Below are 56,546 nucleotides of genomic sequence, written 5' to 3'. Positions count from 1 at the left end.
TCAATCCAGCGCGGCCAGCAGCGCCTGCGAGGTGGCGTGCGCGCCGAACACGCCGCCCTGCATCGTGATCATCTTCAGTGCCGCCAGATGGTTGCCATGGTCGGTGGCGGCGGTGCAGTCGGACAGCAGCAGGCATTCGAAGCCGCGGTCGTTGGCGTCGCGCATCGTGGTGTGCACGCACACGTCGGTGGTGATGCCCGCGAGGATGAGGTTCTCGATGCCGCGCGTGCGCAGGATCAATTCCAGGTCGGTGGCATAGAACGAGCCCTTGCCGGGCTTGTCGATCACCACCTCGCCGGGCAGCGGCGCGAGTTCGGGAATGATCTCCCAGCCCGGCTCGCCGCGTACCAGGATGCGCCCACACGGCCCGTCGTCGCCGATGCCCACGCCGTTGGCGCCGATCTGGCGCGAGCGCCAGCGCTTGTTGGCGGGCAGGTCGGCCAGGTCGGGCCGGTGGCCTTCGCGCGTGTGGATGATGTGGAAGCCCAGCGGCCGCAGCGCCGCGAGCGTGCGCGCGATCGGCCGGATCGGCGCCTGCACCAGCGAGAGGTCGTAGCCCATCACGTCGACGTAGCCGCCCTTGCCGCAGAAGTCGGTCTGCATGTCGATCACGATGAGCGCGGTGTTGCCGGGCCGCAGGTCGCCGTTGTAGGGCCAGCCATAGGGCTCGGCGGCCACGTGGCGGGGAGATGGGGTGTTCGCCATGGGATTCAGCTCCTTGTCGATGAAAGTTCACCCGGCGCACCGGCGGCGGCCGCGCCGGGCCTGCAGGTGAACACCAGGATCACCAGCGTGAGCACGTAAGGCACCGTGTTGAACAGGTGGTAGCCCCAGCCGATGCCGATGGATTGCAGCGCCGGTCCGATGGCGCCGGCCCCGCCGAAGAGCAGTGCCGCGCCCACGCAGCGCAGCGGGCTCCAGCGCGCAAAGATCACCAGTGCCACCGCGATCAGGCCCTGGCCGCTGGAGATGCCCTCGTTCCAGCTGCCCGGATAGAACAGCGTGAGCGACGCGCCGCCGAGCCCGGCGATGAAGCCGCCGGCCGTGGTCGCCGCGATGCGCAGGCCCGAGACCGAATAGCCGAGCGCGCGCGTCGCCTGCGCCGAGTCGCCGGCCATGCGCACCAGCAGGCCGGCGCGCGTGTGCGCAAAGCCCCACCACAGCAGCACCGCCAGTGCCACGCCGATCGGCACCAGCGCATTGAGCTGCAGCGCCGAACGCACCACCGTGTTGTCGCTCCAGAAGCCCAGCGGTATCGCCGGAATCTGCGGCGCCTGCGGCTGGATCAGCGGCTTGCCCAGGTAGAACGCGAGCCCCGTGCCGAGCAGCATCAATGCAATGCCGGTCGCCACGTCGTTCACGCGGTCGAGCGAGCACAAAAGGCCATGCAGCAGCGCGAGCGCCGCCCCCGCCACCGCGCCGATCAGCACGCCCAGCCAGGCGGAATCGGTGAGGTACGCGCCGCCGAAGGCCGCCATCGCCGAAAGCACCAGCACGCCTTCGAGCCCGAGATTGATGCGGCCCGACTTCTCGGTGAGGCATTCACCGAGGCTCACGAACAGGAAGGGGGCGCCCACGCGCAACGCGCCGCCGACGATGCCGGCCACGAGCGCGATCCACTGGTCCGCGGTCATCGCACCGCCCCCGCGCGGCGCGGAACACGTGCGCGCAGGGCATTCCAGTCGACCATGCGCACCCCCTCGCTCGCAAGGATCAGGACAAAGGCAATGCCCTGCAGCACCAGCACCGAGGCATCGGGCAGCCCGAGCCGCCGCTGCAGCAGGCTGCCGGCCGCGCCGAAGCCGCCGAACAGGATCGCCACCGGCACGATGGCCACCGGGTTGTGCCGCGCGATGAACGACACCAGGATGCCCGCATAGCCGTAGCCTGCGATCAGCGAGGCATTGGCATTGGTATGCACCGCCGCCACCTCGACCGCGCCCGCCAGCCCCGCGCAGGCGCCGCCGAGCGCGCAGGCCCCGAGGATGAGCCGCGTGGCCGGCAGTCCCACGAGTTGCGCGGTGCGCGGATTGCCGCCCACCACACGCACCGAAAAGCCCGAGGCGGTGGCGCGCAGCCACCACCCGAGCGCCAGGCAGGCGACGACGCCGATCACGAAGCCCCAGTGCACGTCCGAACCGCCGATGCCGCCGATCAGCAGCCCGTCGGCCAGCGCATGGGTCGATGGCTTGTTGAGGCTCGCCGGATCGCGCAGCGGCCCTTCGACCAGGTGCTTGAAGATGCCGATGGCGATGTAGGCCAGCAGCAGGCTGCTGATGGTTTCATTGATGCCGCGGTACTGGCGCAGCCAGCCCGCAAGGGTGATCCACAGCGCGCCGGCCAATGCGCCCGCGAGGCAGACCGCCACCGTGCCCGCGGCATTGCCCGGCAGCGACACCGCATGCGCGAGCGCGGCCGAGGCCAGGCCGCCCAGCACGAGCGCGCCTTCGCCGCCGATGACGATGAGACCCGCGCGCGCCGGCAGCGCCACGCACAGCGCGGTGAGCATCAGCGGCGCGGCGCGCTGCAGGGTGTTCTGCCAGGAGAACCAGTCGCCGAACGCGCCCTTGAACAGCGTCGCCCAGACCTCCAACGGATCGACGCCGGCAAAGGCCGCGAGCACGCCGAACAGCAGCAGCGCCGCCGCAATGGCGAACACCGGCAGGGCGAATTCCTTGAGCGCTTGACGCATGGCGTGCGGGCCTGTGCTGCCGCGATCAGGCCTGGCCGATCACGCCTTCGACCAGGTAGTTCATCTTCTCGAGCTCCAGGTCGGTCTGCTTGAGCACCTTGCCGGCGGGCACGACGACCGCGCCCTTGTTGTCCTTGATGCCGTCCTTGAAGATGTCGAAGGTGCCCGCGACCATCTTCGCCTTGATCTCGTCCGCCTGCTTCTTCGCGGCGTCCGGCACCATCGGGCCGTAGGCCGACATCTTCACGTAGCCTTCCTTCAACCCGCCGCGCAAGAAGTTGGGATGCGGCTTGCCGGCCTGCGCGGCCTCGATGGTGGCCTTGTAGGCCGTGAGCCAGTTCCATTCGGCCCCGGTGAGGTACGCATTGGGCGCGAGCTTGGCCTGGCTCGCGTGGTAGCCGCAGACCATCTTGCCGCGCTTGGCCGCCGTCTCCACCACCACCTTGGGGCCGTCCACGTGCATGGTGAAGACATCGCAGCCCTGGTCGGCCAGGCTGTTGGTGGCTTCGGCCTCCTTCACGGCCATCGACCAGTCGCCGGTGAAGATCACGCTGCACGTGATGTTCGGCTTGACCGAGCGCGCACCCAGCGTGAAGGCGTTGATGTTGCGCAGCACCTGCGGAATCGGCTTGGCGGCGACGAAGGCGATCTTGTTGCTCTTGGTCATGTGCGCAGCGATCACGCCGTTCAGAAACTGGCACTCGTCGATGTAGCCGAAGAAGCTGCCCGCGTTCTTCGGGTGCTTGCCTTCGGTCCAGAGGCCGCCGCAGTGCGAGAAGCGCACGTCGGGATTCTTGGGCGCCACGGCCAGGATGTGCGGATCGAAGTAGCCGAACGAGGTGGGGAACAGGAGCTTTGCGCCGTCCTGCGAGATCATGCCGGCCATGGTCTTCTGCACGGCGGCGGTCTCGGGCACGTTCTCTTCCTCGACCACCTTGATGCCGGGCAGCTTCTTGATTTCGGCGGCCGCCATGGCGTGCGCCTGGTTGTAGCCGTAGTCGTCGCGCGCGCCGACGTAGATCACGCCGACGGTCAGCGGCCTGGCCTGTGCGCCGGCGAGCGCGCTCCAGCCTCCGAGGGTGCCGGCGGCGCCCAGCGCGGCCAGGGACTTGAGGGAATCGCGGCGATTGATTGGGCTTGTCATGGCGTTCTTTCCAGAGGTTGAAGGGAGTGCAAAAAATGTGCCCCGCGCTCAGCCCGGCAGGCTCACGTGGGCGGCGACCACGCGCCAGCCGTCGGCCGTGCGCAGCCAGGTCTGGCTCTGCCGGCCGACAGCGGTGGCGCCTTCGCGCCGGAACTCGCAGTTGGCCGTGGCAAAGTCGCGGCCGTAGGTGGTGATGACGGTGCGCAGCAGCTCGCGCGGCGGGCTCTGCACCGGCAGCGATGCGCGAAAGGCGCTGATGCCGGCATGTCCGTAGTGGCTCTCCGAGAAGCCGTAGCGCAGCGTGTGCGGGCTGTTCCAGAACAGTTCGTCGAGCACTGCGGGCTGGTTGGCCATGAGCGCTTGCTCGTAGCGCGCGAACACGGCCGTCACTTCGGCGAGCACCTCGGGGAGGTTGATCTCGGGCGTCATCGGCGCACCTCGCGCTGGAAGATGTCGAGGCTGAGCTTCTTGGTTGCGACGAAGCTCTCGGTGCTCAGGGTCTCGACCGTGCGCGGCCGCGCATCGCCATAGCGCAGGATCTCGGCCACCCTGGTGGGCCGCTTGGTCAGCAGCAGCACCTCGTCGGCAAGGTACACGGCCTCTTCGAGGTCGTGCGACACCAAGAGCATCGTGGTGCCGGTCTGCATGAACACCTCCTGCAGCTTCTCGCGGATGAACAGCGTCATCTCGAAGTCGAGCGCCGAAAAAGGCTCGTCGAGAAACAGCACCTCGGGCTTGGGCGCGAGCGCGCGCATGATCGATGCGGTCTGCTGCTGCCCGCCCGAGAGCTCGTACGGAAAGCGCTTGAGGTCGAACTTCACGTCGAACGACGCCACCAGCTCTTCCATGCGGCGGTCGACCTCGGCCTTGCTGCGGCCTTCGAGCTTCAGCGGGTAGGCGATGTTGTCGATGGTGCGCATCCACGGGAACATCGCCTCGCGGTAATTCTGGAACACGTAGCCGATCTTGGTGTCCTTGCGCTCCTTGCCGTCGAACAGGATCTCGCCCGCATCGATGGGAACGAGCCCCGCGATCATGTTGATGAGCGTGGACTTGCCGCAGCCGTTGGGCCCGAACACCGAGACGATCCGGTGCTTGGGAATGTCGAGGTCGAAGTTCTCGTACAGCGGCCAGCCCGCGAAGTACTTGGCGAGCCCGCGGATGGTGATGTGCGTGCCGGCCGGGCCGGGCTTGAAGACGGGCTTGGGCACGTCGGCATACACCGGGCCGTTGATGACGATGTCGGGCGTGGCTTTCATCTTCCGCTCCAGTGCACGATGCGGCGCTCGGCGACAAGAAAGAGGATGTTGAGGGCGTAGCCCAGTGCACCGGCCGCAAGGATGGCCGCATACATGCTCTTCACGTTGAGCACCTGCTGCGCGTCGATGATCCGGTGGCCGAGGCCCGTGTCGGAGCCGATGAACATCTCGGCCACGATGACGATCACCAGCGCCATCGACACCGCCGAGCGCAGGCCCACGAAGCTGGGCTGCAGGCTTTCCCACACCAGCACGTCCTTGAAGATCTGCCAGCGCGAGGCGCCCATGACGCGCGCCGCCATCACGCGCTGCTTGCGCGCATTGATCACGCCGTAGGCGCTGTTGAACACCACGATCAGCAGCGCGCCGAAAGCCGCGATGGCCACCTTGTTGACATCCGACACGCCGAAGATCAGGAGGAACAGCGGGATCAGCGCGGACGACGGCGTGGAGCGGAAGAAGTCGATCAGGAACTCGACGCTGCGGTAGGCGCGCTCGTTGCTGCCGAGCAGCACGCCCAGCGGCACGCCGACCACCGCCGCAATCGCGAAGGCCTGCAGCGTGCGCCACACGGTCATCGCGAAGTCGGTGAGCAGCGGCCCGCCCGCCAGCCCCGTGATGAGCGCGGCAACGGTGTCGGCGGGCGTGGGCAAAAGGATCGGCTTGATGAAGCCCAGGCGCACCGCCAGGTCCCACACGATGAACAGCACCACGGGGCCGATGAAGGGCAGCAGCCGGTCGCGCAGCGGCGTCTTCGGTGCCGAGGTGGCGCTGCCATCGGCCGGCGGTGTCCACGGCGCGGCCGTGGTCGTGCTTGCGTCGGCCATGGTCAGGCCTTGTAGAGCAGGCCGTCCACCAGCACCTTCTTCTCGAAGATGCCTTTCTCGGTGAACAGGTCGTAGAACTTCTGGAAGTACGCGACGTCGCTCGGCTTGAACTCGTTGTAGAGCATGTACGAGGCGAGCGGCACTTCGGCCGTGAGGCTGCCTTCGATGGCGGTGTAGCCCTTCATGTGCTGGCGCGCGTCGTCGGGCTTGCTGCGCACCAGCTCCACGCCGCGCGCATAGGCGGCGATGTACTTCTTCGCCACTTCAGGGTTCTTCTTGATGAACTCGCTGGTGAGGCTGGCCGCGCCGCCGTGCCAGGGCGCCATCGGGTCGCCGAGGATGTATTTGGCGACCACGCCAGCCTCGATGACACGCGTGGTGCCGTTCATGCGGCCCACGGTGCCGGTGGGCTCGAGCGTGTAGCAGGCGTCGACCTGCCCCGCCACGAGCGCGGCCACATGCTGGCCGATGGGAAGCTCGCTCACGGTGGCGCCCTTGGCGCCCGCGCGCTCCAGCATGGTCTTGCACAGCGTCACGTTCTGGATGCCGGGGCCGGACGCGATCTTCCTTCCAGCCAACTCGGCCATGGTCTTGATCGGGCTGTCCTTGGCGACGATGAATTCGTCGAGCACGAACTTGGCGTTGCTCGGGTTGGTGCAGAAGATCTTGAAGAGCCCCGGCTGCGCGATCTCGCCGATGGCGAGGTTGGCCGAGCCCGTGCCGTTGGAGCTGCCGTCGCAGCGGCCCGCGAGCATGCCTTCCATGACCTGCTGCGCGCCCGCGAACTTGAGCGGCTCCACGTCGAGGCCGGCTTCCTTGAAGTAGCCGCGGTCGACGGCGGCAAAGAAAGGCAGGCCCGCGGCCACGGGCCAGAAGCCGATGCGGATCTTCGGCGCGGCTTGCGCGCGCACGATGGCGGGCGCGGCCAGCACGGCCAGCCCCGCGGCGCCGGCCTGCAGCAACTGGCGGCGCGACGCGGCGGCGGGAGATTTCTCAGGGATGCTCATGAAGACTCCTCGATCGGTCAGGTTGGAATGGCTTGGGAAGAGCCGGCAGCGGCGGCGCGGCTCGCGATGTAGGCACGCCAGCCGCCGTGGTGGCTGACGTCTTCGGCGCCTGCGAGCGCATGGCCCTCGCAGATGAAGCCGTGCACCCAGCCGCCGTCGGCGAGTTCGACGCTGCCCAGGCCCAGCGGGGGCGGGATCAGGGCCAGGAAGCTGCCGACCTGGGCCACGGGAACGGACCACACTTCGAGCGCGATGGCTGCTCCGCCGGCCGTGCTGCGCTGCAGCCCCGGCTTGGGCGGCACGGTGCCCGGCAAGGCGTGCAGTCGGTAGCGCGGCGAGGTGGTGGTGGCACGCAGCAGCGTGGCGCCGCGTTCGGTGAGCTGGCCGTTGAGCGGCATGCCCGAGAGATGCGCGCCGACGACGGCGATGGGCATGGTCTGCACCGTCGAAGCGCCCAGGCCCGGAAGGAGGCGCGGCTCGGGCAGCGGCAAGCCTGTGGCGCCCTGCGGCAGGCCGGTGGCGTGGTGATAGCGCTGGCCCAGTTCGGCCAGCGCAAGATCGCTGCCGCACGGGCCGATCAGCGTGATGCCGAAGGGCAGACCGTCGGCGCCCAGCGCGCTCGGCACCGAGATGGCGGCGTAGTCCAGCAGGTTGACAAAGTTGGTGTACGCGCCGAGGTTGCGGTTGAGCACCACGGGGTCGGCACGCATCTGTTCGCGCGTGTAGTGCGTGGGCGCGGTCGGCACCAGCAGCACGTCGATGCCGCGCCACATCGGTTCGACCTGTTGTGCGATGGCGCGAAGCCTTGTCTGCGCCTCGAACACGTCGGCGGCGTTGTAGCCGCGGCCGCTTTCGAGAATGCCGCGCACCGGCTCGATCACTTCGGCACTGTGCGCATCGAAGAACCCGCGCACCGCCGCATAGCGCTCGGCCACGAGCGCGCTTTCGTAGAGCAGCCCGGCGGCCTCGGCCAACGGCGCATAGGGAATTTCCACGGCCGTGCCGCCGAGGGCGGCGAGCCGCAACTGCGCATCGCGGAAGGCTTGCTCGGCCGCGGCATCGCCGAAGAAGCTCAGCGTGTCGGGCACGCCGAAACGGAAAGCCGGCGCAAACGGTTCGCTGCGCAATGCAAGTTCCCGCGAATAGGGGTCGCGTGCGTCGGGCCCGGCGGCCGCAAGAAGCACGTCGACGGCCAGGGCGACGGTGCGCGCAAAGATCGACACGCAGTCCGCGCTCTGGGCGGCCGGCACCACGCCGAAGGCGCTCAGCAGGCCGCGCGAGGGCTTGAGCCCGACGATGTTGTTGAGCCCGGCGGGCACGCGGCCCGAGCCCGCGGTGTCGGTGCCGAGCGCGAAATCGACCTCGCCGGCGGCCACCACGTAGGCCGACCCGGAGCTGGAGCCGCCCGAGATGTAGCGCGCGTCGAAGGCATTGGGCACTTCGCCGTACGGAGAGCGCGTGCCGTTCAGGCCGCAGGCGAACTGGTCGAGGTTGGTCTTCCCGAGCAGCGATGCACCGGCATCGAGCAGCTTCTGCACCACGGCCGAGTGCTGCGCCGGCCGGCGCTCGAAGGCCGGGCAGGCAGCCGTGGTGGGCACGCCGGCCACGTCGATGTTGTCCTTGACCGCGAAGCGCAGGCCGGCGAGGCGGCCCGTGTCCGCGCCGGGCACGGGCCGTGGGAAGCGGGCAATCCACGCTGCGGCAGCCGATCCGTTTTCTTCATGCACCATCATCAGGCATCCAAACTTGTGTACAAGTTGAGATGCAAGCAATGTGCCAGGCGACCGAAGGCGGTCCTTCAAGAGATCCTGTTCAGCGTTTTGCTCCCTCTCCCTCCGGGGGAGGAAGTAAGACACCAGCCCCGCCCTCTTTCAGAGGAAGAGGTGGCTCACGCCTCAGCTGCGCTTGGCTTCCTTGTAAAGCCCCTCGACCTTCGGCAAGTTGGCCTCAAGCTTCTGGATCCGGTCCGGCCCGCTCGGGTGGGTCGACAGAAAGCTCAGCCCGCCCTGGTTCTTCGACGCCACGGCCATCTTCTTCCAGAGCGACACCGAGGCCTGCGGGTCGTAGCCCGCGCGCGCCGCGAGTTCGAGCCCGACGAGATCGGCCTCGGTCTCGTCGCTGCGGCTGAACTTGAGGGTCAGCAGCTGCGTGCCGGCGCGCGCCGCCAGGTCGCCCATCTGGCCCAGGCCCAGCAGCTGCGCGCCGATGGAAAGCGCCGCGCCGGTGCCCGCGCTCTTGGCCATGCGGGCACGCGCATGCTCGCGCAGCGCATGGGCCATCTCGTGCCCCATCACCATGGCGACCTCGTCGTCGCTGAGCTTGAGCTGCTCGAGGATGCCGGTGAAGAAGGCGATCTTGCCGCCCGGCATGCAGAAGGCGTTGATCTGCTTGCTGCCGATCAGGTTGACCTCCCACTTCCATTCACGCGCGCGCGAGTTCCACGGCGTGGCAAAGGGAATCAGCCGGTTCGCGATGGTGCGAAGCCGCTGCAGCTGCGCGTTGCCGTCGCCCGCGAGCGCACGCTTGGCGCGCGCCTGTTCGAGCAGCTGGCCGTACTGCTGCACGCCCGCGGCCTCGATCCGGTCGGCCGGCACCAGGTTGCGCGCCACCGAGGCATTGCCCACGTTCACCTGCGCCAGGGCCGGCCCGGCCAGCGCGGCGCCGGCCGCCGCGAGCAGGAAGGCCCGCCGCGGCTGCCAGGCCGAGGCGCGCGGCGCCGAGGAAGCCGCGGAAGAAACAACGAGAAGCTCGCATCGTGTGCACATGCGCGGATCATAGGAACAATTGCCGACAAAAAGACGGCTCGGCAGGCGGCGCGCGCTCATGGACAATCCGAAGTTCATGTCTGCCCAGCCCGCCGAAACCTCCACCGCCCCCTCCCTGCCCTGGCGCGATGCGCTGAAGGTCTACCTCGAGCCCGCCACGCTGCGCATGCTGGCGCTGGGCTTTTCCGCCGGCCTGCCGCTGCTGCTGGTGCTGGGCACGCTGAGCTTTCGCCTGCGCGAGGCGGGCATCGACCGCACCACCATCGGCTACCTGAGCTGGGTGGGCTTGGCCTACGGCTTCAAGTGGGTCTGGGCGCCGCTGGTCGACCGGCTGCCGCTGCCGCCGCTGACCACGCTGCTCGGGCGCCGGCGCGGCTGGCTGCTGCTGGCGCAGGGGGTGGTGATCGCGGGGCTGGTCGGCATGGCGCTCAACGATCCGCGCCAAGGCCTCGCACCGCTGATCTGGTGCGCGCTGCTGGTGGCCTTCGGCTCGGCCACGCAGGACATCGCGCTGGACGCCTTCCGCATCGAGTCGGCCGAAACGCGCAAGCAGGCCGCGCTCGCCGCCGCCTACCAGACCGGCTACCGCCTCGCGATGATCTGGGCCGGTGCCGGCGTGCTGTGGGTGGCGGCCTGGGCCGAGGTGGCGCCGGCGGCCGGCGCCACGGGCGCGGCGGCCTACCAGAACGGCGCCTGGAAGACGGCCTACCTGGTGATGGCGGCCTCGATGGCGGTGGGCGTGCTCACCGTGCTGCTCTCGCCCGAGCCGGTGCGCCGCGTGCTGCCCAAGGCAAGGAACGCGGCCGAATGGCTGCAAAGCGTGCTGATCGAGCCCTTTGCCGACTTCATCCGCCGCTACAAGTGGCAGGCCGCGCTGATCCTCTCGCTGATTGCCATCTACCGCATCAGCGACGTGGTGATGGGCATCATGGCCAACCCCTTCTACGTGGACATGGGCTTCACCAAGGACGAGGTGGCCACCGTCAGCAAGATCTACGGCGTGGTCATGACGCTGGCCGGCGCCTTCGTGGGCGGCGTGCTGTCGATGCGCCTGGGCGTGATGCGCGTGCTGATGCTGGGCGCGGTGCTCAGCGCCGCGAGCAACCTGCTCTTTGCCTGGCTGGCCTCGCGCGGGCACGACCTGACGGCGCTGATCGCGGTGGTGTCGGCCGACAACCTGGCCGGCGGCATTGCCTCGGCGGCCTTCATTGCCTACCTGTCGAGCCTCACGAACATCAGCTATTCGGCCACGCAGTACGCCCTGTTCAGCTCGCTGATGCTGCTGCTGCCGAAGTTCATTGCCGGCTATTCGGGCGCTTTTGTCGACGCGCACGGCTACGCCCAGTTCTTCACCGCCACCGCCTTTCTGGGCGTGCCGGTGCTGCTGCTGGTGGCGCTGGCCGCCCGCATCACCACCACCAAGGCGCCGGCCGGGCGTCAATAGGGCGCGGTCCGCATGGGAAAACAGCTGACGCTGCGGTGCCCGCGCAACTGGTAGGCTGTCACTTTCCGGTTACCTTCGCTTCGCTCCCAGAGCGATCATTCACCTTCCGTCCGCCAACCCACAAGCAACGTGCCGCCCCGCATTTCTCCCCTTCAGATCAGCGCCTTCACGGCCACTTCGGCCGTCGGCGTCGGCAAGGAGCCGCTCGCCGAGGCGCTCGAGCATTCGCGCAGCGGCCTGCGCGCCAACGATTTCGGCGATGCGCCGCTGCCCACCTGGATCGGCCGGGTCGACGGGCTCGAGGACATCCGCCTGCCCGAGGCGCTGGCCCCGTGGGACTGCCGCAACAACCGGCTGGCCTGGCTGGGCCTGCATGCGGACGGCTTTCCCGAGGCCGTGGCGGCCGCGCGGGCCAGGTACGGCCCTTCGCGCATCGCGCTGATCCTCGGCACCTCGACCTCCAGCATCGGCGAGACCGAGCTGGCCTACACCCGGCTCGACGCCGACGGCCTCTTTCCCATGGACCAGCGGCGCCCGGCCGTGCACACGCCGCACTCGCTGGCCATGTTCGTGCAGCAGGTGCTCGGGCTCACCGGGCCGAGCGAGACGGTTTCCACCGCCTGCTCGTCGAGCGCCAAGGTGTTTGCCTCGGCCGAGCGGCTGATCCGCCTGGGCCTGGCCGACGCCGCCGTGGTGGGCGGGGTCGACACGCTGTGCGGCAGCGTGCTGTTCGGCTTCAACTCGCTCGAACTGGTGTCGAGCGAGCCGTGCCGGCCGTTCGATGCGAGCCGCAAGGGCATCAGCCTCGGCGAGGCGGCCGGCTTCGCGCTGGTGGAGCGCGTGCAGGACGACGCAGCCGCGCCGCTGCGGCTCCTGGGCTACGGCGAAGCCAGCGATGCGCACCACATGTCGACGCCGCACCCCGAGGGCCTGGGCGCCGAGCGCGCGCTCGACGAGGCGCTGGCGCGCGCGGGCCTGGCGCCCGAGGCCATCGACTACATCAACATGCACGGCACCGCGAGCCAGAAGAACGACGAGGTCGAAGGCGCACTGGTGGCGCGGCGCTTTCCGGCGCGCACCCACGCCAGCTCGACCAAGGGCTTCATGGGCCACACGCTGGGCGCGGCGGGTATCGTCGAATCGGTGATCAGCCTGCTCGCGATCGAACGCGGCCTGATGCCGGGCACGGTGAACACGAACCAGCTCGACGCGGGATTCGGCCCGCAGATCCGGCTCGAGCCCGCGCATGGCGAGGTGCGCTACGCGCTGACCAATTCCTTCGGCTTCGGCGGCAACAACTGCTCCCTGGTCTTCGGCAAGGCAACCGCATGAAGCCCACGCCCGTGCCACCCACGCTCTACATCGAAGGCCCGGCCTTCTGGACGCCCACCCTGCCCGGCTGGGACGCCGCGCGCGCTGCCTTCCGCGGCGAAGGCGGGCTGGCCGACCCGCCCGCCAAGCGGCCGTCGCCGCAGGTGCTGGCGCCGGCCGAGCGCCGCCGCGCACCCGACACCGTGGCCCTGGCGCTCGAAGTGGCCGCTGCGTCGATGGCGGGCTCGGGCCGCAACGCGGCCGACGTGCCCTGCGTGTTCGTCTCGGCGCATGGCGATCTCTCGATCAACGACTACATGTGCAGCACGCTGGCCACCGACCCCACGGTGCTGTCGCCCACGCGCTTCCACAACTCGGTGCACAACGCGGCCGTGGGCTACTGGACCATCGGCACCGGCTGCATGGCGGCCAGCAACTCGGTCTCGGCCTACGAGAACAGCTTTGCCGCCGGCCTGCTCGAAGCGGCCGTGCAATGCGCGGCCGACCAGTCGCCCGTGCTGCTGGTGGGCTACGACACGCCCACGGTGGGCCCGCTCACGTCGGTGACCGACAGCCAGGGCCTGCTGGCCGTGGCGCTGGTGATCGCGCCCGGGCGCACGGCGCGCAGCGTGGCCGCGCTCGACTGGTCGGTGCAGGAATACGGGGCCGATGGCACCGCGCCCGCGCCGCTTTCCGACGCCGCGAAAACACTGGCGCACATCAACCCGATGGCCCATGCGCTCGGCCTCTTCGAAGCGCTGGCGCGCCTGGAAGACGATTCGCCACCGCCCATCGGCCTGCCGCTTTCCTCCACCCTGTCGCTGCAGCTGCAACTGCGGCCGATCCGGGACTGAGACTCCATGACCGGCACTGCGCAACGATGTGACGCAGTGATCATGGGCGGCGGGCTCGCGGGCCTCACCCTGGCGCTGCAGCTGAAGCAGCGCTTCGAGGACATCGACGTGCTGGTGCTGGAGCGCCGCACGCACCCGGTGCCGCACGCGGCGCACAAGGTGGGCGAGTCGTCGGTCGAGATCGGCGCGCACTACTTCGACACGGTGCTCGGCCTCAAGCCCCACATGGACGGCGCGCAGCTGCGCAAGTTCGGTTTCCGCTTCTTCTTCAGCGAGGGCCGGCGCGACATCGACCAGGTCACCGAGATCGGCGCCAGCCGCTACCTGGCGGTGCCCAGCTACCAGATCGACCGCGGCATCTTCGAGAACTACCTGGCCGAGGAGGCCGTGCGGCGCGGCGTGCGCTTCGACGATGCCGCGCTGGTGCGCCGCGTCGATCTGGCCGAGGGCGCCGAGGCACCGCACCGCCTCGAATGGACGCGCGGCAGCGAAACCCACAGCGCCGAGGCGCGCTGGCTGGTCGATGCCTGCGGCCGCGCCGGCCTGCTCAAGCGCAAGCTCGGGCTCGCCGAGGCCAACGCGCACGACGTCAACGCCGTGTGGTTCCGCATCGGCGAGCGCATTGCCATCGACGACTGGAGCGACAACGCCACCTGGCGCGGGCGCTGCGATCCGCAGGCGCGCTGGCTCTCGACCAACCACCTGGTGGGCGCGGGCTACTGGGCCTGGCTGATTCCGCTGGCCTCGGGCTCGCATTCGGTGGGCATCGTGGCCGACCCGAAGCTGCATCCGCTGGACACCATCGACACCTTCGACAAGGCCATGCAGTGGTTCGCCACCTACCAGCCGCGGCTGTACGACGCGCTCGACGGCAAGCGGCACCTGCTGCAGGACTTCGCGTTCCTCAAGCACTTCTCGCACGGCTGCAGGCAGGTGTTCTCGGGCCAGAGGTGGGCCCTGACGGGCGAGGCCGGCCTGTTCCTCGACCCCTTCTATTCGCCGGGCAGCGACTTCATCGCGATCAGCAACACCTACATCGCCGACCTGGTGGCGCACGACCGCGCGGGCCGCTCGGTGGAAGCCCGCGCGCAGCTCTACGACCAGATCTACCACTCGTTCTACGAAAGCACGCTGGCGCTCTACCAGGACCAGTACCCGCTGTTCGGCGACCCCGAGGTGCTGCCGGTGAAGGTGATCTGGGACTACGCCTACTACTGGGGCGTGCTGTCGCAGATCTTCTTCCAGCAGCGGCTCACCGACCTGATGCTGCTGGGCAGCCTGAAGGAGGAGCTGCAGCATTGCCAGCGCCTGAACCTCGCGGTGCAGCAACTGCTGCGCAGCTGGTCCGCGGCCAGCGCCAGGCGCAACGCCCCGGTGATGCTCGACCAGGCCGCCATGCCCTGGTTCGCCGAGCTCAACCGCAGCCTGAAGGACCCGCGGCTGGGCGATGCCGAGTTCCGGGCGCGCATCCGGGCCTCGGCCGCGCAGCTGCGCCAGCTGGCCGGCGAGATCCTCGCGCGCGCACGGGCGGACAATGCGGACCTGCGCGGCTGCGCCCTGCCCGCGCTGCTCGAGGAAGACATCGCCGGCCTGCCCGCCGATGCGCAAGCCGGCGCTATGCTTTTCGCAGCAGTTCCGGATGACAGCCGGAAGCCGCGTTTACCCAACTTTACGGAGCGTTCAAGCCCCGTTGCCCCACGTGCATGACCATGAAGCGCATGAGTACCCCCCAGCTCCTGATGATCGAAGACGACGCCCGCCTGGCGCAGATGGTGGGCGAATACCTGACGCAGTCGGGTTTTCTCTTCACGCATGCCGGCGACGGCGCCAGCGGCCTCGAGCAGCTGCAGCAGCACGCGCCCGACCTGGTGATCCTGGACCTGATGCTGCCCGACACCGACGGCCTGGAGATCTGCCGCCGCATCCGCTCGCTGCCGCCTCCGGCTTCCAAGGTGTCGGTGCTGATGCTCACCGCCAAGGGCGATCCGATGGACCGCATCATCGGCCTGGAGATCGGCGCCGACGACTACCTGCCCAAGCCCTTCGAGCCGCGCGAGCTGCTCGCGCGCATCCGCGCGGTGCTGCGCCGCCGCAGCGAGAACAGCGCCGACACCGAAGCCAGCACCGTGATGCGCTTCGGCACGCTCGAGATCGACCGCAACGCGCGCACCGTGTCGGTGGGCGGCGCGCTGGCCGACCTCACCTCCTACCAGTTCGACCTCTTGGTGGCCATGGCCGAGCGCGCCGGGCGCGTGCTCACGCGCGACCAGATCATGGAGGCCGTGCGCGGCCGCGAGCTCGAGGCCTTCGACCGCTCGATCGACGTGCACATGGGACGCATCCGCGCCGCCATCGAGGTCGATGCCAAGAACCCCAAGCGCATCCTCACCGTGCGCGGCGTGGGCTACGTGTTCGCCAAGCAGCAGGATTGACGGGCCGATGCTGCGGAGCCTCTACTCCCGCCACCTCTACGTGCGCATCTGGCTCGCGGTGGTGGGCGGCGTCGTCATCCTCACGCTGATGGCCAACTGGATCGTGCGCGAGGCGGCCCAGGCCGAGCGCGAGCGCCTGGCACCGGTGCCGCGCAACGTGGTGGTACTCGATGCGCAGGACAAGCCCATCGGCACCGGCAAGGCGCTGCGCGTGCCGGGCCAGGGGCTGGAGTTCGACGTGACGCTCGGCGACGGCAGGGCCATCACGCTGCGCGTGGCGCCGCGCGACCGGCCCTCGGGCACCGGCGGATTCGCGCCCTGGCGCACGCCGTTCGGCCTGGGCTGGATGATCGCGCTCGTGGGCATTGCGGTGGCGCTGGGCGTGTACCCGATCGTGCGGCGGCTGACCCAGCGGCTGGAGACACTGCAGCGCGGCGTGCAGCGCTGGGGCGAAGGCGATCTCTCGGTGCGCGTGACCGAAGAAGGGCAGGACGAAGTGGCTGATCTCTCCAAACGTTTCAACGCGTCGGCCGAACGCATCGAACAGCTGGTGCGTTCGCACAAGTCGCTGCTGGCCAATGCATCGCACGAGCTGCGCTCGCCGCTCACCCGCATCCGCATGGGCCTGGAGCTGATGGGCGAACGCCCGAGCCCCAAGGCGCGGGAAGAAATCTCGCGCAACATCGGCGAGCTCGACCAGCTCATCGACGAGATCCTGCTGGCCAGCCGGCTCGACGCGAGCGAGGCCGACCTGGGCACCATCGAGGCCGTCGACCTCACGGGGCTCGCGGCCGAGGAGTGCTCGCAGGTGAATGCCGAGCTCGACCTGGTCGAAGGCACCGACAACGCCAGGCTCACCGTGCCCGGCGTCTCGCGCCTGTTGCGCCGCGCGATCCGCAACCTGCTCGAGAACGCGCGCCGCTACGGCGCCGGCGAAATCAGGGTGGAGCTCGGCAGCGCCAACGGCTTTGCCACGGTGCGCGTCACCGACCGCGGCCCGGGCGTGCCGCCGGCCCTGCGCGAACGCATCTTCGAGCCGTTCTACCGGCTGCCCGGCGCCAGCGAGCGCAACGGCGGCGTGGGCCTCGGGCTCGCGCTGGTGAAGTCGATCGCCGAGCGGCATGGCGGCAGCGTGCGCTGCGAAGACGGCCCGGAGGGCGGCGCGAGCTTCGTGATCCGCCTGCCGGCGAGCGCGCCCGCGCACTGAGCCCACGCCCCGGCGGTGCGCCGGGGCAAGTCAGGTTGGGCTCGCCGGCCCCACCTAAAATCCCGCCCCTATGCAGAGATCGCACATCGTCAGGCCCGCGGCCATGTTCTGGGGGCTGGTGGTGTTCATGCCCGTCGGCGTCACCTACCTTTCGGCCCTGCTGCTGCTCGCCACCATGCTGCTGGCCGGCGGATTGCGCGACCGCTTCGCGCGGCTGCGCGCCAACCCGCTGTGGTGGCCGCTGGTGGCGTACCTGGCCTGGACCTTCATCGTGCTGGCCATCGGGCCGCACTACCCCGAGACCGGCTCGAACCTGTTCCACGGCCTGCGCATCGGCCTCACCATCCTGATGGCGATGGCGCTCACGCGCGAGGAAGCGGTCTGGGCGCTGCGCGGCTTCCTGCTGGTCGCGGCGCTGAACATCCTGCTGATCGTGGCCTATTACGCCATCGGCTTTCCGATCTGGTCGCCGCTGCGCGCGGTGGTCATGGAAGTGGGCAACAAGTCGATCAGCAATGCGCTGCTGTTCAGCGTGGTGGCCTCCACGGCCGCCGTGTGGGGCATTGCGCAGATCGCCGCGCACCGGCCGCTGCGCGCCGTTCCCGCCTTTGCGCTGGTGCTGGGCCTGGGGCTGGTGGTGGCGCTGCCGCTGACCTCGCGCACCTCGGTGCTCGCGCTCCTGCTGGTGATCCCGGTGGTCTGCATCCACCAATGGCGCAGCCACCTGAAGATGCTGGTGGGCGCGCTGGTGCTGGGGGCCGTGGTGCTGGGTGCCGGGCTCTACCAGCTGCCGCAGCTGCAGCGCAAGGTCGAGACCGGCGTGGAGGAAATCGAGAAGGCGCAGGCCGGCGAAATCTTCAAGGGCAGCTGGGTCATCCGCTACTACATGTACCGCGACACCGGCCTCATGATCGCCGACCGGCCGCTCGCCGGCTGGGGCATCGGCGGCTGGACCGACCAGTGGCACAAGCGCGGACCGGCCCTCTTCGCCGACTCGAACATGCCGCACAACGACTTCCTGTGGGTCGGCGCGCAGGGGGGGCTGCCGGCCTTGCTGAGCCTGCTGGTCATCATGGCGGGCGCCGTCTGGCAGGCGTGGAAGCGGCCCGACATCGCGGGACGCTACGCGCTGGCGGCCACGCTGATCGCGCTGATCGCATCGAGCGTGAACTCGGCCGTGCGCGACGCGCAGATCGGACTGGCGCTGCTGTGGATCGCGATGGTCTACCTGCGGCTCGCGCAGGAACCGCGCGACACGCAGCCCTGGCACGACCTGTGGCCGACGCGCCGCATCGCGGCGGCGCTCGAGGTCCCGCCGCAATCCCGGTAGCTATCTGCTGCTGCTGCGCCTGGCTTCCGCGGCTGCGAACTGCCGGCCCGCCATGCCGACGAAAAAGTAGATCACCGCGGCGTGCAGCACGCCCACGAAAAGCAGCACCAGCAGCATCGGCCCCAGCTGCAGCACCGAGGCGCCGGCAGCCAGCGCCGCCGCCACCGAGACCGCGGCCTGGATCGCCAGGTCGATCGCGATCATGCCGAGCACGGCGCGGGTCTTTTCATCGCGCGCCAGGTACCGGCCGTTCTTCTTGCCGAAGGCCAGGCACACCCACATCACGGCGCCCAGCAGCGCAGCCGTATTGACACCCGCGTTGGCCTTGACGCCGAGCAGGTTCAGCGCCAGGCCCAGGATGAGCAGCAGGAGCAGGTAGGCGGCGCCGAAGCGCCCGAGCAGGCCGCGAACGGTCAATGGCGGGACGACACCGTCTCGCCCGCCTTCAGGCGGTAGACGGTCCCGCAGTACGGGCACTTGGCTTCACCGGTGCGCGCCACGTCCAGGTACACCTTGGGATGGGTGTCCCAGAGCTTCATGTCGGCCTTGGGGCTGGGGCAGAACACGCCGCCCTGATGGTTGAGTTCCCTGGCCAGGAGTTCGACGACTGCGTTGGTAGGCATGGGTTTTCTCAGACTTTCGTGAGCCAGTGGGCGTATTTGGGGTTCTTGCCGTTCACGATGTCGAAGAAGGCAGCCTGGATCTTTTCGGTGACGGGGCCGCGCGAGCCGCCGTCGCCGCGGTTGCCGATCTCGATGCGGTCGAGCTCGCGAATGGGCGTGACTTCAGCGGCCGTGCCGGTGAAGAAAGCCTCGTCGGCAATGTAGACCTCGTCGCGCGTGATGCGCTTCTGCACCAGTTCCAGCCCCAGGTCCTTGCACACGTGCAGGATGGTGTTGCGCGTGATGCCGTTGAGCGCGCCGGCCGAGAGGTCGGGCGTGTAGACCACGCCGCCCTTGACCACGAAGATGTTCTCGCCCGCGCCTTCGGAGACGAAGCCGCTCGCGTCGAGCAGCAGCGCCTCGTCGTAGCCGTCGTCCAGCGCCTCCATGTTGGCGAGGATCGAGTTGGTGTAGTTGCTCACCGTCTTGGCCTGCGTCATCGTGATGTTGACGTGGTGGCGGGTGAAGCTGGAGGTCTTCACGCGGATGCCGCGCTTCATGCCCTCTTCGCCCAGGTAGGCGCCCCAGGACCAGGCCGCGACCATGGCATGGATCCGGTTGCCCTTGGGGCTCACGCCGAGCTTTTCGGAGCCGATCCAGATCAGCGGGCGCAGGTAGCAGCTTTCGAGCTTGTTCTCGCGCACGACCTGCTTCTGGGCTTCGTTGAGCTGTTCCTGCGTGAACGGGATCTTCATGCGCAGGATCTTGGCGCTGTTGAACAGGCGCTCGGTGTGCTCGGCCAGGCGGAAGATGGCGGTGCTGCCGTCGGCCGTCTTGTAGGCGCGCACGCCCTCGAAGGCGCCGCAGCCGTAGTGCAGCGTGTGGCTCAGCACGTGGATCTTGGCGTCGCGCCAGTCCACGAGTTCGCCGTCCATCCAGATCTTGCCGTCACGGTCGTCCAGCGAGGGGGGGATCGAGCTCATTTCCTGATTCCTTTGGGAGCTGTGTGGGGAGCGACCGGGGGGAAGTCGCAAAAGCTTTCGATTTTACGGTGGCCGCCGGAACGCCGTGCCCGACAATGGCCGGTTGTCCAAACCAGTGGAAAAAAGGGTTTCCGTGTCCGTATTCAAGAACGTCATCGTCTATCGCATCGAACCTGCCTGGTCCCAAACATTGGCCGAGGCCGAAGAAGCACTCGCCAAGGCGCGCTTCGAGCCCTGCGGCCCCTCGCAGGAAAAATCCGCCGGCTGGGTAGAGCCCCGCGGCGAAGCCAACGGCCCGCTGGTCGAATCCATCGACGGCCAGTGGCTGGTCGAATACATGATCGAGAGCAAGGCGGTGCCCGGCTCCGTGGTGCGCCGCAAGCTCGACGAGCGCTGCGCGCAGATCGAGGCCACCACCGGCCGCAAGCCCGGCAAGAAGGAAAAGAAGGAGCTCAAGGAGGACATCACCCTGGAGCTGCTGCCGATGGCCTTCACGCGCAGCGCCCGCGTGGCCGTGTGGATCGACAAGGCCGAGCGCCGCCTGGTGATCAACAGCGGCAACGCCTCGCGCGCCGACGAAGTGGTCACCAGCCTCGTGAAGTCGCTCGACGGCTTTGCGGTGGCGCTCATCAACACGCAGGTGGAGCCGGCCGCCGCCATGGCCAACTGGCTCCTCACGCAGGAGCCGCCGGCCGGCTTCACCATCGACCGCGAGTGCGAGCTCAAGGCCTCGGACGACTCCAAGGCCGTGGTGCGCTACGCCAAGCACCCGCTCGACATCGAGGAAGTGCAAAAGCACATCACCGACGGCAAGCGTCCCACGCGCCTGGCGCTCACCTGGGACGACCGCGTGTCCTTCGAGCTGACGCACGGCATGCTGATCCGCAAGATCGTGTTCCTCGAAGGCACGGGCGACGGCGCGGCCGGCGGCAAGAAGGAAGACAACTTCGACGCCGACGTGGCGATTGCCACCGGCGAACTCGGCCAGCTGGTGCCGGCACTGCTCGACGCGCTGGGCGGCGAGGCGGCCTTCACCGGCGCCCCAACGGACCCAGCAGCGCCGAAGGCCGCCGCGCAAGTGCCCACGACCACCACACCGGCCGATGCCGAAGCCGAGGAAGAAGACGCACCGTTCTGACGAGCGGCGCTTCCTCGCTTCTTCCTAGCCCGCCTTGCCGTCTTCGGAAGACGGCGGGTCGTCGGGCGCGGCTTCGGGCCGCGTCAGCGTCCAGCTCTGCAGCTTGCCGCCGTTGAACACGGCGTCGACGTACGAGCCGCCGGTGTCGGTCCAGCGGTAGAGCTCGGGCTGCTCGTCCTTGGGCGAGCGCAGTTCGCCCAGGGCGCGCGTCATCGCAATCACGTGCATCAGCGTCACGCCCTGCTTGAGCTTGGCGTTGAGCATCACCGCGCTCGCCACGTAGCCGATCGGGCGGTCGGCCGCGCGCTTGAGCACCTGCATCGCGCGGTGGAAGTGCAGCAGCAGGAACATCACGATGGCCCCGCCCGCCAGGGCCACACCGCCCCAGCCGCCGCTGCGCCAGGCCAGCCCGAGCAGGACGATGGCGCCCACGGGCACCAGTATTTTCTGGAAATTCATGGCGCGCATTGTCGCCGCGTGCGGTAGCGGCCCCGACTACCGCCGGGCGCGCAAGACGGTACTCGCCCCGAAAAGCGCACCGCGCCGCGGCGCCAGCAGGCACATTTCGCCGCACGGGCCAACGCCACCGGCTTCAGGGAGAGGCAACCGAGGTTGCCAGCACAACAAGAAGACACGTCACACATCGGGGAACAGGGAGGATCGCCCGGCGCGCCACTGGTGCGCCGGGCATTTTTTTGCGCGATCGATCCTCGGTCAATCGAGGCGGCGCACCACGTCCATCGCCTCCTCGATGCGCTCGACGGCATGGATGGTCAGGCCCTCGATCTCCTTCGATCCCTTGCGCGGCGCATTGGCCTTGGGCACGACGGCCACGCTGAAGCCCAGCTTGGCCGCTTCGCGCAGACGTTCCTGTCCACGCGGCGCAGGGCGCACCTCGCCCGCGAGGCCGACCTCGCCGAATGCGATGAATCCCTTGGGCAGCGGCTTGCCGCGCAAGCTGGACGTGATGGCGAGCATCACGGCCAGGTCGGCGGCCGGCTCGCTGATGCGCACCCCGCCCACGGCGTTCACGAACACGTCCTGGTCCATGCAGGCCACGCCGGCGTGGCGGTGCAGCACGGCCAGCAGCATCGCGAGCCGGTCGCGGTCCAGGCCCACCGAAAGGCGGCGCGGGCTCGGCCCGCCGTTGTCGACCAGCGCCTGGATCTCCACCAGCATCGGCCGCGTGCCCTCGAGCGTGACCAGCACCACGCTGCCGGGCACCGGCTCCGCATGCTGGCTCAGGAAGATCGCGCTCGGGTTGGCCACGCCCTTGAGGCCGCGCTCGGTCATGGCGAACACGCCGATCTCGTTCACGGCGCCGAAGCGGTTCTTGATGGCGCGCACGAGGCGAAAGCTCGAATGCGTGTCGCCCTCGAAATACAGCACCGTGTCGACCATGTGCTCGAGCACGCGCGGGCCCGCGAGCGCCCCCTCCTTGGTGACGTGGCCCACCAGCACCACGGCCGTGCCGCTGGTCTTGGCAAAGCGCGTGAGGTGGGCCGCGCATTCGCGCACCTGGGCCACCGAACCCGGCGCGGAGGTGAGCTGGTCGGAGTACACGGTCTGGATCGAGTCGATCACCGCGATGGCCGGGCGCGTGGCGTCGAGCGTCGCGATGATCTTCTCGAGCTGGATCTCGGCCAGCACCTGCACCTGCGAATGGTCCAGGCCAAGGCGCTTGGAGCGCAGCGCCACCTGCGCGCCGCTTTCCTCGCCGGTGACGTAGAGCGCGTTCTGCCCCGCGCGCTGCAGCGCGTCGACCGCCTGCAGCAGCAGCGTCGACTTGCCGATGCCCGGGTCGCCGCCGATCAGCGTGACGCCGCCCGAGACGATGCCGCCGCCCAGCACGCGGTCGAGCTCGTCGAGCCCGGTGGGCGTGCGCGCAACGTCGGTCGCTTCTATTTCGGAGAGGGTTGCGAGCTCGGACACGCCCGCGAGCGCGGCGTACTGTGTGCCGAAGCGGTTGTTGGACGGGCCGTTGCTGCCCGCCACCTGTTCGATGAGAGTGTTCCAGGCGCCGCAGCTCGGGCACTTGCCGAGCCACTTGGGGCTGGTGCCGCCGCATTCGCTGCAGACGAAGAGAGATTTTTCCTTGGCCATGCCGAAGTGTAGGGAGGCGCAGGAAGCAAGACGGCGGCCCGCCGGGGGAAATGTCATGAAAACGTCTGCATTGCGGAAGGGGGAGTGGCCGCGATAGCATGCGCTGGCCCCGCCCCTTCGGCGCAACGCCCGGGAAAAGAGCGGGGCCCGGGTCCTTTGCGCACCCATCGGCAATCCAGGGAGTCTCAACGCCATGTCCGCCTTCAAGCGCGGCCGCAAGCTCGCCGCGACATCCAGTGCCATGCCCACGCTGGCAGGCATGGATGCACTCGAACCCATGCGGGTGGAGGGGGAAGAAGCCCTCAGCCGCCCCTACAGCTACACCCTCACGCTGACCACCCCGGAGTCGCCGGACATCGATGCGCGCTCGGCGGCGAACGTCAAGCTCAAGCCCCTGATCGGCGAGGAGTTCAGCGTGCACATCCTGCTCGACGGACGCACCGGCGGCGCGGGGCAGGAGCGCCACATTTCCGGCCTGGTGACGCGCGCACGCTTCCTGCGCCTGGAGAACAGGCGGGCGCTCTACGAACTGGTCATCGAGCCCTGGCTGAGCCTGGCCCAGCGAACACGGGATTTCAGGATCTTCCAGAACAACAACGTGCTCGACACGGTCGGCGAAGTGCTCGGCGCGTACGGCTTTCCGCTGTCGGTCCGGGTCACGGGCAGCTATCCCGCGCGCGAGTTCGTGGTGCAGTACGGCGAGACGGACTACGACTTCGTCAGCCGCCTGCTGCACGAGTGGGGCCTGTACTACTACTTCGAGCACGGCGAGGCCGGCCACACGATGGTGATCGTCGACGACATGCAATCGCACCGGCCCTTTCCGGCCGGCGGCTACGAGCAGGTTCCCTTCGGTGCCATGCAGGCATCGTCCAACGAGGAGCATTGCCACCGCTTCCGGCTGTCCGAAGGCCTGCAAAGCGGCAAGTGGGTCACGGGCGACTTCGACTTCACGCGGCCGAAGGCGAACCTCACGCAGGCCCGCGCGATGCCGCGGCGCACGCAGCACAGCATGCGGGAGGTGTTCGCGTGGCCCGGCAACTACGCCGTGGAATCCGAGGGCGAGCAGCTCGTACGTGCACGCATGGAAGAAACCGGCGCACCGGGACAGGTGGCCAGCGGCGCGGGCAACTTGCGGGGCGTGGCGGCCGGCCATCGCTTCACGCTGGTCGACCATCCGCAGGACAGCGCGAACGCCGACTACCTCGTCACCACGGCACGCCTGTTCCTGCAGGAGGCCGGCGACACGACTGGACAGGAAGAGTTCCAGTGCAACGTCGAGTTCGAGGTCATCCCGGCAAGCAACATCTTCCGCCCGACACCGGACGCGGCCAAGCCGCGCACCGCCGGGCCGCAGACCGCGGTGGTCACCGGCCCCGCGGGCCGCGAGATCTGGACCGACCAGTACGGGCGCGTGAAGCTCAGCTTTCACTGGAACCGCTACTGCACCAGGGACGAAAGCAGTTCCTGCTGGGTGCGGGTGTCCTCGCCGTGGGCCGGCACCAACTTCGGGGGCATGCAGATTCCGCGCATTGGCCAGGAGGTGGTGGTCGACTTCGAATACGGCGACCCGGACCGGCCGATCATCACCGGCCGCGTCTACAACGCAGACAACATGCCGCCGTGGGAACTGCCGGCAAACGCAACGCAGAGCGGCCTGCTGTCGCGCAGCTCCGAAGGCGGCACCAGCGAGAACGCGAATGCCCTTCGCTTCGAGGACAAGAAGGGCGAAGAGCAGCTCTGGCTGCATGCGGAGAAGGACCAGCTGATCGAAGTCGAGAACGACGAGGTGCACACGGTGGGCCGCGACCGCACCAAGACCGTCGACCACGACGAAACCAATCACATCAAGAACGACCGCACGGAAACGGTGGACCGCAACGAGACGATCACGGTCCATGGCAAGCGTGCCGAGACGGTGGACGGCGACGAGACGGTCACCGTCAAGTCCAACCGCAGCCATTCGGTCATCGGCACCGAGGCTCTCACGGTCACGGGCGACCAGACCCACACCGCCAAGGCCAACCGCACCGCCAGCGTCACCGGCAACCAGAGCACCTCGGTCACGGGCACGGATTCGCTCGCGGTGACGCAGGCCCGCACCGTCACGGTCCAGGACAGCGACACCTGGAACGTCGCCCTCGGGCAGACCACCACCATCGGGCAGGCCTACCAGGTTTCCGCCAAGTCGCACACCGGCACGTACAACGACGCGATGACGCTGAACGTACCGGCCGGCCCGGCCTCGGCCACCTCGCAAGGCGACTTCTCCCTGACCAGCTCGGCCGCCAACATCTATGGAACGGCCGCCCTCAACATGGGCCTGTTCGCGCAGGGCGGGGACTTCTCCGCCGTGGCCTCGACCAACGTCGGCGTGAGCGCCGAAGGCGGCACGCTGGACACCTACTCCTCCGGCGCCATGACGCACGCGAGCCCGACCAGCGTGGTGCTCAACGTCGAGGGCACGACGGTGGAGGTCACGCCCGGGCGCATCGTGCTGCGCGCCGGCAGCGCGACACTGATGCTCGACGACGCCGGCGTCACGGTCAACGGCACCAAGATCTTCCTGAACTGCTGAGGCCGCCGTGTCGACACGCAACCCGGTCGAGAAACGCATGGCCCAGCTGCACGATCTGTGGTGGGAGCGCACCGACGACCCGGCCCTGCGCGCCATCGTGCTGCGCGCGCCGCCCGACTCGCAGCGCATGCTGGAGGCCTTCTTCACGCTCCAGATGGTCGACAGCGAGTACAGCACGCCCGATCTCTTCCTGCGGCTGGACACGGCCTTCGAGACCGGCTTTCGCTACAGCCGCGAACTGCGGCAGCAGTTGATCGACGCGTACAGGCACAACCGGCCGCAGCTCGCGAAGCAGGGTGTCGCGGGCCGCTGGGACGAAGAGGACCAGCCCGGCTGGGACAGCGCCGCCGGCTTCGTGGAAGCCGGCTGTTCGCTGGCGCGGCACCTGCGCTGCCAGCGCATGTCGGTCGTGCTGCAGCCCGGCAGCGTGAGCGACGCCGACTGCTTCGAGCGCTGGTTCGATGCGGCAATGCAGACGCCCGTGCCGCCGCAAGAGGCCGGCCTGCTGCGGCTGGTGCTGGTGGACGACAGCGACTCGCGCGCATGGCAGCCGCTGGTGGAGCGGCATGCGGGCGCGATGCGCGTGGTCGATGCGCCGCTGGACATCCTCGAGGCCGCGCGCGAGATCGCCGCCCAGAGCGGCGGCGGGGGCAGCGGCGTGGCCCTCTTTCGCCAGCTCTATGCTGACATGCTGTCGCTGCTGCGCCTGGGCGACGCGGCCGGGGTGGAGGCCGCGGGCGAACGCGCCCTGCGGCTGGCCACGCGCAACGGCTGGGCCGACCAGCGCGCCGTGCTCGACATGATGGTGGGCGGCGCCTGGCTGCAGGCGCGCGACTTCGGCGCGTCGATCACGCGCTACCGCCGGGCCCGCGATTCGGCGACCGAGGCGGCGCAGGCCGGCAACCCCATGGGTGCCACGCTGTTCATGCAGGGCTGGATGGCCGAAGGCGGGGCCTGGGCCGCGGCGGGCGAGATGAAGCAGGCCGCCCATGCGTTCGAAGAGGCCGCCGAAGCGGCCCGCCGCGTGCCCCACCCCATGTTCGCCATCGAAGGCCAGCGCGCCGCGGCCCAGGCCTGGCGCAGCGCCGGCGAGCGCGACCGGGCGTGGGCCTCGGCGCTGGCCGGCATCCGCGAGGCGCGCACCATGGCCGACGCCGACCGCCCCCAGAGCACCGTGCCGCAGCTGCTGCACGACATGCTCGTCATGCAGGATCCCAAGCGCTGCGAGCGCATCGCGCATTGCGCCACCCGCTACGAGCGCGACGCGCGCGCGGCCCTGGTCGAAGCCGACCTGGCCGGCCATCGGCTGGGCGAGCGGCCGCCGCGGCCCGCGGTCGACGCCATCGAGGCGCGGCTCGCGCAGCGCTACGAGCAGGCGTTCCAGACCCTGCTGCGCGAGCGCGAGAAATGGGTCCAGGGCAGCGAGGACGTGTTCCGCACCGTCGTCGCGCTGGGCCGCCAGTGGCTCGATCCGGCCTGGAGCGGGCTGCCGCACGTGAGCCATCCGCTGGACCAGGGGGTCGACGAATGGCGCGAGCCACCCGCGTTCGCCCGCCTGCCCGATCCGCAACCCTTCGTCGAAGCGGCCTGAGTCGCGCTGCCTCACCCCACCGCACGCCAGAGAGAAAGCACCTTGTTCTTCGCGGCCAAGCACTTCGACCCCCAGCTGGGCATCGATGCCCACACCTACCTGGCGCCGCCCGGCGTGTGGCCCACGCTGCACATCGGCATCGTGATGGACCCGTTCGACTACCTGCCGACCATCCAGGTCTCGCCCGACAACCCGATCGTGAAGGGCCTGAGCGCCATGGACGGCGCCATGCAGGCGGGCCTGGACACCATCGGTCAAGGCACCGCGGCGCCCGAGGTTCCGGCGCCGCCGGGCGCGCCGGCCGGCGGCGGCGAGATGCCCGCGAGCATCCCCTTTCCGCTTGGCGCCACCGTCGAGGTGGCGGGCGTGCGCCGGGCCAATGCCGGCACGGGCGGCGTGGACTTCCACATCCTCGTCGGCGCGCCCATGCCGGTGATCAAGGCGCCCGGCGGCCCGCAGTTCGACGACGAGCTCTTCATGGGCAGCCGCATCGTGCTGGCCGACGGCGAGCCCTTCTCGCGCATCAGCGTGCCGGTGCTGGCCTGCAACATCGTGGGCCTGGTGCCGCCGTTCCGAAAGAAGAAGGCGGTCAAGCCGCTGCGGCTGAGCCTGATGCTGCCGACCACCTTCAACGTCGCCATTCCGCCGCAGGTGTTCGTGGGCGGGCCGCCGACCATCTCGTGGGGCGCGATGGTCCAGCGCGGGCTGTTCAAGGCACTGGGCCGCGCCTACACGCGCGTCGCGCGGCGCGCGTTCAAGAACATGCCCCCGGGCTTCCTCAAGTGCCAGGTGCTGCGGGCCGAGCCGGTGGACATCCGCGACGGCAGCGTCTCGGTGACGCACGAGGACTTTCACATCCCGGGCCGGCTGCCGCTGAGCTGGACGCGTATCTACGCGTCGCGTGACCACGCCCTGCCCGGCCATTGCGGCCACGGCTGGCAGACCCCGGCGGATGTGCGCCTGATGGTGGAAGCCGATGGCCTGCTCAGCCTGCAGGGACCGGAGGAATTCGCGCTGTTCCCTGCGCTGCCGCAGGCCGAGGGACAGCAGGTGCTCGACGTGGTGGACGGTGCGCGGCTGATGCGCCGGGGCACAGCGCTGGTGGTGCGCTTCAAGAGCGGCCTGCGCTACCACTTCGAGGATGCGCTGCCGCCCGAGGGAAAGCTTCGGGCCGCGACCCTGCCCATCGTGCGCATCGAGGATGCCTGCGGCAACCACTGGCGCTTCATGCGCCAAGGCAGCGATCTGGTGCGCATCGTGGAGAGCGGCGTGGACAACCTGCCGGGCCGCAGCATCGAGGTGCACTCGCGCGAAGGGTGCATCGAGTCCATGGCGCTGCGCGACCCCACCACCGGGCAGGACCATCCGCTGGTGCGCTACCTCCATGCCGACGGCGACCTGCTGGCGGCCATCGACGCGCTGGGTGCGGCGCGCGAGTTCGCGTACCTCCAGCACCGCATGGCGCGTCACACCGACCGCACGGGCCTGTCGTTCCACTACGCGTACGACGAGCAGTGGCGCGTGGTGCACGCCTGGGGCGACGGCGGGCTGCACGACTACCGCTTCGCCTACAACGCGGCGCTGCGGCAGACCGAGGTCACCAACTCGCTGGGGCATCTGACGGTGGTCAAGTTCGATGAGGCGGGGCTGCCGCTGGCGGAGATCGATCCGCTGGATGGCGTGACCACCTTTGAGTACGACGATGTGGGGCGCACCGTGGCGGTGACCGCCCCGGGGGGGCTGCGCACGGGGTTCACGTATGACGCGCGAGGCAATCTGCTGGAGGTGCAGCGGCCGGACGGGAGCACCATCGGCAGCGAGTTCGACGATGAGGACCGGATGCTCGCCGTCATCGATCCACTCGGCCATCGCTGGACCCAGACCTATGACGCCCGCGGTCTCCTGGCCAGCCAATGCGACCCGCGGGGCGCCATCACGCGTTTCGCGCACGATGCGCACGGGCAGCTGGCACAGCATGTCGATGCGCGGGGCGCGCTCACTCAGTTGCAGCATGACCGGCACGGCCAGTTGCGCGCGCTGACCGATCCGCTGGGCCATGAAAGCCGCTTCGACTACGACGTACTGGGCCGGTTGACCGAACAGACCGACGTGCTGGGCCGCGTGTACCGCTATCACCACGATGCCAAGGGACGGTTGTTGCGTATCGAGCACCCGGGCGGTGGGCAGATCAACTGCACCTACGACGCAGAGGACCAGTTGGTCGTCCATATCGACGAAAGCGGCGCCCAGACACGGCTGCAGTATGTGGGCACCGGTCGCGTCAGCCGGCGCATCCAACCCGATGGCCAGACGGTGCAATACCACTACGACACCGAAGAGTGGCTGGTCGGGTTGACCAACCAGCGCGGCGAGCGCTATGCCCTCCGGCGCGACGCGCTGGACCGCATCGTCGAAGAAGTGGATTTCTGGGGTCAGTCGCGCCACTATCAATACGACGCGGCGGGACGCCTGACGGCCACCATCGACCCGCTGGGCCAGCGCATCGCATTCGCCAACGATCCGATGGGCCGCATCACGCGAAAGACCTTCGCCGACCCGCTACGACCGGATCGACAGGTGCAGGAACACTTTGCATACGACCTGTGCGGACAGCTGGTGGAGATGCGCAACGACGCCATGCACGTCAAGCGTCGCTTCGATCCCGCAGGTCTTTTGTTGGAAGAGCGGCAAGGCGGTTTCCGGGTGACCTACCGGTACGACGAGGCCGGGAACCGCGTCCTGCGCGAGACCAGCGCGGGCCATCGCACGGCCTGCGCCTTCGATCCGGGCAACAGGCTGGAGAGCCTCACCATCGACGACCGGCCTCCCATCGTGATGACCCGCGACGCGCTGGGCCGCACCACCCACGAGCGACTGGGCTCAGGACTGGAACGTCAGTTCGACTACGACGTACGCGACCAATTGACGGCCCAGCGCCTGCTCAAGGACGTGGCGCCGGTCTTCGACACCCGCTACGACTACGACCGCGCAGGCCATCTCGTGAGCCGCAGCGACAGTCAGCAGGGCTTCGACCAGTACCGCTACGACGTACTCGGCCAGCTCCTGGAACACACGACGCCCCAGGGCCGGATCCAGCGTTTCCTGCACGATCCGGCCGGCGACCGCCTGCAGACGCGCATCCGGCTGACGCCGCTGAAGCAGGTGGCCGGTGGCGAAGCCGACCCCGAGGCTGTGCTCTGGACGCGCGAGGGCAGCCTCGAGGGCGTCCACTACGTCTTCGACCGCGCCGGGGACCTAGTGCGGATGGGCAGCGCCGAATCGGTCGACGACGGGCTGGAGTTCCTCTGGGATGCGAACCATCGATTGACCGAAAGTCGCAGCGGTGCGGTCGCGACACGCTATGGCTACGACCCGGCGGGCCGACGGGTCTTCAAGCGCGGCCCGACGCAGACCACCTGGTTCTTCTGGGATGGCAATGCATTGCTTGGCGAGATGGTCGAGGACAACGATGCGCCACGGCCACCCCAGGGCCCGCCGTCAAGTCCCATGCTGCGCCTGGCGGGCTCCCGCCAGCCCCCTGGCAAGCAGGATTGGCGGCATCAGAATGCGCGGGAGTACGTGTATTACCCTTCCACCTTCGTGCCGCTGGCGCTCATCGCGCACGACAGCGGCGCGACCCGCACGCTGTACTACCACGTCGACCCCAACGGCTGCCCGACGCGCATCACGGACGAGGACGGACGCGTGGTCTGGTCGGCAAGCTTCGACGCCTGGGGTGCAATCACGGCACTGCATCGAGAGGAGGTCTCGAATCCGCTGCGGTTCCAGGGACAGTACTTCGACCCTGAAACACGGCTGCACTACAACAGGTACCGCTACTTCGATCCGAACAGCGGCCAGTTCATCTCGCAGGATCCGCTGCGGCTGCGCGCTGGCGAGAACCTGACGCGCTATGCCGAGAACCCGATCCTTGGCACCGACCCGTTGGGCTTGGTGTCCAACACCCCCATTCCGTACTGGGAGGTGGGCGAACCGGGGCTCCATGGCCACCCGATCATTGCCCGTATCAGAGGTGATGACCACATGTACGATCACTATGAAAATCCCGGCCACCACGATCCGGACAGGAACTCGCCGGGCCGCGGAGACCGGCCCTACAACCCGCGCAAGAGCGTGCTACCCGACAACCACCTGGAGCTGTTCAACAGCAGCCGCTCCTACCCTGGAGATCGCTCGGTGCGATACGCGCTCGACAGCAAGGGCAATGTCCATCAGTTCCAGGATTCCGGCGGCCGGACATACCACTGGGCAGGGTCCGACAATGGCGTCTCCCTGAGAGGCGCTATAAGTCATCTCCGCATCGATGATGCTCGGCGCAAATTCGCCAAATCCTTGCCGCCGTGCCGCGCATAGAAAGTTATCGACCGATGTCCAATCACATCTTCGGCAGCCGAGACACCCTCCAGTTCGAGGTTGGTCCCATCAACCCGGAAAGCAACGCAATGCGCTGCGTGGATGTCTACGCTCTGGGCCTGCATCTGACCGATGGCGACAACGAGGTCTATGTGCCGAACTTCCTCTTTCGGCTGAACAGAGCGTTGACGAGCTTCAGGAAGGGGGTCCGGTTCGAGCAGAGACCTGATGTCTTCGGCGATCTCGGTCCCAAGGACATTCATCTCGTCTTCGCGGATGGCTCGGACAAATTTCCCGATACGCGCGAGTTCTCGAGCCTTTACTCATTCCTCGAGTTCGGCGACATCACATTGCATGTCCTGAGCTACCTGATCCCCGCCCAAGGCCGCCTGTACCTGACCTGCGAGATCGGCAGTGGTCAAAACGCGGACATGCCAAGGGAGATCCGGGTTGCCGAAGTGTCCAGAGAGACGTTGAGCGACGCCATGGAAGCCACGCTGGCACTGGTCGCCAGCGAGTACGACGGCAACAAGTCCTTCCTGTCCTGACGCCGGCCCCTGGGCCTCCTTCTCCCTGGTGAACTGATCGCCAGCGGCTCAGTTGCGCCGCGCCTGCCCTCCCCTGACACGGGTTTTCCCGATTGCCCGCTGGCCTGCCACAACGGATCATTTAATATATTAAATAATTCGCAAGACACCCCTTCCGTGGCCAGCACCTTCACCCACCGCAACCTCCCGCGCCTGCTGCTGCAGGCGCGCGAAGCCGTCATGGCCCACACACGGCCCAGCCTGCGCGAGCACGCGCTGTCGGACCAGCAGTGGCGCGTGCTGCGCGTGCTCGGCGAGCACGGCGCGGTGGAAACCGGACGCGTGGCGCGCGAGGCGTTCATCCTGGGCCCCAGCCTCACCGGCGTGCTCGCGCGCATGGAGCGCGACGACCTCATCACCCGCAGCCGCGACCCCGAGGACCAGCGCCGCACCGTGGTCGAGGCGACGGCGCACGGGATGAAGCTGGTGAAGAAGCTGTCCTCGAGCATCGAGTCGCACTACCAGTGGCTGGAGCAGTCGCTGGGCAAGACCAGGCTGACCCAGCTGTATGGGCTGCTGGACGAACTGATCTCGCTGGAGCAACCCGAATGACCCCCTCCCCTTTCCTGCCCACCGGCACCGTGTACGGCACGCTGCTGAACTTCCGTGCAGAAGTGGAAGCGCTCGCGCCGCAAATGACGCAGCCGCCCTACGGGGCACCGCCGAAGGCGCCCGTGCTCTACGTGAAGACCGCCAACACCTGGAGCCCGCACGGCAGCGCCATCGCGGTGCCTGCATCGGTGCCCGAGGTGGAGATCGGCGCCAGCATCGGCATGGTGGTCGGCGCCGAGGGCGACGTGGAAGGCTTCGTGCTGATGAACGACCTCTCGATCCCGCATGCGAGCTTCTTCCGCCCGCCCGTGAAGTTCAAGTGCGTCGACGGGTTCCTGGGCATCGGCCCGGCGCTGCGCGACGCGCAGGAGGTGGCCGACCCCGCGGGTTTTCGCGCCGAGGTGCGCATCAACGGCGCGCTGAAGCAATCGATCGACTTCGCGCAGCTCGTGCGACCCGCGCAGCAGCTGCTGGCCGACGTGGGCGAGTTCATGACGCTCGCGCATGGCGACGTGCTGATGCTGGGCTGCGACGCCGGCCGGCCGCTGGCGCGTGCGGGCGACCGCATCGAGATCTCCGCGCCGGGGTTCGAGACCCTCTGCAACACGCTCGTGCAGGAGGCCGCCGCATGAAGCACGCACGCGTCATCTTCGAAGGCCGCGAGCACACCGGCACCGCGCACGAATTCAACGGCCAGGCCGATGCCGCCGTGCGGCTGGACGACGGCCGCGTGGTGCCGCAGGAACAGCTCGTGTGGCTGCCGCCGCTCGCGCCCACGCCGCGCCCGCGCACCATCCTCGCGCTCGGCCTCAACTACGCCGACCATGCGAAGGAACTCGAGTTCAAGGCGCCCGAGGAACCGCTGGCGTTCGTCAAGGGGCAGAGCACGCTCATCGGCCACCGCCAGCACACGCACCGGCCGGCAGGCGTGCAGTTCATGCACTACGAGTGCGAGCTCGCCATCGTGATCGGCAAGACCGCGAAGCACGTGAAGCGGGGTGACGCCTGCGACTTCATCGGCGGCTACACCGTGGCCAACGACTACGCGATCCGCGACTACCTTGAGAACTGGTACCGCCCCAACCTGCGCGTGAAGAACCGCGACACCTGCACGCCGATCGGCCCGTGGTTCGTCGACGCGGCCGACGTGCCCGACCCGATGGCGCTCGCCTTGAAGACCACGGTGAACGGCACCGTGACGCAGCAGGGCAGCACGCGCGACATGATCTTCGATGCGCCCTTCCTCATCGAGTATTTCAGCCGCTTCATGACGCTGTCGCCCGGCGACCTGATCCTCACAGGCACGCCCGACGGCGTGGTCGATTGCAAGCCGGGCGACGTGGTCGTCTGCGAGATCGAGCGCATCGGCGCGCTGGTCAACACCATCCAGGGAAAAGCATGAGAGTCGATCACCTGATCGCCGGCAAGGCAGTTGCCGGCAAGGACTACTTCGAAACCGTCAACCCCGCCACGCAGGAGGTGCTGGCCGAGGTCGCCTCGGGCGGCGACGCCGAAGTGAACGCGGCCGTGGCTGCGGCGAAGGAGGCGTTCCCCAAGTGGGCCGGTCTGCCCGCGCCCGAACGCGCCAAGCTCATCCGCAAGCTCGGCGACCTGATCGCCAAGCACGTGCCCGAGATCGCGCAGACCGAGACCAACGACTGCGGCCAGGTCATCGCGCAGACCGGCAAGCAGCTGATCCCGCGCGCGGCCGACAACTTCTACTACTTCGCCGAGATGTGCACGCGGGTGGACGGCCACACCTACCCCACGCCCACGCACCTGAACTACACGCTGTTCCATCCGGTGGGCGTGTGCGCGCTCATCAGCCCGTGGAACGTGCCCTTCATGACGGCCACCTGGAAGGTCGCGCCATGCCTCGCTTTCGGCAACACCGCGGTGCTGAAGATGAGCGAGCTCTCGCCGCTGACGGCCGCGCGCCTGGGCGAACTGGCGCTCGAAGCGGGCATTCCGCCCGGCGTGCTGAACCTCGTGCACGGCTACGGCAAGGAAGCCGGGGAGCCGCTGGTGGCGCACCCCGACGTGCGCGCGATTTCGTTCACCGGTTCCACCGCCACGGGCAACCGCATCGTGAAGAGCGCGGGCCTGAAGAAGTTCAGCATGGAACTCGGCGGCAAGAGCCCGTTCGTGATCTTCGAGGACGCCGACCTCGACCGCGCGCTCGACGCGGCCGTGTTCATGATCTTCAGCAACAACGGCGAGCGCTGCACGGCCGGCTCGCGCATCCTGGTGCAGCAGTCGATCTATGCCGACTTTGCCGCCAGGTTCGCCGAGCGCGCCAGGCGCATCACGGTGGGCGACCCGCTCGACGAGAAGACCATCGTCGGGCCGATGATCTCGCAGGCGCATCTGGCCAAGGTGCGCAGCTACATCGAGCTCGGTCCGAAGGAAGGTGCGACGCTGCTGTGCGGCGGGCTCGAAGTTCCGGGCAACCTGCCGGACCGCGTTCAGCGCGGCAACTACGTGATGCCCACCGTGTTCGCCGACGTCGACAACCGCATGAAGATCGCGCAGGACGAGATCTTCGGGCCGGTCGCCTGCCTGATCCCGTTCAGGGACGAGGCGCATGCCATCGAACTGGCCAACGACATCCCCTACGGCCTGTCGAGCTACGTGTGGACCGAGAACATCGGCCGCGCGCACCGCGTGGCTGCCGCGGTGGAGGCCGGCATGTGCTTCGTCAACAGCCAGAACGTCAGAGACCTGCGCCAGCCCTTCGGCGGCACCAAGGCCTCGGGCACGGGGCGCGAGGGCGGCACCTGGAGCTACGAGGTGTTCTGCGAGCCGAAGAACGTGGCGGTGTCGATGGGTTCGCACCACATCCCGCACTGGGGAGCCTGACCATGGGCACGCTCGCACTCGCCGCCAAGATCACGCACGTGCCGTCGATGTACCTCTCGGAATTCCCGGGACCGAACTTCGGCTGCCGCGACGCCGCGATCAACGGCCACAAGGAAATCGACCGGCGCTGCCGCGCGCTGGGCGTGGACACCATCGTGGTGTTCGACGTGCACTGGCAGGTCAACAGCGAATACCACATCAACTGCGGCCCGAAGTTCGGCGGCACCTACACCAGCAACGAGCTGCCGCACTTCATCAAGAACATGCCGTACGCCTACCCGGGCAACCCGGCGCTGGGCCACCTGATCGCCGACGTGGCGAACGAGATGGGCGTGAAGAGCCGCGCGCACAGCGACACCACGCTCGAACTCGAGTACGGCACGCTGGTGCCCATGCGCTACATGAACCCCGACCAGCACTACAAGGTGATCAGCATCAGCGGCTGGTGCGACTGGCACGACCTCACCGAGTCGGGCCGCTTCGGCCTGGCGGTGCGGCGCGCGATCGAGGAGCGCTACGAGGGCACGGTGGCGGTGTTTGCGAGCGGCTCGCTCTCGCACCACTTCGCGGATAACGGCCGTGCTCCCGAATTCATGCACAAGGTCTACGATCCCTTCCTCGAGCAGGTCGACCGGCGCGTGGTCGAGCTGTGGAAGGCCGGCGACTGGGCCACCTTCGTCGGCATGCTGCCGATGTACGCCGAGAAGTGCTGGGGCGAAGGCGACATGCACGACACCGCGATGCTGCTGGGCCTCCTGGGCTGGGACCGCTACGCCGCGCCGGTGGAGGTGGTCACGCCCTACTTCGGGAGCTCGGGCACGGGGCAGATCAATGCCATCTTCCCGGTCACGCCCCTTCCCGTCTGAGTACACCGCCTGAACACACGCCATGCCCCATCTCGTCATCCTCTACACGCCCAATATCGAAGCCGAGACCGACATGTCGGCGCTGTGCCGCACGCTCGCCGACACCATGCTCGCGCAGCGCGACGAGGCCGGCAAGCCGGTGTTTCCCATCGGCGGCACGCGCGTGCTGGCCTACCCCGCCGCGCATTACGCGGTGGCCGACGGCAAGGCCGACTACGCCTTCGTGTACCTCAACATCCGCATGGCCGCGGGGCGCTCGGAGACCGTGAAGAAAAAGACCGGCGACGAACTGCTGGCCGGCGTGCGCGCGCATTTCGAACCGATCTTCGACAAGCGCCACATCGGCATCACGCTACAGATCGACGAGAGCCCGGGCCAGGTGTACGACGGCAAGCACGGCAACCTGCATCCTCTCTTCAACAAGTAGCACCATGCTCACTGCCGACACCATCGCCAGCCTCGCGGCCGAACTGCACGAAAGCGAAAGATCGCGCGTGCAGGTCGAGCATTTCTCCAAGCGCTTTCCCGAAATGACCATCGAGGACGGCTACGCCATCTCGCGCGCATGGGTGAAGCAGAAGATCGCGGAAGGCCGCGTGCCGCGGGGCCACAAGATCGGCCTGACCTCGCGCGCCATGCAGCAGTCCAGCCAGATCGACGAACCCGACTACGGCACCCTGCTCGACGACATGTTCTTCGAGCAGGGCGGCGACATTCCCTTCACGCGCTTCATCGCGCCACGCATCGAGGTGGAGCTGGCCTTCGTGCTCGGCAAGAAGCTCCAGGGCCCGAACGTGAGCATCTTCGACGTGCTGGCCGCCACCGACTACGTGGTGCCGGCCATCGAGATCATCGACGCGCGCATCGAGCAGTTCGACCGCCACACCAAGGCGCCGCGCAAGGTGTTCGACACCATTGCAGACAACGCGGCCAACGCCGGCATCGTGATGGGCGGCCGGCCGGTCAAGCCCGACGCGGTCGACCTGCGCTGGGTGAGTGCGCTGCTCTACAAGAACGGCGTGATCGAGGAATCGGGCGTGGCCGCGGCCGTGCTCAACCACCCGGCCACGGGCGTCGCCTGGCTCGCGAACAAGCTCGCGCCGTGGGACGAGTGCCTCGAAGCCGGCGAAGTGGTGCTGGGCGGTTCGTTCACGCGGCCGACCACCGCCCTGCCCGGCGATACCTTCCATGCCGACTACGGCCCTCTTGGCAGCATCGCATTCCGACTTGCCTGAAAGACACACCATGCAAACACCCCTGAACACCTTCAAGCAGGCCATGCAGGCCGGCGAACAGAAGATCGGCCTCTGGGTCGGCCTGGCCGATGGCTACGCGGCGGAGATCCTGGCCGGCACCGGCTTCGACTGGCTGCTGGTCGACGGCGAGCACGCGCCCAACGACGTGCGCTCGGTGCTCGCGCAGCTGCAGGGCATCTCGAGCGCCTGGTCGGCGCAGCCCGAATCGGAACGCTCGCACCCCGTGGTGCGGGTTCCGGTGGGCGACATCACGCTGCTCAAGCAGTACCTGGACATCGGCGCGCAGACCATCCTGGTGCCGATGGTCGACACCGCCGAGCAGGCGGCGCGCATGGTGCAGGGCACGCGCTATCCGCCCGAAGGCATCCGCGGCATGGGCAGCGCCCTGGCGCGCGCCTCGCGCTGGCAGGCCTACCCGCGCTACCTGCACGAAGCCAACGCGCAAACCTGCCTGCTGGTGCAGGCCGAAACCGTGGAGGCCATGAAGAACCTCGACGCCATCGCGGCCACGCCAGGCGTGGACGGCGTGTTCATCGGGCCGGCCGACCTGTCGGCCTCGATGGGCTTCGTGGGCCAGCCGAACCATCCCGAGGTGCAGGCCATGATCGCCGACGCCATCGGGCGCATCCGCAAGGCCGGCAAGGCGCCGGGCATTCTCTCGACCACCGAGGAACAGGCGCGCAAGTGGCTGGCCGCCGGTGCGCAGTTCGTGGCGGTGGGCGTGGACACCATCCTGCTCACGGCGGCGGCAAGGCAGCTGTCGTCCCGGTACAAGAACGCCGCGAGCGCCGTGACGCCCAGCGGTTACTGACCCTCTTCGCGCCATGACTTCCCCGACCGATCCCAACAAGCGCTTCCGCTCCGCCACCATCCGCGAAGGCACGATCCGCGCGACCACGCGCAGTTTCCTGCATGCGCTCGGCCAGGACGACGAGGACATCGCGCGCCCGCACATCGGCGTGTTCCACACCGGCGGCGAGATGAGCCCGTGCAACCTCAACCTGCGCGAGCAGGCGCAGCACGCCAAGACCGGCATCTACGCGGGCGGCGGCACGCCGCACGAATGCCCGGTGGTGTCGGTGAGCGACGGGCTCACCATGGCGCATTCGGGCATGCGCTTCTCGCTGATCTCGCGCGAGCTGATCGCCGACAGCGTGGAGGCCTCGACGCGCGGCCACCAATGGGACGGCATCTTCGCCATCGGCGCCTGCGACAAGAACCTGCCTGGGCTGATGATGGGCATGGTGCGCTGCAACGTGCCGAGCGTGTTCGTGCACGGCGGCTCGGCGCTGCCGGGGCAGATGCCGGGCCCCGATGGCCGCGACCTCAACGTGGTCGACACCTACGAGACCATCGGCAAGGTGCTGGCCGGCACCGCCACGCACGACGAGCTCGACGCCATGAGCCGCGCCTGCCTGCCCACCGCCGGCGCCTGCGCGGGCCAGTTCACGGCCAACACCATGGGCATGGTGTCGGAGGCACTGGGCCTGGCGCCCATCGGCTCGAGCATGGTGCCGGCGGTGTTCAGCGAACGCGCGCCGCTGATGCGCCGCGCGGCGAAGAACCTCATGAAGGCGGTGATGGGCGACAGCCCCCTGCCGCGCGACATCGTCACGCGCAAGGCGCTCGAGAACGCCTGCGCCGTGGTCTCGGCCACCGGCGGCTCGACCAACGCCGCGCTGCACCTGCCGGCCATCGCGCACGAGGCCGGCATCAGGTTCCACCTGGACGACGTGGCCGAGATCTTCGCGCGCACGCCGCTCATCGCCGACCTGCGTCCGGGCGGGCAGTACCTGGCGCGCGACGTGTTCTACATCGGCGGCGCGGGCGTCATCCTGCGCACGCTGATGGAGCAGGGTTTCGTGCATGGCGATGCGCTCAGCTTCACCGGCCGCACGCTGGCCGAGGAACTGGCCGATGCCGCCGCGCCCGACGGCCGCGTGGTGCGCGCGCCCGGCAACCCGATCACGCGCGATGGCGGCCTGGCCGTGCTCAAGGGCAACCTCTGTCCCGACGGCGCGCTGCTCAAGACCGCGGGCCTCCAGACGCTGGTGCACCGCGGCCCGGCGCGCGTCTTCAACTCGGAAGAAGAAGCACAGACGGCCGTGCAGAACCGCCGCTACGAAGCCGGCGACGTGATCGTGATCCGCAACGAGGGCCCGAAGGGCAGCCCCGGCATGCGCGAGATGCTGGGCATCACCGCCCTGCTCTACGGCCAGGGCATGGGCGACAAGGTGGCGCTGCTGACCGACGGGCGCTTCTCGGGCGCCACGCGGGGCCTGTGCATCGGCTATGCGGGGCCCGAAGCGGCCGACGGCGGGCCGATTGCGGCGCTGCAGGACGGCGACATGGTGGCCATCGACGCGCGGGCCGGGGCGCGCAGCATTTCGGTGGAACTGGCGGCGGAGGAAATTGCGCTGCGCCTTGCCCGACGTGAGGTAAACGCGGGGGTCCCGCACCGCGGCTTGCTGGAAAAATACGCGCTCACCGTGCGCCCTGCCTACCAGGGCGCCGTGACCCATTCGGGCGCAGTCACCTGGCTGCGCGACGAGTCGTGAAACGCAACCAACAACCCCTCGGAGACAGACCATGACCTTCACCCGCCGCCAGCTGCTGCAGACCACCGGCGCCTCGGCGCTGCTTGCCAGCCTGGGCCAGCACGCCTTCGCGCAAGCCTCGCTCGAAACCGCCACCATCGTCACCGGCTTTGCGGCCGGCGGCACCTCGGACACCACCTGCCGGCGCATCGCGCAGAAGCTCAGCCCCGACTACGCCAGGTCGGCCGTGGTCGAAAACCGCACCGGCGCGGGCGGCCAGATCGCCGTGAGCTACGTGAAGGGCCGCCCGGCCGACGGCGCCACCATCCTGCAGACGCCCACCTCCATCCTCACGATCTACCCGCACATCTACAAGAAGCTGCCGTACGACCCGATGGTCGACCTCACGCCGGTGAGCATCGCCTGCATCTTCGACTTCGGCTTTGCGGTCGGCCCCTCGGTGCCCGCCAGCGTGAAGACGGTGCCCGAGTTCCTCGCCTGGGCCAAGGCCAATCCGACGGGCGCCAACTTCGGTTCGCCGGCCGCGGGCTCCACGCCGCACTTCATCGGCGCGCTCTTGGGCAAGAAGGGCGGCGTCGAACTCAAGCATGCCGCCTACCGCGGCACGCAGCCGGCCATGCTGGACCTGCTGGGCGGCAACATCTCGGCCGTCTCGGGCCCGATCGGCGACATCACGCAGCACCTGGCCTCGGGCAAGGTGCGCATCCTGGGCGTCTCGGGCGCCAAGCGCAGCCGCTTCGCGCCAGACGTGCCGACCTTCGGCGAACAGGGCATCCAGGACATGGCGCACAGCGAATGGTTCGCCTTCTTCCTGCCCGCCAAGGCCTCGCCGGAGCTGGTCGCGAAGCTCAACGCGTCGATGAAGAACGCGCTGGCGCACAAGGACGTGATCGAGGGCCTCGGCAACTTCGGGCTGGAAGCCATGTCTTCCACGCCCGGCGAGCTGACCGAGCTGCTCAAGAAAGACACCGCCAAGTGGGCGCCGATCGTGAAAGAAGTTGGCTTCACAGCTGAGGGGTAACCTGAATGAAGGAACTGCAATGAACACACTCGCCACCCGCGTGCCGCCATCGGCGCCGGTCCATCCGTCGATCCATCCGGACGAGCGCGCCGCGCGCGAACAGCTCGCGGCCTGCTATCGCATCTTTGCGATGCTGGGCTGGACGGAGATGATCTACAACCACATCACCCTTCGGCTGCCCGACAGCGTGACGGGCGGCGAGAAGCAGTTCCTCATCAACCCCTTCGGCCTGCACTACAGCGAGGTCACGGCCAGCAACCTCGTGAAGATCGACCTGCAGGGCAAGGTGCTCGATGGTTCGACCTGGCCGGTGAACCCGGCGGGCTTCACGGTGCACGCCGCCATCCACGACGGCCTGCCCGGCGCGCACTGCGTGATGCACACGCACACCACGGCCGGCGTGGCCGTGGCCTGCCTGCAGGGCGGCCTGCAGCAGACCAATTTCTATACCGCGCAGTTGCACGGCATGGTGGCGTACCACGACTTCGAGGGCATCACCATCCATGCCGACGAGGGCCCGCGCCTGCTCAGGAGCATCGGCGAGCGCAACGCCGTGATCCTGCGCAACCACGGCCTGCTGGCCTGGGGGCAGACATTGCCGCAGACCTTCGCCATTCTGTGGACGCTGCAGCGCGCCTGCGAGATCCAGATGGCCACCTTCTCGATGGGCGCGGCCATTCCGGTGAGCGAGGAGATCGCGCAGCGCTGCACGCGCGATGCGCTGCAATTCAGCCCCGAGCACGGCGCCGGGCAGGACGTGTTCGATGCGCTGGTGCGCCAGGTCGACCGCATCGACGCCAGCTACAAGAACTGACATGAAGATCTGCATCTACGGCGCCGGCGCCATCGGCGGATGGATCGGCGTCGGCCTTGCGCAGGCCGGCGAGCGGCTCAACGTGGTGGCGCGCGGCGCCACGCTCGAAGCGCTGCAGCAGGACGGCCTTTCGCTGATGCGCGGCGACGTGCGCACGCGCGTGCCGGTCAACGCGGTGGCCGACCCCGAGGCGCTCGGCACGCAGGACCTGGTGGTCATTGCCGTGAAGGCGCCCGCGCTGGCCGGCGTGGCCGAGCGCATCGGGCCGCTGATCGGGCCCGACACCCTCGTGCTGGTGGCCATGAACGGCGTGCCGTGGTGGTTTCTCGAAGGCGGCTTCGGCGGCGCCATCACCGGCCACCGCCTTGCGGCCGTGGACCCCGACGGCGCGATTGCAAGGGCCATTCCCTCGCGCAACGTGATCGGCTGCGTGGTACACGCGAGCTGCTCGCTCGATGCGCCGGGCGTGGTGCGGCATCACTTTGGCAACGGGCTGATCGTGGGCGAGCCTTCGGGCGAAGCCACGCCGCGCGTGCAGAAGCTGGTCGCGCTGCTGCAGGGCGCGGGCCTGGACGCCACGCTGTCGCCGCAGATCCAGAAGGACGTGTGGTTCAAGCTCTGGGGCAACATGACGGTGAACCCCATCAGCGCGCTCACGGGCGCCACCACCGACCTGATCATGGGCGACGACTACGTGCGCGGCTTCATCTCGGCCGTGATGCTCGAAGCCAAGGAAATCGGACACCGCATCGGCATCGAGATCACCCAGAGCCCCGAAGACCGGCATGCGGTGACGATGAAGCTCGGCGCGTTCAAGACCTCGATGCTGCAGGACGTGGAAGCCGGGCGTTCAGTCGAGCTCGATGCGCTGGTCACCGTGGTGCGGGAGCTGGGCGAGCTGACTGCGGTGGCCACGCCGTTCACCGATGCGCTGCTGGGGCTGGCGCGGCTGAAGATGCGGCGGCTCGGGCTGTACTGAGTCGCGCGGGGCGTCGGCGCATGCGCTTCAGAGCAGCCGCGGCGCCGGGATGGTGCGCCGCCGCGGCGTCTTCGGCGCGGGCTTCTTCAACGGAATCGGCTGCGGCAGGTCGCGGGCGTTGCGCAGGCGCGGCCCGGCCACCATGATCTTGTGCATGCGGTGGTCGTAGCGCAGGAACAGGCCCGAGACGCTGCCCACGTAGGCGTCGATCTTCATGTCGTTCGCGACGCCGTGGTCCTCGGGCGAGAAGCGGTCGGGCTCCATGTTGAAGCCCGCGCCCTTGTAGGCCGGATGCGTGTGGTAGTAGGCCACCGCCGTCGTGCCCTCGGGGCAGCCTCTGTTGCCGAGGCGGTGGCCGACGTCGACCGTGTTGGTGTCGCCCTCGCGCGGCGGCATCGCGAAGAACTGGTTGCCCTGCTGGCAGATCATGGCGCCGAACTCCTTGCGGCGTTCGATCGACTCGATCAGCACGGACTCGAGTGCGGCGCGTGCCGCCTCGGTGACGGTGTCGAAGAGTTCGTACTCGGGAGGGAATCCGGGAGCGGGAAGTGGTTCAGCCATGCCGCGAGTGTGGCGGCCGCACGGGCGCGCAACCATCCCACGGACAGCGTATGACGATCGGCAGGCCCTTGCTCCGCCCGCTTCATTCGCCGTCGGCAGGAGCGAAGGGCACGCGCGGCGCCACCGCGCACATGAGCTCGTAGCCGACGGTGCCGGCGGCCTGCGCGACCTCGTCGATGGGGAGCACCGCGCCGGTCACGGCCGAGCGGCCCCACAGCGTGACCTCGGTGCCGAATTTCGCCTCGGGCACGGGCGTGAGATCGACGGTGATCATGTCCATGCTCACGCGGCCCACCATGCGGGTGCGAACGCCGTTCACCAGCACCGGCGTGCCGGTGTTGCAGTGGCGCGGATAGCCGTCGGCATAGCCGACCGCGGCCACGCCGATGGTGAGCGGCCCCTCGGCCGTGAAGTTGGAGCCGTAGCCGATGGTGTCGCCGGCCTTCAGCGTCTGCACACCGATCAATTTGGTCGAGAGCGTCATGGTGGGCTGCAGCTGCCAGTGCGCCGCGTCATGCTCGGGAAAGTCGGGCGCGCTGCCGTACAGCACGATGCCCGGGCGCACCCAGTCGCCGCGGGTCTGGCGGGCATGGCGCAGGGTGGCGGCGCTGTTGGCAATGGAGCGCTCGCCCGGCAGGTCGTGGGTGGCGCGATCGAACACCTCCAGCTGGTGCGCGATGCCGCGCGCGCCGTCGGCGTCGCTGAAATGCGTCATCAGCGAGATCTCGTCGACCTGCGGCAGCGCGTTCAGGCGCGTCCAGGCCGAGCCGAAGCGCTCGGGCGCGAAGCCCAGGCGGTTCATGCCGGAATTCATCTTGAGGAACACGCGCTGCGGCTTGAGCGTCTTGTGGGCCGCGAGCATGTCGATCTGCTCGTCGCAGTGCACCGTGTGCCACAGGTCGAGCCGCGAGCACAGCTCCAGGTCGCGCGCATCGAACACGCCTTCGAGCAGCAGCACCGGGCCGCGCCAGCCGAGGGCGCGCACGCGTTCGGCTTCGGCCAGGTCGAGCAGCGCAAAGCCGTCCGCGCCGCGCAGGCCCTCATAGACCCGCTCGATGCCGTGGCCATAGGCATTGGCCTTGACCACGGCCCAGACGCGGGCATCGACCGCGGCACGCCGTGCCCGGTCGAGGTTGTGGCGAAGCGCGGCGGTGTGGACAGTGGCGAGAATGGGGCGCGGCATGGGTGGCGTCGAATGGTGGATGGATGGGGTTTTAGCATCTTCCCGGACAAGGCCGTCCAGGGTGGGAACGCTGATTTCGCTGTCGTACCCCCATGCTATAACCGCCCATTCGCCCAAAAGACGCGACACTTTCTCACTACTGCCAGCACCTCCCTGGCCAGCCAGCCCATCGATGAAGCGCGGTTTCTACACGATCATGTCGGCCCAGTTCTTTTCGTCGCTGGCCGACAACGCGATCTTTGTCGTGGCGGTCGAGCTCATGCGAAGCACGGGAGCGGCCGAATGGCAGCGCGCGGCGCTGGTGCCGATCTTCGCCGTCTTCTACGTGGTGCTGGCGCCGCTGGTGGGCGCCTTTGCCGACGCCTTGCCCAAGGGGCGGGTGATGTTCATCAGCAACGCGATCAAGGTGGTCGGCTGCCTGATGATGCTGTTCGGCTCGCATCCGCTGCTGTCGTACTCGATCGTGGGGCTGGGCGCCGCGGCCTATTCGCCGGCCAAGTACGGCATCCTGACCGAGCTCCTGCCGGCTTCGCAGTTGGTAAAAGCCAACGGCTGGATCGAAGGGCTCACCATCGCCTCGATCCTGCTGGGCATCGTGCTCGGCGGCTCGCTGGTGGGCCATGCGGTCTCCAGCCAGCTGCTGTCCTTCGACATGCCGCTGATCGACACGGGGGTCGATTCGCCGGCCGAGGCGGCCATCTCGGTGCTGATCTTCGTCTACGCGCTGGCGGCCTGGTTCAACACGCGCATTCCGCACACCGGCGTCGAGATGCGGCCGCTGCGCGCCAATCCGGCGCATGGCCTGGCGCGCAACATGTTCTCGCTGCTGCCCGACTTCTGGCACTGCAACGCACGCCTGTGGCGCGACAAGCTGGGCCAGATCTCGCTGGCCACCACCACGCTGTTCTGGGGCGCGGGCGCCAACCTCAAGTACATCGTGCTGGCCTGGGCCGCGCTCGCGCTCGACTACAACACCACGCAGGCCACGGCGCTCACCGGCGTGGTCACCATCGGCATGGCGGTGGGCGCCATCGTCGCGTCGATGCGCATGCGGCTGGACATGGCCACGCGCGTGATTCCCATGGGCATCGGCATGGGGCTGCTGGTCATCAGCATGAACCTGATCAGCAATGTCTGGATCGCGGTGCCCTTTCTCATCCTGCTGGGCGGGCTGGGCGGCTTCCTGGTGGTGCCGATGAACGCGCTGCTGCAGCACCGCGGCCACAACCTGATGGGCGCGGGCCGCTCGATTGCCGTGCAGAACTTCAACGAACAGGCCTGCATCCTGCTGCTCGGCGGCTTCTACAGCGCCTGCACCGGCCTGGGCCTGTCGGCCTTCGCGGCCATCGGCGCCTTCGGCGGCGTGGTGGCGGGCTGCATGTGGCTGATCCAGCGCTGGCATCATCACAACCTGCGCAAGTACCCCGAAGAAGTCGAGCACCTGCTCGCCATCGCCCGCAGCGACAAGCATCATTGACCTCCCCCAGGCTGCGCGCACTTCGTGTCGCTTCGCCCACCCCCTCACCGGGGGCAACACCGGTGGCCCGGCGAAGCCGGTTCCACGGTGTTCCACGAAAAAATTCCGCCCTATGCCCGCGCTTGCACTGATCTTCAATGCCTTTGTCTGGGGCGTTTCGTGGTTTCCCTTTCGCCACATCGAAAGCCACGGGCTGCATCCCGTCTGGACCACCTGCATCATCTACGTGGCAATCTCGCTGGCGATGGGCTTCTTTCGCCGGCATGCCTGGCGCGGCTTCGCGGCGTATCCGATGCTCGTGCTGCTGGGCCTGGCGGCAGGCTTCACCAACCTGGGCTTCAACTGGGCGGTGACGCAGGGCGACGTGGTGCGCGTGGTGCTGCTGTTCTACCTGATGCCGCTGTGGAGCGTGCTGCTGGGCTGGGCCGTGCTGGGCGAGCGGCCCACCGGCGGCGCGCTCGCACGCGTGGCGCTGGCGCTGACCGGCGTGGCCGTGGTGCTCAAGACGCCCGGCGTCGAATGGCCCGTGCCTTCGAGCCTGCCGGACTGGCTGGGCCTGGCGGCCGGTTTCAGCTTTGCCGTGACCAACATCGTGCTGCGGCACCTGCGCGACGCGCCCGGCGAATCGCGCGCGCTGGCCATGTTCTGCGGATGTGCGGCGGTGGCCGGCATCGCGGCGGCGGCCGGCACCCTGCTGGGCGCCTTCGGCTCCCCGCTCGCCGCGCAGCCGGGCTGGATCGGATGGGCGGCCTTGCTGGGCACCGGCTTCGTGGTGGCCAATGTCTGCCTGCAGTACGGCGCGGCCCGGCTGGCAGCCAGCGCCACGGCGGTGATCATGCTGTCGGAGGTGCTGTTCGCCAGCGTCTCTTCCGTGGCGCTGGGCGCGGCCCAGATGGATCCGCGCATCCTGGCGGGCGGCGCGCTGATCGTGCTGGCGGCCGTGTGGTCGGCGTTTGCGCGAACGCCGGTGCAGGGCGATGATCGGCTTTCGTCCCCCACCTGACCGAGGCATCGCCATGACCACCAGCATCTACGACTTCGAAGCCAACCGGATCGACGGCCAGAACGTGAAGCTCTCGGACTTCCGCGGCAAGGTGCTGCTGATCGTCAACACGGCCAGCCAATGCGGCTTCACGCCGCAGTTCGCCGGACTCGAGGAACTGCACGAAAAGTACGCCAGCCAGGGGCTGGTGGTGCTGGGCTTTCCGTCGAACCAGTTCGGCTCGCAGGATCCGGGCAGCAACGAGGAAATCGGCGCCTTCTGCACCACCAACTACGGCGTGAGTTTTCCGATGATGGAAAAGATCGACGTCAACGGCAGCAACGCCGCGCCGCTCTACCAGTGGCTCACCAAGGAGAAGCCGGGCCTCCTGGGCAGCACGGCCATCAAGTGGAACTTCACCAAGTTCCTGGTCGGCCGCGACGGGCGGGTGCTCAAGCGCTATGCGCCGCTGGACACGCCCGCGTCAATCGCGCGCGACATCGAGGCGGCGCTGGCGGCGGGCTGAATCGAGGCCCGGTCAGAACCTGAAATCGACGGTCCTGGAGCCGCCGCCCACCGTCACCGTCTGGCTCTTGGCGCTGCCGGCCATCGCGGCGTCGATGGTGTAGCGGCCCGCGGGCAGGTCGACCAGGCAGACCGGCCCGCTCGCGCGCAAGGCCAGCGAAGGCGCGCCGCCGGCGCCCTTGATGTCGACCTGCACATCCGCCAGGTAAGCGCCGTCGGAGCGCGCGAAGAGCAGCGCCAGCGGATGGTCTTTCATGGCGGCGCGCATGGCAGTCGATTCGTCCGAGCCGATGCCGCCGCAGACATAGCGCACCGCGCCCTCGCCCTTCCATTGCGGCATGGCCGACTGGGCCTGCGCACCCACGGCGCCGGCCGCGCATGCCAGCGCCAGCAAGGCACGCCGTAAGTGCTTCTTCGGAACGATGGAAGCTGCTTGAACAGAAGACATGAGGCTTGCTCCTTGGAAAAACGGTGCCGCCATGATGCGGTGCAAAGCGCGCTGGCGCGAGTCGGACCAGGGCGCTCTTCGGTGTGCGCGATCAGGCCGCTGCCAGCGCCGCGTCCAGCAGTTCCACCCAGTGCCGCACGGGTGTCTTCTGGCTGCCGCTTTGCAGGTGCGTGATGCAGCCGATGTTGGCCGAGGCGATGACGCTCGGCTGCAGCTGCTCCAGGTGCCCGAGCTTGCGGTCGCGCAGCGGGTGGGCCAGCTCGGGCTGCAGCACCGAGTAGGTGCCGGCCGAGCCGCAGCACAGGTGCGATTCGTTCAGGGCCACGCGCACGTCGAAGCCGAGTGCGCGCAAATGTGTTTCGACGCCGCCGCGCAGCTTCTGGCCATGCTGCAGCGTGCAGGGCGGGTGGTAGGCGACCACGCCCTGCGGCGCATGCACGCGCGCCTTCAGGGCCGGCACCAGGTCGGGCAGCAGTTCGCTCAGATCGTGCGTCAGCTCGCTGATGCGCGCGGCCTTGGCGGCATAGGCCGGGTCGTGCTGCAGGATGTGGCCGTACTCGCGCACCGTGACGCCGCAGCCCGAGGCGTTCATCACGATGGCTTCGACCTCGTTGCGCTCCACCATCGGCCACCAGGCATCGATGTTGGCGCGCATCTGCGCCTTGCCGCCCTCCTGGTCGTTGAGGTGGAACTTCACGGCGCCGCAGCAGCCGGCCTCGGGCGCGATCACGGCCTGGATGCCGGCCGCATCGAGCACGCGCGCGGTGGCGCTGTTGATGTTGGGCATCATCGCGGGCTGCACGCAGCCCGCGAGCATCAGCACCTTGCGCGCATGCGTGGCGGTGGGCCAGGCGCCGGCCTCCTGTTTGGCCGGCACCTTGGCCTTGAGCGCATCGGGCAGCAGGCCGCGCACCGCCTGGCCGAGCGCCATCGCCGGGCCGAACAGCGGCGACGGCAGCCCTTCCTTCAGCAGCCAGCGCGTGGCCGATTCCATGGCGGGGCGCGGCACTTTCTCGTCGACGATCCTGCGGCCGATGTCGACCAGGTGGCCGTACTGCACGCCGCTCGGGCAGGTGCTCTCGCAGTTGCGGCAGGTCAGGCAGCGGTCCAGGTGCAGCTGCGTGCTGCGCGTGGGGGCCTTGCCTTCGAGCACCTGCTTGATCAGGTAGATGCGCCCGCGCGGGCCGTCGAGCTCGTCGCCGAGCAATTGGTAGGTGGGGCAGGTGGCAGTGCAGAAGCCGCAGTGCACGCATTTGCGCAGGATGGCTTCGGCTTCGCGGCCTTCGTCGGTGCCGCGGAATTCGGGGGCGAGTTCGGTTTGCATCGCGGGGGTTTCTTGGTTTTTTTAAGCGCCGGCGAGCAGCCGTGCGCGATCGAAGATGCGGTGCGGATCGAACTCGTGCATCAGCGCCTGGTGGATGCGGGCCACGGGTGCGCTCAGTGCGTCGAAGCGCGGCACGCGGCTGTCCGCGGCGTGGCCGGCGGGCATGCGGAACAGCGTGGCGTGCCCGCCGGCCGCGCGTGCGGCTTCGCGGATGCGCGCGGCCTGCGCGGGCGGCGCCTGGTACCAGCGCTGCCCGCCATGCCATTCGACCAGCGGCGCCTCGCCATCGCCCCATGCAATCGCCGATGCGGTCTGCGGCACCGACAGGCGCCACAGTGCGTTCGGGCCCGCGCCGAACCAGGGCAGCTGCTGGTCGCGCAGCGCCTGCCAGTGCGCCGCGGCGTGCGCGTTGTCCTTGCGCTCGCCGCCGAGATGCGCGCAGGCGGCCTCCACCGCCGCAACCGCGCCGCGCAGGCGCAGCTGCAGCATGCCGGCGCCCGCCTGTTCGAACCAGCAGCTCGCGTTGAGCGGCAGCGGCCGGCCGCCCCACTCGTTGAGCAGGCGCAGCGCATCCGCCTGGCTGCAGTCGAAGGCCAGCGTGGCCTCGGCGGGCGCGACAGGCAGCACCTTGAGGCTCACCTCGGCAATCACGCCCAGCGTGCCGAGCGATCCCGCCAGCACGCGCGAGACGTCGTAGCCCGCCACGTTCTTCATCACCTGGCCGCCGAATGTGAGCACGTCGCCGCGGCCGTTGACGAGCGTGGCGCCCAGCACGTAGTCGCGCACCGCGCCCACGCTGGCGCGCGCCGGGCCGCTGAGCCCCGCGGCCACCATGCCGCCCACGGTGCCCGCACCCGCCGCGCCGAAGTGCGGCGGCTCGAAGGGCAGGCATTGCCCTTTTTCGGCCAGCACGGCTTCGAGCTCGGCAAGCGGCGTGCCGCCGCGCACGGTGACCACCAGTTCACTGGGTTCGTAGCTCGTGATGCCGGTGAGCGCGGTGGTGCTCAGGATTTCGCCGTGCGGCGTCTCGCCATGAAAGTCCTTGGTGCCACCGCCGCGGATGCGAAGCGGCGTGGCATCGGCGGCCGCGGCGCGGATGCGTTCGGCGATCTGGCTGAGGGCGGGTTCCATGGTCTGCGTTGTTTTCTTGTCGTCGTTCTCAGAAGCGCGGCAGGTCGGGATGCGGCAGCCGGCCGCCGCGCACCACCTGCTTGCCGTATTCGGCGCAGCGCTGCAGCGTGGGAATCACCTTGCCGGGGTTCAGCAGGCCGGCCGGATCGAAGGCGCGCTTGATGCCAAACATCTGCTCGTTCTCGGCCGCGGTGAACTGCACGCACATGCTGTTGAGCTTTTCCACGCCCACGCCATGCTCGCCCGACACGGTGCCGCCCATGGCCACGCTGGTCTCGAGGATGTCGGCGCCGAAGAGCTCGCAGCGGTGCAGCTCGTCGGGGTCGTTGGCATCGAACAGCACCAGCGGATGCAGGTTGCCGTCGCCGGCGTGGAACACGTTGCAGCAGCGCAATCCGTACTTCTTCTCCATCTGCTGGATGGCCAGCAGGATGTCGGCCAGGCGCTTGCGCGGAATGGTGGAATCGAGGCACATGTAGTCGGGGCTGATGCGGCCCGACGCGGGGAACGCGTTCTTGCGGCCGCTCCAGAACTTCATGCGCTCTTCCTCGCTGCTGCTCACCGCAATGGCAGTGGCGCCGCAGGAGCGCAGCACGGCCGTCATGCGGCCGATTTCTTCTTCCACTTCCTCGGCGGTGCCGTCGGATTCGCACAGCAGGATCGCGGCCGCGTCGAGGTCGTAGCCCGCGTGCACGAAGTCTTCGACGGCAGCGGTCATGGGCTTGTCCATCATCTCGAGCCCCGCGGGAATGATGCCGGCCGCAATCACCGCGGCCACCGCATCGCCCGCCTTGCGCACGTCGTCGAAGCTGGCCATGATGCAGCGCGCGACCTGCGGCTTGGGCACCAGCTTGACGCTGACCTCGGTGGTCACGGCCAGCATGCCTTCGCTGCCGATGACCAGCGCGAGCAGGTCCAGGCCCGGCGCGTCGAGCGCCTCGCCGCCGAATTCAATGGGCTCGCCCTCGGCCGTGAAGCCGCGCACGCGCAGCACGTTGTGCAGCGTGAGGCCGTATTTCAGGCAGTGCACGCCGCCCGAGTTCTCGGCCACGTTGCCGCCGATGGTGCAGGCAATCTGGCTCGACGGATCGGGCGCGTAGTAGAGGTTGAAGGGCGCAGCGGCTTCGCTGATGGCAAGGTTGCGCACGCCGCACTGCACGACGGCCGTTCGGCTCACCGGGTCGATCTTCAGGATGCGGTTGAATTTGGCGAGCGACAGCGTCACGCCCAGCGCATGCGGCATGGCGCCGCCCGAAAGCCCGGTGCCCGCACCGCGTGCCACCACGGGCACGCCGAGCTGGTGGCAGGTCTTGAGCACCGCGGCCACCTGCGCCTCGGTCTCGGGCAGGGCCACCACCAGCGGGCGCTGGCGGTAGGCGGTGAGGCCGTCGCATTCGTAGGGTGTGGTGTCCTCGGCGTGCCAGATGAGCGCGTGCGCCGGCAGGTGGGCCTGCAGGGCGCGCACGATCTGCGACTGGCGGTCGGTTTTCTGCAGCGAATCGTGCTGGACGGCGGTGAGCGGCGCGTTCATAGGTGTCTCTCGTGGTGCCCTGCACTCTACGCAAAATGCGGCGCGGCCGGGTTGAAGCTTTTTTGCGCGGCGCTTGAGAGAACTTTGCCGAATGCAGCGGCCGGCCGCCGGTTCAGCGCAGGCTCTGTGCGAGCCAGTCCACAAACGCCGCGCATTCCCAGCGATCGAGCGTGCCTGGCTGCCAGCAGATGGTGTGGCGGTGCGGCGAGGGCACGGGCCGGTCGGACAGCGGCACCAGCCGGCCCGATTCGAACCAGGCGGCGCCCATCTTCTGGCGCACCAGCGCGACGCCGAAGCCGCTGGCCGCGGCGTCGTAGACCAGGCCCAGGTCGTTGAACTGGGAGCCGACGTGCGGCTCGGGCTGGTCGAGGCCGCAGCTTGCAAACCAGGTGCCCCAGGGTTCGAGCGGGCTGCGGATCAGCCGGGCGCTGGCAATCTCCGCCGCGGTGCAAAAGCCGTCGAACGGGCCGAACTCGTTGAGGTAGCTCGGGCTGCAGGCGGGCAGCACCTCTTCATCGAGCAGCAGCCGGTGTTCGCAGTCGGCGTACGCGCCGCTGCCGTAGCGCACCTCGAGGTCGGCCTGCTCGGCCGTCACGTCGAGCAGCGGAATGGACACCTGCAGCACCAGCTCGATGTCGGGGTAGATGTTGCGGAACAGTTCGAGCCGCGGCATCAGGAACACGCGGCTGAAGGTGGGCGTGACGGCAATGCGCAGGCGCGTGGCGCGCGTCGCCGCGTTGCCAAGCGGCGTGGCCTGCAGCGCAGCAAGGCCGGTGCGCACGTTGGCAAGGTAGGCCGCGCCGTCGGCCGTGAGGCTGAAGTCGCCACGGCCGAAGAGCTTGAAGCCCACGTGCGCCTCGAGCTGGCGGATGCGGTGGCTCACGGCGCTGGCGGTCACGCACAGCTCGTCGGCCGCGCGGCCCGCATGCCGCAGCCGCGCCACGGCCTCGAAGGTCAGCAGGCACTGGATGGGCGGGATGTGCTGCAGGGCCATGCGGGGAAGCCGCTCAATCTTCGAAGAAGGCAACCGGCAGGCCGGGCGTGTCGACCTGCATGGCAATCACGCTGCCCGAGGCCGGCAACCGCTCGATCTCGGCGGCGGGGCGGCCCTTGCGGGCGGTGGTGACGAAGAGCGTCTTCAGGTCATCGCCGCCGAAGCAGGGCATGGTCGGGCATTGGGCCGGAACGGGAACGGCGGCCACGATCTCGCCTGAAGGCGCAAGGCGCAGCAACTGGGCGCCTTCGAACATCGCGACCCAGTAGTGGCCCTGCGCATCGACCGTGGCGCCATCGGGGCGGCCTTCGTAGCAAAGCGTCGGCGAATCGGGGGTCCAGCCTTCGGGCTTGGCGTCGAACTGGCGGAACACGCGAGGCTGCGAGAGCGTGTTGGCCTCGGCGTCCCAGTTCCAGGCGCGCACCTGGTGCGCGGGCGTATCGGCCCAGTACAGGGTGCGCGCATCGGGCGAGAACGCGAGCCCGTTGGCCGTCGTCACCTGGCTGGCCATCTGCGTGAGGGTCGGCGCCACGCCGGTGCCGGGGCGCGCATCGAGGCAATAGAGCGCGGCGCTGGCGCGGTCTTTCGCCTCGTTGATCGAACCGCTCCAGAAGCGGCCGAGCGCATCGCACTTGCCGTCGTTGAAGCGCATGGTGCGCACGTCGTGTTCCACGCGCGTGATGGCGACGAGTTCACCGCCCCACTCGCGCGCCCGGTAGATGCCGTCGCGCAGCGCAATCACGAGGCCGCCGCTGCGCGCCGGCGCCATGCAGCCGGGCTCGGTGGGCAGGGCCCAGCGCTCGACCTTGGCGGAGGCCGTGCCGATGTCGCCGCGCGTGCGCAGCACCGCGCGGCCCGGGATGTCGAGCCAGTAAAGGGCGCGTTCCCGCGGATGCCAGAACGGCGATTCGCCGAGCTCGCAGAGGCTGTTGTCGATGGAGGTCCACATGCCCGGAATTGTGCATGCGCGGACATCGCCGCTCCAGAGGAAAAACGCAGGCAAAAAAAAGCCCGCTGACGCCGAAGCGCTCGCGGGCTGAACATCCAAAGGAGACCTCGCTGAAAAAATCGTTCCGTGTAGTTCTTATAGCCAGCCTGTGCGTCGTATGCCTTCTTCCAGAAACACCGCGGAACCGGCTTTGCCGGGCCGCTGGTGTTGCCCCCAGCAGGGGGGTTGGCGAAGCGACACGAAGTGCGCGAAGACTGGGGGGTTGCCTATTGCTTTGGGGTTACCTGTTATATGCGGTCTCGCCGTGCGAGGAGATGTCGAGGCCTTCGCGCTCTTCTTCTTCCGACACACGCAGGCCGATGGTGAGGTCGGCGATCTTGAAGGCAATGAACGCCACCACGCCCGACCACACGATGGTCAGCAGCACGCCCTTGAGCTGGATCCAGACCTGGGCGCCGATGCCGTTGGACACGATGCTGGCCGTGACCCAGTCGCCCACGAGGCCGGGGCCGCCGAGTGCCTGGGTGTTGAACACGCCGGTGAGCAGCGCGCCGACGATGCCGCCGACACCGTGCACGCCGAACACGTCGAGCGAGTCGTCCGCGCCGAGCATCTTCTTCAGGCCGTTGACGCCCCAGAGGCAGGCGAAGCCGGCGATGAAGCCGATGATGATCGCGCCCATCAGGCCGACGTTGCCGGCGGCCGGGGTGATGGCCACGAGGCCCGCCACGGCGCCCGAAGCGGCACCCAGCATCGAAGCCTTGCCGCGCATCAGCGCTTCACCGATGCACCATGCGAGCACGGCGGCTGCCGTGGCGGTGAAGGTGTTCATGAAGGCGAGCACGGCGCTGGTGCCGGCTTCGAGGGCCGAACCTGCGTTGAAGCCGAACCAGCCGACCCACAGCAGCGAAGCGCCGACCATGGTGAGCGTGAGCGAGTGCGGCGTGAAGGCTTCCTTGCCGTAGCCCACGCGCTTGCCGATCACGTAGGCGCCGACCAGGCCCGCCACGGCGGCGTTGATGTGCACCACGGTGCCGCCCGCGAAGTCGAGCGCGCCCCACTGCCAGATCAGGCCGGCCTTGGCGTTGTTGGCATCCACCACGTTGGCGGCGGTGTAGGCATCGGGGCCGAGCCAGAACCAGACCATGTGCGCGAGCGGCGCATAGCTGAAGGTGAACCAGATCACCATGAACAGCAGCACGGCCGAGAACTTGGCGCGCTCCGCGAAGGCACCCACGATCAGGCAGCAGGTGATGCCGGCGAAGGTGGCCTGGAAGGCGGCGAACAGCAGCTCGGGGATGTAGACGCCCTTGCTGAAGGTGGCGCCGGGCGCGAACACGCCGGTGGCCGGATCGAATACGCCCTTCATGAAGAGCCGGTCGAAGCCGCCGATGAAGGCATTCCCCTCGGTGAACGCCAGGCTGTAGCCATAGATGAGCCACAGCACGACGATCAGCGAGAAGGTGACCATCACCTGCATCAGCACCGACAGCATGTTCTTGCTGCGCACCAGGCCGCCGTAGAACAGCGCCAGGCCGGGAATGGTCATCATGATGACGAGCAGCGTGGACAGCATCATCCAGCTGGTGTCACCCTTGTTGAAGGAAGGAGCGGCAGGAGCCGCGGCGGGCGCTGCTTCGGCAGTGGCAGCAGCAGCCGGGGCGGCCGCGGGTGCCGGAGCGGCGGCTGCGGGCGCGGATGCCGCGGCGGGCGCCTCGGGCGTGGCAGCAGGCGCCTGGGCGAAGCTCGCCGTGCCTGCAGCGAGCAGGCTCAGGCCGAGCGCGAGAGAAACAAGCAGTTTTTTCATGGTTGTTGTTTTCCGGGCTGGATCAGAGGGCTTCGCGACCGGTTTCGCCGGTGCGGATGCGAACGACCTGCTCGAGGTTGTAGACAAAAATCTTTCCATCGCCGATCTTGCCGGTGCGCGCCGCACCCTCCACGGCTTCGATCACGCGGTCGACGAGGTCGTCGGACACCGCTGCCTCGATCTTGACCTTGGGCAGGAAGTCGACCACGTACTCCGCGCCGCGATACAGCTCGGTGTGGCCCTTCTGGCGGCCGAAGCCCTTGACCTCCGTGACCGTGATGCCCTGCACGCCGATGGCCGAGAGGGCTTCGCGCACCTCGTCGAGCTTGAACGGTTTGATGATGGCTGTGACCAGCTTCATGACTTTCTCCTTCTTGGATGGAATGGGTGGTGCGACAGCTTGGGCCGCACCTTGTTCTTGTGCCCGCTTACAGGGTCTTGCTGAGCGTAACGATGAAGCGCGCCTTGTTGGGCGAGTAGTACTGCTCGCCGATGGGGCCA

Annotated in this window: 52 protein-coding genes; 27 read left to right on the top strand and 25 right to left on the bottom strand. The window is 68.6% G+C overall.

The window, feature by feature from the left end:
* The 10 genes from biuH to EJO66_RS13600 all read right to left on the bottom strand — a co-directional run bounded on the left by biuH (position 1) and on the right by EJO66_RS13600 (position 9,694).
* Positions 1-705 (bottom strand): biuret amidohydrolase, encoded by a 705-nt coding sequence (gene biuH / locus EJO66_RS13645; RefSeq protein ID WP_124958370.1) that lies wholly within the window; start codon positions 703-705, stop codon positions 1-3.
* Between the two features lie 5 nt (positions 706-710).
* On the bottom strand, positions 711-1,634 hold the full coding sequence (locus EJO66_RS13640) for an ABC transporter permease (protein ID WP_124958369.1): 924 nt from the start codon (positions 1,632-1,634) through the stop codon (positions 711-713).
* Positions 1,631-2,692 carry an ABC transporter permease gene (locus EJO66_RS13635; RefSeq protein WP_124958368.1) on the bottom strand — a complete coding sequence of 354 codons (1,062 nt, stop codon included), beginning with the start codon at positions 2,690-2,692 and terminating at the stop codon, positions 1,631-1,633. The genes EJO66_RS13640 and EJO66_RS13635 overlap by 4 nt, the downstream gene beginning before the upstream one ends.
* Positions 2,693-2,717: 25 nt before the next feature.
* A complete protein-coding gene (locus EJO66_RS13630; protein ID WP_124958367.1) occupies positions 2,718-3,836 on the bottom strand; it encodes a BMP family ABC transporter substrate-binding protein in 1,119 nt (372 codons plus the stop codon).
* A gap of 48 nt (positions 3,837-3,884) precedes the next feature.
* Positions 3,885-4,265 carry an oxalurate catabolism protein HpxZ gene (hpxZ, locus tag EJO66_RS13625; RefSeq protein WP_124958366.1) on the bottom strand — a complete coding sequence of 127 codons (381 nt, stop codon included), beginning with the start codon at positions 4,263-4,265 and terminating at the stop codon, positions 3,885-3,887.
* Positions 4,262-5,095 carry an ABC transporter ATP-binding protein gene (locus tag EJO66_RS13620; protein WP_125965446.1) on the bottom strand — a complete coding sequence of 278 codons (834 nt, stop codon included), beginning with the start codon at positions 5,093-5,095 and terminating at the stop codon, positions 4,262-4,264. Before EJO66_RS13620 ends, hpxZ begins: the two co-directional genes overlap by 4 nt.
* A complete protein-coding gene (locus EJO66_RS13615; RefSeq protein ID WP_124958364.1) occupies positions 5,092-5,922 on the bottom strand; it encodes an ABC transporter permease in 831 nt (276 codons plus the stop codon). The genes EJO66_RS13620 and EJO66_RS13615 overlap by 4 nt, the downstream gene beginning before the upstream one ends.
* A gap of 2 nt (positions 5,923-5,924) precedes the next feature.
* Positions 5,925-6,929, bottom strand: a complete 1,005-nt coding sequence (locus tag EJO66_RS13610; protein WP_124958363.1) for an ABC transporter substrate-binding protein — start codon at positions 6,927-6,929, stop codon at positions 5,925-5,927.
* Positions 6,930-6,946: 17 nt separating this feature from the next.
* Positions 6,947-8,662 (bottom strand): allophanate hydrolase, encoded by a 1,716-nt coding sequence (gene atzF, locus EJO66_RS13605; protein WP_124958362.1) that lies wholly within the window; start codon positions 8,660-8,662, stop codon positions 6,947-6,949.
* A gap of 162 nt (positions 8,663-8,824) precedes the next feature.
* Complete coding sequence (locus EJO66_RS13600) at positions 8,825-9,694, bottom strand: M48 family metallopeptidase (RefSeq protein WP_124958361.1); 870 nt, start codon at positions 9,692-9,694, stop codon at positions 8,825-8,827.
* Positions 9,695-9,770: 76 nt separating this feature from the next.
* On the opposite strand from EJO66_RS13600, the gene EJO66_RS13595 reads away from it, so the two are divergent.
* The 7 genes from EJO66_RS13595 to EJO66_RS13565 all read left to right on the top strand — a co-directional run bounded on the left by EJO66_RS13595 (position 9,771) and on the right by EJO66_RS13565 (position 18,272).
* Positions 9,771-11,138 carry an AmpG family muropeptide MFS transporter gene (locus tag EJO66_RS13595; RefSeq protein ID WP_240648577.1) on the top strand — a complete coding sequence of 456 codons (1,368 nt, stop codon included), beginning with the start codon at positions 9,771-9,773 and terminating at the stop codon, positions 11,136-11,138.
* A 129-nt stretch (positions 11,139-11,267) separates the two neighbouring features.
* Positions 11,268-12,470 carry a beta-ketoacyl-[acyl-carrier-protein] synthase family protein gene (locus EJO66_RS13590; protein ID WP_185738294.1) on the top strand — a complete coding sequence of 401 codons (1,203 nt, stop codon included), beginning with the start codon at positions 11,268-11,270 and terminating at the stop codon, positions 12,468-12,470.
* Entirely contained in the window at positions 12,467-13,303 is an 837-nt protein-coding gene (locus tag EJO66_RS13585) for a beta-ketoacyl synthase chain length factor (protein ID WP_124958359.1), read from the top strand. The genes EJO66_RS13590 and EJO66_RS13585 overlap by 4 nt, the downstream gene beginning before the upstream one ends.
* 6 nt (positions 13,304-13,309) lie before the next feature.
* On the top strand, positions 13,310-15,010 hold the full coding sequence (locus EJO66_RS13580) for an NAD(P)/FAD-dependent oxidoreductase (RefSeq protein ID WP_124958358.1): 1,701 nt from the start codon (positions 13,310-13,312) through the stop codon (positions 15,008-15,010).
* A 2-nt stretch (positions 15,011-15,012) separates the two neighbouring features.
* The gene (locus EJO66_RS13575) at positions 15,013-15,735 is read left to right on the top strand and encodes a response regulator transcription factor (protein WP_124958357.1); all 723 of its coding nucleotides are present in this window, start codon (positions 15,013-15,015) and stop codon (positions 15,733-15,735) included.
* Between the two features lie 7 nt (positions 15,736-15,742).
* Positions 15,743-16,942: an ATP-binding protein gene (locus EJO66_RS13570; RefSeq protein ID WP_124958356.1), complete on the top strand. Its 1,200-nt coding sequence runs from the start codon at positions 15,743-15,745 to the stop codon at positions 16,940-16,942.
* 70 nt (positions 16,943-17,012) lie between these two features.
* Positions 17,013-18,272: an O-antigen ligase family protein gene (locus EJO66_RS13565; protein ID WP_124958355.1), complete on the top strand. Its 1,260-nt coding sequence runs from the start codon at positions 17,013-17,015 to the stop codon at positions 18,270-18,272.
* On the opposite strand, the gene EJO66_RS13560 is transcribed toward EJO66_RS13565, so the two are convergent.
* Genes EJO66_RS13560 through EJO66_RS13550 form a run of 3 tightly spaced genes read right to left on the bottom strand, consistent with a single transcriptional unit; the run spans position 18,273 to position 19,857 of the window.
* Positions 18,273-18,689, bottom strand: a complete 417-nt coding sequence (locus tag EJO66_RS13560) for an ABZJ_00895 family protein (protein ID WP_124958354.1) — start codon at positions 18,687-18,689, stop codon at positions 18,273-18,275.
* Complete coding sequence (locus EJO66_RS13555; RefSeq protein ID WP_012745419.1) at positions 18,686-18,895, bottom strand: zinc-finger domain-containing protein; 210 nt, start codon at positions 18,893-18,895, stop codon at positions 18,686-18,688. Before EJO66_RS13555 ends, EJO66_RS13560 begins: the two co-directional genes overlap by 4 nt.
* 8 nt (positions 18,896-18,903) lie before the next feature.
* On the bottom strand, positions 18,904-19,857 hold the full coding sequence (locus tag EJO66_RS13550) for a branched-chain amino acid transaminase (protein WP_124958353.1): 954 nt from the start codon (positions 19,855-19,857) through the stop codon (positions 18,904-18,906).
* 133 nt (positions 19,858-19,990) lie between these two features.
* On the opposite strand from EJO66_RS13550, the gene EJO66_RS13545 reads away from it, so the two are divergent.
* A complete protein-coding gene (locus EJO66_RS13545; RefSeq protein WP_124958352.1) occupies positions 19,991-20,995 on the top strand; it encodes a recombination-associated protein RdgC in 1,005 nt (334 codons plus the stop codon).
* 24 nt (positions 20,996-21,019) lie between these two features.
* Here the strand turns inward: EJO66_RS13545 and EJO66_RS13540 are convergent, their stop codons facing one another.
* Both EJO66_RS13540 and radA read right to left on the bottom strand, forming a co-directional pair.
* Positions 21,020-21,463: a glycerate kinase gene (locus tag EJO66_RS13540; protein WP_124958351.1), complete on the bottom strand. Its 444-nt coding sequence runs from the start codon at positions 21,461-21,463 to the stop codon at positions 21,020-21,022.
* A gap of 246 nt (positions 21,464-21,709) precedes the next feature.
* Positions 21,710-23,098, bottom strand: coding sequence for a DNA repair protein RadA (radA, locus tag EJO66_RS13535; protein WP_124958645.1), 1,389 nt, complete (start codon positions 23,096-23,098; stop codon positions 21,710-21,712).
* Positions 23,099-23,291: 193 nt separating this feature from the next.
* Here radA and EJO66_RS13530 point away from each other — a divergent pair, with 193 nt between their 5' ends.
* From EJO66_RS13530 to EJO66_RS13455, 16 genes are all read left to right on the top strand, one after another.
* The gene (locus EJO66_RS13530; RefSeq protein ID WP_124958350.1) at positions 23,292-25,676 is read left to right on the top strand and encodes a type VI secretion system Vgr family protein; all 2,385 of its coding nucleotides are present in this window, start codon (positions 23,292-23,294) and stop codon (positions 25,674-25,676) included.
* A 7-nt stretch (positions 25,677-25,683) separates the two neighbouring features.
* On the top strand, positions 25,684-27,267 hold the full coding sequence (locus EJO66_RS13525) for a hypothetical protein (RefSeq protein WP_125965445.1): 1,584 nt from the start codon (positions 25,684-25,686) through the stop codon (positions 27,265-27,267).
* Between the two features lie 42 nt (positions 27,268-27,309).
* The gene (locus tag EJO66_RS13520; protein WP_124958348.1) at positions 27,310-31,641 is read left to right on the top strand and encodes an RHS repeat-associated core domain-containing protein; all 4,332 of its coding nucleotides are present in this window, start codon (positions 27,310-27,312) and stop codon (positions 31,639-31,641) included.
* A gap of 14 nt (positions 31,642-31,655) precedes the next feature.
* Positions 31,656-32,189 (top strand): hypothetical protein, encoded by a 534-nt coding sequence (locus EJO66_RS13515; protein ID WP_124958347.1) that lies wholly within the window; start codon positions 31,656-31,658, stop codon positions 32,187-32,189.
* Between the two features lie 156 nt (positions 32,190-32,345).
* Complete coding sequence (hpaR, locus tag EJO66_RS13510) at positions 32,346-32,780, top strand: homoprotocatechuate degradation operon regulator HpaR (RefSeq protein ID WP_124958346.1); 435 nt, start codon at positions 32,346-32,348, stop codon at positions 32,778-32,780.
* The gene (locus tag EJO66_RS13505) at positions 32,777-33,412 is read left to right on the top strand and encodes a fumarylacetoacetate hydrolase family protein (protein ID WP_124958345.1); all 636 of its coding nucleotides are present in this window, start codon (positions 32,777-32,779) and stop codon (positions 33,410-33,412) included. Before hpaR ends, EJO66_RS13505 begins: the two co-directional genes overlap by 4 nt.
* Positions 33,409-34,182, top strand: a complete 774-nt coding sequence (locus EJO66_RS13500) for a fumarylacetoacetate hydrolase family protein (protein WP_124958344.1) — start codon at positions 33,409-33,411, stop codon at positions 34,180-34,182. Before EJO66_RS13505 ends, EJO66_RS13500 begins: the two co-directional genes overlap by 4 nt.
* A complete protein-coding gene (gene hpaE, locus EJO66_RS13495; RefSeq protein WP_124958343.1) occupies positions 34,179-35,639 on the top strand; it encodes a 5-carboxymethyl-2-hydroxymuconate semialdehyde dehydrogenase in 1,461 nt (486 codons plus the stop codon). Before EJO66_RS13500 ends, hpaE begins: the two co-directional genes overlap by 4 nt.
* Before the next feature lie 2 nt (positions 35,640-35,641).
* Entirely contained in the window at positions 35,642-36,505 is an 864-nt protein-coding gene (gene hpaD / locus EJO66_RS13490; protein ID WP_164547826.1) for a 3,4-dihydroxyphenylacetate 2,3-dioxygenase, read from the top strand.
* Positions 36,506-36,527: 22 nt separating this feature from the next.
* Entirely contained in the window at positions 36,528-36,932 is a 405-nt protein-coding gene (locus EJO66_RS13485; RefSeq protein ID WP_124958342.1) for a 5-carboxymethyl-2-hydroxymuconate Delta-isomerase, read from the top strand.
* A gap of 4 nt (positions 36,933-36,936) precedes the next feature.
* Positions 36,937-37,740, top strand: coding sequence for a 2-oxo-hept-4-ene-1,7-dioate hydratase (gene hpaH / locus EJO66_RS13480; protein ID WP_124958341.1), 804 nt, complete (start codon positions 36,937-36,939; stop codon positions 37,738-37,740).
* 10 nt (positions 37,741-37,750) lie between these two features.
* A complete protein-coding gene (locus EJO66_RS13475; RefSeq protein WP_124958340.1) occupies positions 37,751-38,572 on the top strand; it encodes an aldolase/citrate lyase family protein in 822 nt (273 codons plus the stop codon).
* Positions 38,573-38,585: 13 nt separating this feature from the next.
* Entirely contained in the window at positions 38,586-40,319 is a 1,734-nt protein-coding gene (gene ilvD / locus EJO66_RS13470) for a dihydroxy-acid dehydratase (RefSeq protein WP_124958339.1), read from the top strand.
* A 31-nt stretch (positions 40,320-40,350) separates the two neighbouring features.
* On the top strand, positions 40,351-41,340 hold the full coding sequence (locus EJO66_RS13465) for a Bug family tripartite tricarboxylate transporter substrate binding protein (RefSeq protein ID WP_124958338.1): 990 nt from the start codon (positions 40,351-40,353) through the stop codon (positions 41,338-41,340).
* Positions 41,341-41,359: 19 nt separating this feature from the next.
* Positions 41,360-42,154, top strand: coding sequence for a class II aldolase/adducin family protein (locus EJO66_RS13460; protein ID WP_124958337.1), 795 nt, complete (start codon positions 41,360-41,362; stop codon positions 42,152-42,154).
* A 1-nt stretch (position 42,155) separates the two neighbouring features.
* Positions 42,156-43,133 (top strand): 2-dehydropantoate 2-reductase, encoded by a 978-nt coding sequence (locus EJO66_RS13455; protein WP_124958336.1) that lies wholly within the window; start codon positions 42,156-42,158, stop codon positions 43,131-43,133.
* A gap of 27 nt (positions 43,134-43,160) precedes the next feature.
* On the opposite strand, the gene EJO66_RS13450 is transcribed toward EJO66_RS13455, so the two are convergent.
* Positions 43,161-43,694: a DUF4329 domain-containing protein gene (locus EJO66_RS13450; protein WP_164547825.1), complete on the bottom strand. Its 534-nt coding sequence runs from the start codon at positions 43,692-43,694 to the stop codon at positions 43,161-43,163.
* Positions 43,695-43,776: 82 nt separating this feature from the next.
* On the bottom strand, positions 43,777-44,877 hold the full coding sequence (gene alr / locus EJO66_RS13445) for an alanine racemase (RefSeq protein WP_124958334.1): 1,101 nt from the start codon (positions 44,875-44,877) through the stop codon (positions 43,777-43,779).
* Positions 44,878-45,049: 172 nt separating this feature from the next.
* Here alr and lplT point away from each other — a divergent pair, with 172 nt between their 5' ends.
* The 3 genes from lplT to EJO66_RS13425 all read left to right on the top strand — a co-directional run bounded on the left by lplT (position 45,050) and on the right by EJO66_RS13425 (position 47,862).
* Positions 45,050-46,354, top strand: coding sequence for a lysophospholipid transporter LplT (lplT, locus tag EJO66_RS13440; RefSeq protein ID WP_124958333.1), 1,305 nt, complete (start codon positions 45,050-45,052; stop codon positions 46,352-46,354).
* Positions 46,355-46,466: 112 nt separating this feature from the next.
* A complete protein-coding gene (locus tag EJO66_RS13430) occupies positions 46,467-47,357 on the top strand; it encodes a DMT family transporter (RefSeq protein ID WP_124958332.1) in 891 nt (296 codons plus the stop codon).
* Positions 47,358-47,370: 13 nt separating this feature from the next.
* The gene (locus EJO66_RS13425; RefSeq protein ID WP_124958331.1) at positions 47,371-47,862 is read left to right on the top strand and encodes a glutathione peroxidase; all 492 of its coding nucleotides are present in this window, start codon (positions 47,371-47,373) and stop codon (positions 47,860-47,862) included.
* A gap of 12 nt (positions 47,863-47,874) precedes the next feature.
* Here the strand turns inward: EJO66_RS13425 and EJO66_RS13420 are convergent, their stop codons facing one another.
* The 8 genes from EJO66_RS13420 to glnK all read right to left on the bottom strand — a co-directional run bounded on the left by EJO66_RS13420 (position 47,875) and on the right by glnK (position 56,406).
* Entirely contained in the window at positions 47,875-48,309 is a 435-nt protein-coding gene (locus EJO66_RS13420) for a carboxypeptidase regulatory-like domain-containing protein (RefSeq protein ID WP_124958330.1), read from the bottom strand.
* Between the two features lie 91 nt (positions 48,310-48,400).
* Positions 48,401-49,633 (bottom strand): glycolate oxidase subunit GlcF, encoded by a 1,233-nt coding sequence (gene glcF, locus EJO66_RS13415; RefSeq protein WP_124958329.1) that lies wholly within the window; start codon positions 49,631-49,633, stop codon positions 48,401-48,403.
* Positions 49,634-49,654: 21 nt separating this feature from the next.
* A complete protein-coding gene (gene glcE, locus EJO66_RS13410) occupies positions 49,655-50,764 on the bottom strand; it encodes a glycolate oxidase subunit GlcE (protein ID WP_124958328.1) in 1,110 nt (369 codons plus the stop codon).
* A gap of 28 nt (positions 50,765-50,792) precedes the next feature.
* A complete protein-coding gene (locus EJO66_RS13405; RefSeq protein ID WP_124958327.1) occupies positions 50,793-52,295 on the bottom strand; it encodes an FAD-linked oxidase C-terminal domain-containing protein in 1,503 nt (500 codons plus the stop codon).
* 112 nt (positions 52,296-52,407) lie between these two features.
* Positions 52,408-53,289, bottom strand: coding sequence for a LysR substrate-binding domain-containing protein (locus tag EJO66_RS13400; protein ID WP_124958326.1), 882 nt, complete (start codon positions 53,287-53,289; stop codon positions 52,408-52,410).
* Between the two features lie 13 nt (positions 53,290-53,302).
* Complete coding sequence (locus tag EJO66_RS13395; protein WP_124958325.1) at positions 53,303-54,238, bottom strand: SMP-30/gluconolactonase/LRE family protein; 936 nt, start codon at positions 54,236-54,238, stop codon at positions 53,303-53,305.
* 280 nt (positions 54,239-54,518) lie between these two features.
* The gene (locus tag EJO66_RS13385) at positions 54,519-56,045 is read right to left on the bottom strand and encodes an ammonium transporter (protein WP_124958324.1); all 1,527 of its coding nucleotides are present in this window, start codon (positions 56,043-56,045) and stop codon (positions 54,519-54,521) included.
* Positions 56,046-56,067: 22 nt separating this feature from the next.
* Positions 56,068-56,406, bottom strand: coding sequence for a P-II family nitrogen regulator (gene glnK / locus EJO66_RS13380; RefSeq protein ID WP_007833403.1), 339 nt, complete (start codon positions 56,404-56,406; stop codon positions 56,068-56,070).
* Between the last annotated feature and the right edge of the window lie 140 nt (positions 56,407-56,546).

It is taken from the genome of Variovorax beijingensis, from assembly GCF_003951285.1.
Lineage (GTDB): Bacteria > Pseudomonadota > Gammaproteobacteria > Burkholderiales > Burkholderiaceae_C > Variovorax > Variovorax beijingensis.
The sequence above is the reverse complement of the archived record's forward strand: the minus strand, read 5'-3'. Positions and strand labels throughout refer to the sequence as shown.

Excerpts from the sequence above, each read along its gene's own strand:
- EJO66_RS13465 (WP_124958338.1), top strand. The coding sequence starts at position 40,351 with ATGACCTTCACCCGCCGCCAGCTGCTGCAGACCACCGGCGCCTCGGCG.
- EJO66_RS13405 (WP_124958327.1), bottom strand. The coding sequence starts at position 52,295 with ATGAACGCGCCGCTCACCGCCGTCCAGCACGATTCGCTGCAGAAAACC.
- hpaH (WP_124958341.1), top strand. The coding sequence starts at position 36,937 with ATGCTCACTGCCGACACCATCGCCAGCCTCGCGGCCGAACTGCACGAA.
- ilvD (WP_124958339.1), top strand. The coding sequence starts at position 38,586 with ATGACTTCCCCGACCGATCCCAACAAGCGCTTCCGCTCCGCCACCATC.
- EJO66_RS13570 (WP_124958356.1), top strand. The coding sequence starts at position 15,743 with ATGCTGCGGAGCCTCTACTCCCGCCACCTCTACGTGCGCATCTGGCTC.
- EJO66_RS13395 (WP_124958325.1), bottom strand. The coding sequence starts at position 54,238 with ATGTGGACCTCCATCGACAACAGCCTCTGCGAGCTCGGCGAATCGCCG.
- EJO66_RS13585 (WP_124958359.1), top strand. The coding sequence starts at position 12,467 with ATGAAGCCCACGCCCGTGCCACCCACGCTCTACATCGAAGGCCCGGCC.
- EJO66_RS13420 (WP_124958330.1), bottom strand. The coding sequence starts at position 48,309 with ATGTCTTCTGTTCAAGCAGCTTCCATCGTTCCGAAGAAGCACTTACGG.
- lplT (WP_124958333.1), top strand. The coding sequence starts at position 45,050 with ATGAAGCGCGGTTTCTACACGATCATGTCGGCCCAGTTCTTTTCGTCG.
- atzF (WP_124958362.1), bottom strand. The coding sequence starts at position 8,662 with ATGATGGTGCATGAAGAAAACGGATCGGCTGCCGCAGCGTGGATTGCC.
- EJO66_RS13550 (WP_124958353.1), bottom strand. The coding sequence starts at position 19,857 with ATGAGCTCGATCCCCCCCTCGCTGGACGACCGTGACGGCAAGATCTGG.
- EJO66_RS13515 (WP_124958347.1), top strand. The coding sequence starts at position 31,656 with ATGTCCAATCACATCTTCGGCAGCCGAGACACCCTCCAGTTCGAGGTT.
- alr (WP_124958334.1), bottom strand. The coding sequence starts at position 44,877 with ATGCCGCGCCCCATTCTCGCCACTGTCCACACCGCCGCGCTTCGCCAC.
- EJO66_RS13430 (WP_124958332.1), top strand. The coding sequence starts at position 46,467 with ATGCCCGCGCTTGCACTGATCTTCAATGCCTTTGTCTGGGGCGTTTCG.
- EJO66_RS13400 (WP_124958326.1), bottom strand. The coding sequence starts at position 53,289 with ATGGCCCTGCAGCACATCCCGCCCATCCAGTGCCTGCTGACCTTCGAG.
- EJO66_RS13565 (WP_124958355.1), top strand. The coding sequence starts at position 17,013 with ATGCAGAGATCGCACATCGTCAGGCCCGCGGCCATGTTCTGGGGGCTG.
- EJO66_RS13580 (WP_124958358.1), top strand. The coding sequence starts at position 13,310 with ATGACCGGCACTGCGCAACGATGTGACGCAGTGATCATGGGCGGCGGG.
- EJO66_RS13530 (WP_124958350.1), top strand. The coding sequence starts at position 23,292 with ATGTCCGCCTTCAAGCGCGGCCGCAAGCTCGCCGCGACATCCAGTGCC.
- biuH (WP_124958370.1), bottom strand. The coding sequence starts at position 705 with ATGGCGAACACCCCATCTCCCCGCCACGTGGCCGCCGAGCCCTATGGC.
- radA (WP_124958645.1), bottom strand. The coding sequence starts at position 23,098 with ATGGCCAAGGAAAAATCTCTCTTCGTCTGCAGCGAATGCGGCGGCACC.
- hpxZ (WP_124958366.1), bottom strand. The coding sequence starts at position 4,265 with ATGACGCCCGAGATCAACCTCCCCGAGGTGCTCGCCGAAGTGACGGCC.
- EJO66_RS13615 (WP_124958364.1), bottom strand. The coding sequence starts at position 5,922 with ATGGCCGACGCAAGCACGACCACGGCCGCGCCGTGGACACCGCCGGCC.
- EJO66_RS13500 (WP_124958344.1), top strand. The coding sequence starts at position 33,409 with ATGAAGCACGCACGCGTCATCTTCGAAGGCCGCGAGCACACCGGCACC.
- EJO66_RS13425 (WP_124958331.1), top strand. The coding sequence starts at position 47,371 with ATGACCACCAGCATCTACGACTTCGAAGCCAACCGGATCGACGGCCAG.
- glcE (WP_124958328.1), bottom strand. The coding sequence starts at position 50,764 with ATGGAACCCGCCCTCAGCCAGATCGCCGAACGCATCCGCGCCGCGGCC.
- hpaD (WP_164547826.1), top strand. The coding sequence starts at position 35,642 with ATGGGCACGCTCGCACTCGCCGCCAAGATCACGCACGTGCCGTCGATG.
- EJO66_RS13610 (WP_124958363.1), bottom strand. The coding sequence starts at position 6,929 with ATGAGCATCCCTGAGAAATCTCCCGCCGCCGCGTCGCGCCGCCAGTTG.
- EJO66_RS13450 (WP_164547825.1), bottom strand. The coding sequence starts at position 43,694 with ATGGCTGAACCACTTCCCGCTCCCGGATTCCCTCCCGAGTACGAACTC.
- EJO66_RS13540 (WP_124958351.1), bottom strand. The coding sequence starts at position 21,463 with ATGCGCGCCATGAATTTCCAGAAAATACTGGTGCCCGTGGGCGCCATC.
- EJO66_RS13485 (WP_124958342.1), top strand. The coding sequence starts at position 36,528 with ATGCCCCATCTCGTCATCCTCTACACGCCCAATATCGAAGCCGAGACC.
- EJO66_RS13385 (WP_124958324.1), bottom strand. The coding sequence starts at position 56,045 with ATGAAAAAACTGCTTGTTTCTCTCGCGCTCGGCCTGAGCCTGCTCGCT.
- EJO66_RS13555 (WP_012745419.1), bottom strand. The coding sequence starts at position 18,895 with ATGCCTACCAACGCAGTCGTCGAACTCCTGGCCAGGGAACTCAACCAT.
- EJO66_RS13595 (WP_240648577.1), top strand. The coding sequence starts at position 9,771 with ATGTCTGCCCAGCCCGCCGAAACCTCCACCGCCCCCTCCCTGCCCTGG.
- EJO66_RS13640 (WP_124958369.1), bottom strand. The coding sequence starts at position 1,634 with ATGACCGCGGACCAGTGGATCGCGCTCGTGGCCGGCATCGTCGGCGGC.
- hpaE (WP_124958343.1), top strand. The coding sequence starts at position 34,179 with ATGAGAGTCGATCACCTGATCGCCGGCAAGGCAGTTGCCGGCAAGGAC.
- EJO66_RS13575 (WP_124958357.1), top strand. The coding sequence starts at position 15,013 with ATGAAGCGCATGAGTACCCCCCAGCTCCTGATGATCGAAGACGACGCC.
- EJO66_RS13475 (WP_124958340.1), top strand. The coding sequence starts at position 37,751 with ATGCAAACACCCCTGAACACCTTCAAGCAGGCCATGCAGGCCGGCGAA.
- EJO66_RS13455 (WP_124958336.1), top strand. The coding sequence starts at position 42,156 with ATGAAGATCTGCATCTACGGCGCCGGCGCCATCGGCGGATGGATCGGC.
- EJO66_RS13460 (WP_124958337.1), top strand. The coding sequence starts at position 41,360 with ATGAACACACTCGCCACCCGCGTGCCGCCATCGGCGCCGGTCCATCCG.
- EJO66_RS13620 (WP_125965446.1), bottom strand. The coding sequence starts at position 5,095 with ATGAAAGCCACGCCCGACATCGTCATCAACGGCCCGGTGTATGCCGAC.
- glcF (WP_124958329.1), bottom strand. The coding sequence starts at position 49,633 with ATGCAAACCGAACTCGCCCCCGAATTCCGCGGCACCGACGAAGGCCGC.
- EJO66_RS13630 (WP_124958367.1), bottom strand. The coding sequence starts at position 3,836 with ATGACAAGCCCAATCAATCGCCGCGATTCCCTCAAGTCCCTGGCCGCG.
- EJO66_RS13600 (WP_124958361.1), bottom strand. The coding sequence starts at position 9,694 with ATGTGCACACGATGCGAGCTTCTCGTTGTTTCTTCCGCGGCTTCCTCG.
- EJO66_RS13505 (WP_124958345.1), top strand. The coding sequence starts at position 32,777 with ATGACCCCCTCCCCTTTCCTGCCCACCGGCACCGTGTACGGCACGCTG.
- glnK (WP_007833403.1), bottom strand. The coding sequence starts at position 56,406 with ATGAAGCTGGTCACAGCCATCATCAAACCGTTCAAGCTCGACGAGGTG.
- EJO66_RS13635 (WP_124958368.1), bottom strand. The coding sequence starts at position 2,692 with ATGCGTCAAGCGCTCAAGGAATTCGCCCTGCCGGTGTTCGCCATTGCG.